Here is a 56405-nt window from a genome sequence, read left to right as displayed (position 1 = left end):
GGGGCGCGAGCAGCTGGTGGGCCAGCTCGGAGGCCTGGACGCGGATCTCGGGGATCGCCGTGGTCTCCCAGAGCTCGCCGCGGCGCGGGGCCCCGAGCGTGAACAGCGGCTGTCCGGCCCGCCCTTGGGCGTCGAGAAGCCGCCCCTCGCGGGTCGCGACCCCCATGCCCAGCGGACCGGGAACCGCCGCTCCGCTCTCGAACAGCGAGCGCCACAGGGGGTCTTCGAGGCTCCGGCCGGGACCGGTGCAGTCGATCACCCAACCGACCTCTATTTCACGGCCGTTGGAGAGGGCGACCCGCAGCGAGTCGTCCCCTTCGACGGCGTCGGTGATCATGCCGGTGTGCACTTGGAGTCGTCGTGCCCTACGGGCCCGGGTGACCGACTCCGCGGTGGCGGGCGCCATCCGGTGCCGGTGGGTGTTCCACAGCGAGCCCTCGTGCGCGAGGAACTCGGCGCGGTCCTCGGGGGTAAGGCTGTGCCACAGGCGGGCGGTGTGGGGCCGCAGGCTGTCGAGGGCGGGGCGCCAGTCGCCGTGGGTGCGCACGGCGCGGCTGATGTGCCGGTAGACGGCGCGGCGCAGCCTGCCGAGGGAGGTGTCGTCGAGGCCCTCGGGCGCGCTCATCACTCCGGCCGGGCCGAGGGCGTGCGGCTGGGGCAGCAGACCGTTGCGGGAGACGGCGTGCACGGTGCGCTCGGGCCCATCGAGGCTGAGCGCGAGGTCGATGGCGGTCAGACCGGTGCCGACGAGGAGGATGTCGGCGGCGCCCTCGCGCGGGCCGTCTAGGGCCTGTGTCGGAGGTGGCGTCGTCCGCCCGGAGGGCGGGCCGGGCGGCGTCCGGTGCGTGCTCTCGGCGTGCCGGGTGGAAGCCCTCGTACTGGTTGTACGTGGGCTTTCGCCCGGTGCGGCGAGAGTGCGTGCCGGGCGTCGGCCGGCAGGCGCCACCTCCGACACAGGCCCTAGGGCGCCGGTGGCCCAGGGCGAGGCGATGAAGCGGGAGCTCGCGCGTAGGCCGGGCGGGGCCCAGGAGGAGGTCGGGGCGGCGGGGCCGGTGGCGAGGACGGCGCTGTCCGCGGTCAGGAGTCCCCCGTCGGCGAGGTGGAGTTCCACCCTGCCGTCGGGGGTGCCGGTACAGCTCTCGGCGCGGGTGCGCAGCCGGCGTACGGAGACGGTGCCGTGGGCGCGGACGACGGCCTGGGCGAGGGTGTCGGCGACATAGGCGCCGAAGCGGTAGCGGGTGGCGAAGTCGGCGGCGGTGACGGAGGGTTCGCCGTGCCGGCACAGCCAGCGGGTGAAGTGGCCGGGGTCGTCCGGGTAGCAACTCATGCCGCCTGCGGGCACGTTGAGGCGGTGGCGCGGGTCGGGGGTGGCGTAGGCGGTGCCACGGCCGGCCTCGGGGGCCGGGTCGACGAGGACGACTTCGAGGGGTGTCCGGCGGCGCGTCGCCGTCTCACACAGCTGGAGTGCGGTCAGGGTGCCTGCCGCGCCCGCTCCCACGATGGCCACGGTGTGCCGCTTGCGGACTTCGGTCACGAATTACCTCCGGCGATGGTCTGCTGCGGAGCCGGTCGGGGCGGGCACCGGCTCCGGGGCTTCCTTATCTTCCTTACTATTCCGACCGGGTTGGTGGGGAAGCCATGCCGGGGCGGGGATCTCACCGGATACTCAGGGCACCAGTCGGCCGTTTCATACTCTGTTCACAATCGGAGGTCGCCGGTCAACCACGCATTGAGGCGTCCTCTCAGTGGGTCCTCACAGGAATCTCAGGTGACGCCCCCGGGATTCAAAGAATCAACCCATGGAAGTACCGCAGGATTCATCCGCACTGGTGATCCAGTCGCGCTCGGCCTCGTGGCCCGCGCGGCATTGCGGAGGAAGGCCTGCCGTGGGCGTCTCGCACATATCCGACCGGTCCGAGCAGCAGCCCGGACGGTGGTCCCGGCGTGGGATCCTCGCCACGCTCGGGGTGGTCCCGGCCGCCGTTCTGACCGGCTGCAGCGGCGGTTCCGCGGACGCCGCCGTGGGGACGAAGGCGACCGCGTCGGTGAAGGCCGCCGCGACGAAGAAACCGGTCATCACGGTCACTCCCGCCGACGGCGCCAAGAAGGCCGCGTTCACCAGCCCCGTCGAGGTCACCGTGACCGACGGCACCCTCGCGTCCGTGACGGTGACCGGAAACGACGGCTCCACCCTCGCCGGGTCCTTCAACGACGCGAAGACGACCTGGACGTCCACGAAGAACCCGTACTCGGGGACCAAGTACACGGTCGCGGCCCAGGCACAGGGAGCCGCCGCGGAGACCGTGACCTTCACCACCAAGTCGCCCGGCGAGACCTTCGTGGGCTACTTCACTCCCGAGGCGAACACCACCTCCGGCGTCGGCATGCCCGTGTCGATCAACTTCACGCACGCGGTCGCCGACCGGGCCGCCGTCGAGAAGGCGATCACGGTGACCGCGGAGCCCGCCGTCGAGGTGGTCGGCCACTGGTTCAGCGACACCCGGCTCGACTTCCGCCCCGAGACCTACTGGGCGGCCGGCACGACGGTCACGCTCAGCCTGCGCCTCAAGGACGTCGAGGGCCCGGACGGCGTCTACGGCGTCCAGTCCAAGGACGTCACCTTCCACATCGGCCGCGAGCAGATCACCACGGTCGACCTCGCGAGCAAGCAGATGACCGTCAAGCGCGACGGCTCCACGTACGCCACCTACCCCGTCTCCGGCGGCGACGCCGACCACACCACCTGGAACGGGATCATGGTGATCAGCGAGCGGTTCAAGGAGACCCGGATGGAGTCGTCGACCGTCGGGCTCGGCGACGAGTACGACATCTCCGACGTTCCGCACGCCCAGCGCCTCACCACCTCCGGCACCTTCATCCACGGCAACTACTGGGCCTCGACCTCGATCTTCGGCAGCCAGAACACCAGCCACGGCTGCATCGGTCTGCACGACACCAAGGGCGCCAACGACAGCTCGGTGGCGGGCTACAAGTTCTACAAGAGCTCGATGCTCGGCGACGTGGTGATCGTCAAGAACTCGAACGAGGAGACCGTCGACCCGTCCAACGGGCTCAACGGCTGGAACCTCTCGTGGGCGGACTGGACGGCGGGCAGCGCGCTTTAGACCGGTACGCGTCAATTCATGAGGTGAACTCCCGTACGGGGGAAGGACTTTCACAGTTACACCTCTTGACGACCGGAGTGGCCGGGAGCACATTGGCCGCACTTTGAGAGCGCTCTCAGGGTCTCGCCCGAGGCGTTTCTCGATGGCACCCGTGCACTTCACTCCGTACTCGAGAGGCACCCCCTCATGAGCGAGATTTCCGGCACACCAGTCATACCCGTCATACCCAGTAGACGCCGTCCCTTGAGGCGCGTCCTCATCGCGGTGATCAGCACCCTCGGCCTGGCGGCGGCGGTCGCCACGACCGCCACCCTCCCGGCCAACGCCTCCGCTCCCACTCCCCCGGCGGGCTGGACACAGGTCTTCCTCGACGACTTCACCGGCTCCGCGGGGACCGGCGTCAACACCACCAACTGGCAGTATTCCACCGGCACCGGCTACCCCGGCGGCCCCGCCAACTGGGGCACCGGCGAGGTCGAGACGATGACCTCCAGCACCAACAACGTCTCCCTGGACGGCAACGGCAACCTGCGCATCACCCCGCTGCGCGACTCGGCCGGCAACTGGACCTCCGGGCGCATCGAGACCAACCGCACCGACTTCCAGCCCCCGTCCGGCGGCAAACTGCGCGTCGAAGCCCGCATCCAGATGCCCAACGTCACCGGCACGGCGGCCGAGGGCTACTGGCCGGCGTTCTGGATGCTGGGCGCGCCCTACCGGGGCAACTACCAGAACTGGCCGAGCGTCGGCGAGCTGGACATCATGGAGAACGTCCAGGGGCTCAACCGCGTGTGGGCCACCTTGCATTGTGGGACCAGCCCCGGCGGGCCGTGCAACGAGACGACCGGCATCGGCGGCAACACCACGTGTCCCGGCTCGACCTGCCAGGCGGCCTTCCATACGTACACCATGGAGTGGGACCGCTCGGTCACCCCGGAGACCATCCGCTTCTCCGTCGACGGCACCCAGTTCCACTCCGTCAACGCGAGCCAGGTGGACGCGACGACCTGGTCCAACGCCACCAACCACGGTTTCTTCATCATCCTCAACGTGGCGATGGGCGGCGGCTTCCCGGACGCGTACGGGGGTGGGCTGGACAGCGGTACCCAGTCCGGGGTGCCTATGACCGTGGATTACGTGCAGGTGCTGTCGGCGGCTGGTGGGAGCGGTACCACTACGCCGCCGAGCGGGAGTCGTGACGCTTACAGCGCCATCCAGGCGGAGTCGTACGACAGCCAGTCCGGTGTCGTCGCGGAGACGACGACTGATACGGGTGGCGGGCAGGACATCGGGTATCTGGCCAACGGGGACTGGGCGTTGTATTCGGGCGTCAACTTCGGGTCCACGGCGGCCACTCAGTTTGTCGCTCGGGTGGCCAGCGGGGCGGCGAGTGGGGTCAGTGGGTTGGTGGAGGTGCGGCTTGATAGCCGTACGAATACGCCTGTTGGGAGCTTCTCCGTGGGGAACACGGGGGGTTGGCAGACGTGGACTACCGTTCCGGCGAACATCTCCTCTGTTACCGGGACGCATGATGTGTATCTGACGTTCACCAGCGGGCAGTCGGCGGACTTTGTGAACGTCAACTGGTTCAACTTCGGGCACTGACAGGGTGGTTGCGCTTCCGGGGCTGATTTGTGCCGATGCCGAGAGCGCGGGCTTGCTCCAGAGGTTCGCGCGCTGTGTTTGATGGGTCGGTCGCCTTCGGGGGCGCTTAGTGCCGGTGCCGAGAGGCCGATCGTGCTCGACCCTTCGGGCCTCCGCGCGTTCGGCCTCTCGACACCGGCGCGCCCCCTGCGGCTCCCTCCCGGCCGGCGCGTGGGGACGGGCAGCCTGGGACGGCCCGCAACCCCCGCCTGTGTTTGCCGTCAGCTCACCGGGGGTGAGTTGTGGGCGGCTCTTGTGAGCCTGTTGTTTTCCCGTGCTGGCCTCTCAGCTCGGCGCGGAACGCCACCGGTGTCACCCCCGTGTGGAGTTGGAAGAACTTGGTGAAGTTCGCCGCGTCGGGGAAGCCGATGGCCGCGCCGATGCGGCCGATCGGCATGTCTGTGTGGGCCAGGAGGCGTTTGGCCTCCAGGATTACGCGTTTGTCGATGAAGCCCTTGGGGGTCTCGCCGTTGGCGGCGCGGACCGCGCGGACGAGGGTGCGGCGGGAGTAGCCGAGGGCATCGGCGTAGGCGCTGACGCTGTGGTTGGTGGCGAAGCCCTTCTCCACGGCGTCGCGGAACAGGGTGAAGGTGGTGTCGGCCTGTTGGCCGGCCGCCTCCGCGGAGCTTGCGGCGAGGTGCGCGAGGCGTAGGAGGAACGCCGTCAGGGAGTGGCGCAGGACTGAGGTGTGCAGGCTCAGTGGGAGCGTGACCGTGTCCTCGTACTCGCGTTCCAGGTTGGCCAGTGCGGCCCGGAGTGCGGCCAGTTGCGCCTCGTCCGGGTGCAGGAGGGGCGGCAGGTCGTAGCGGTAGAGGCCGGTCGCCTCCACCGTGGCTCGGGGCAGGAAGCCCGGCTGCATGATCAGGACGGTGCCGCGGTACTCGCTGGTGTCCGAGAAGCGGTGGACCTGTCCCGGGCGGATCCACAGGACGTCCCCGGGCCCCGCCTCGTACTCCGCGAAGTCGATCATGTGGCGTACCGGGCCGCCCTCGAAAAACATCACCACGTGGAAGTCGATGCGGTGGACGCGCTGCAGCGGGGCATCCGCATGCCAGGTGCGGTCGGTGCTCATCGGGCCCACCTGCATGCCGACTCCGGCGACGCTCAGGTCGACCGGGAAGGGGAACGTTCTGATCCCGTCTCCGCCGCCGTCACCTTCGCCCTCTTGGATGGTTCTGTCCGCCATGTCCTTCTCGTGCCGCCTCGATACCGCTGCCGGTGTCCCACTTTCACCACAGGCTGACACACCGGCACCTTCCCTCGTAAAAGTCAGACTTTTAGATTTGAACGCGTCCGGCTGGTCCGACCCGTTCCTGTGAGGATTTCTTGAAGATGAGTGCGCAGACACCCGACAGTTTCGAGTGGACCGAAAACGACCGGCGTGCCGTCGACACCGCCCGCCTTCTGGCGGCCGATGCCGTGCAGCAGGTCGGCAACGGCCACCCCGGCACCGCGATGGCCCTGGCCCCGGCCGCGTACACGATCTTTCAGAAGGTGATGCGTCACGATCCGGCGGATCCCGAGTGGACCGGCCGGGATCGTTTTGTCCTCTCCCCCGGGCACACCTCGCTGACCCTGTACACGCAGCTCTTCCTTTCCGGGTACGAGCTGGAGCTCGATGATCTCAAGGCGTTCCGGACGCATGGGTCGAAGACGCCCGGTCACCCCGAGTACGGGCACACCGCGGGGGTCGAGACCACCACCGGGCCGCTCGGGCAGGGCGTCGCCAACGCGGTGGGTATGGCGATGGCCGCCCGCTATGAGCGTGGTCTGTTCGATCCGGAGGCCGCCGAGGGCGAGTCGCCCTTCGACCACACCATCTGGGCGATCGTCTCCGACGGTGACCTGGAGGAAGGGATCTCCGCCGAGGCATCCTCCCTCGCCGGCCACCAGAAGCTCGGCAACCTGGTCTTCGTCTACGACGACAACCACATCTCCATCGAGGGCGACACCGCTACCGCCTTCTCCGAGGACGTGCTGAAGCGGTATGAGGCTTACGGCTGGCACACCCAGCGCATCGAGCCCTCCGCCGATGGTGATGTCGACGTCCACGCGCTGTACGCGGCGCTCCAGGCTGCGCGGGCCGAGACCGAGCGGCCCTCGATCATCGCCATGCGCACGATCATCGCCTGGCCCGCCCCGAACGCCCAGAACACCGAGGCCTCCCACGGTTCCGCGCTCGGCGCGGACGAGATCGCCGCCACCAAGCGTCTGCTCGGCTTCGACCCGGAGCGATCCTTCGAGGTCAGCGACGAGGTTCTCGCCCACAGCCGGCGTGCCCTCGACCGCGGCGCCGAGGCGCACTCCGCGTGGGACAAGCGGATCGCCGAGTGGCGTACCGCCGACCCCGAGCGCGCGAAGCTCTTCGACCGGATCGTCGCCGGTCAGCTGCCCGAGGGCTGGGAGCAGTCGCTGCCGGTCTTCGAGGAGGGCACGTCCGTCGCCACCCGCGCCGCCTCCGGCAAGGTGCTCCAGGCGCTCGGCGCGGTCCTGCCCGAGCTGTGGGGCGGCTCCGCCGACCTGGCCGGCTCGAACAACACCACCATCGACAAGGCCTCGTCCTTCCTGCCCAAGGGCAACCCCCTCCCGGAGGCCGACCCCTACGGCCGTACGATCCACTTCGGCATCCGCGAGCACTCCATGGCCGCGGAGATGAACGGCATCGCCCTGCATGGAAATACTCGTATCTACGGTGGCACTTTCCTTGTGTTCTCCGACTACATGCGCAACGCCGTTCGGCTCTCCGCGCTGATGCAGTTGCCGGTCACTTACGTCTGGACGCACGACTCCATCGGGCTCGGCGAGGACGGGCCCACCCATCAGCCCGTCGAGCACCTGGCCTCGCTGCGCGCCATCCCTGGGCTGAACATCGTCCGGCCCGCCGACGCCAACGAGACCGCGGTCGCCTGGGCCGAGATCCTCAAGCGGCACGCCACCGACCCCGCCCCGCACGGCCTCGCCCTCACCCGACAGGGTGTGCCGACGCTGCCGGTCAACGCCGATGTGGCGAAGGGCGGTTATGTGCTTCAGGACTCGTCCGGCGCGACCCCCGACGTCGTGCTTGTCGCGACCGGCTCCGAGGTTCAGCTCGCCGTCGGCGCGCGGGAGCTGCTGGAGGCCGAGGGGATCGGCACGCGTGTGGTGTCGATGCCGTCCGTGGAGTGGTTCGAGGAGCAGTCGCGCGAGTACCGCGACAGCGTGATTCCGCCGTCCGTGAAGGCGCGTGTCGCTGTCGAGGCGGGGGTGGGTCTGACGTGGTACCGCTTCGTAGGTGACGCAGGACGCATCGTCTCCCTCGAACACTTCGGCGCCTCCGCCGATGCCAAGACCCTGTTCGCCGAGTACGGCTTCACCGCCGAGAACGTCGCCGCCGCAGCCCGGGAATCCCTCGCTGCCGCGCGCGGTTGATCCGATCGCCAGAAAGAAGATGATCACTGTGACCACCGAAGCAACCGCCACCGCGGGAGCGCTCAAGAGCCTCTCCGACGAGGGCGTCTCCATCTGGCTGGACGACCTGTCGCGCAAGCGGATCACCTCCGGCAACCTCGCCGAACTCGTCGACACGAAGCATGTGGTGGGTGTCACCACCAACCCGTCGATCTTCCAGGCCGCCATCGGTTCCGGCGAGGGCTACGAGGAGCAGCTCGCGGACCTGGCCGTACGGGGCGTGACGGTCGACGAGGCCGTACGGATGATGACCACCGCCGACGTCCGCGCCGCCGCCGACATCCTGCGTCCGGTGTACGACGCCACCGGCGGGCGCGACGGCCGTGTCTCCATCGAGGTCGACCCCCGCCTCGCCCACGAGACGGCGGCCACGATCGCCGAGGCCAAGCAGCTCGCCTGGCTGGTCGACCGCCCCAATGTGATGATCAAGATCCCGGCGACCAAGGCCGGCCTGCCCGCCATCACCGAGGTCATCGGCGCGGGCATCAGCGTCAACGTCACGCTGATCTTCTCCCTGGAGCGCTACCGCGAGGTCATGGACGCCTACCTCGCCGGCCTGGAGAAGGCCCAGGCCGCGGGCATCGACCTCTCTTCCATCCACTCCGTCGCCTCCTTCTTCGTCTCCCGCGTCGACTCCGAGATCGACAAGCGGCTGACCGTCATCGGCTCGGACGAGGCCCTCGCGCTCAAGGGCAAGGCCGCGCTGGCCAACGCCCGGCTCGCATACGAGGCCTACGAGGAGGTCTTCGGCGGTGCTCGGTGGACCGCCCTCTCCGGTGCCAAGGCCAACAAGCAGCGCCCGCTGTGGGCCTCGACCGGCGTCAAGGACCCGTCGTACAAGAGCACGCTGTACGTCGACGAGCTGGTCGCGCCCGGCACCGTCAACACCATGCCGGAGGCCACCCTCGACGCCACCGCCGAGCACGGCCTGATCATCGGCGACACGGTGACCGGCGGCTACGCGCAGGCCCGCGCCGACCTCGCGGCCGTGGAAGCGCTGGGGATCTCGTACGACGAGGTCGTCGAGCAGCTGGAGGACGAGGGTGTCGCCAAGTTCGCGGTGGCCTGGCAGGACCTGCTGGACGCCGTGACGAAGTCGCTGGACAGCAAGGGGGTTGACGGGGAATGAGCAAGGCTTCTCAGAAGGCGGCCGCTGCCGAGGCCGCTGAAGTGGCCAAGGCCGCTGAGGCCGCCGCGCCGGCGGAGGCGCCGATTCCGGTGGCCGACTGGACCAATCCGCTGCGTCACGCCGGCGACCGCCGTCTCCCCCGTATCGCGGGCCCGTCCGGTCTCGTCATCTTCGGCGTCACCGGCGACCTGTCCCGCAAGAAGCTGATGCCGGCGGTCTACGACCTCGCCAACCGCGGCATGCTCCCGCCGGGCTTCTCCCTCGTCGGCTTCGCCCGGCGCGACTGGGAGGACCAGGACTTCGCGCAGGTGGTGCACGACTCGGTGCGCGAGCACTCCCGCACCCCCTTCCGCGAGGAGGTGTGGCAGCAGCTCGCCGAGGGCATGCGGTTCATCCCGGGCGACTTCGACGACGACACGGCGTTCAAGCAGCTCAGGGCGGCCGTCGACGAGCTCGACGCGTCCCGGGGCACGGGCGGCAACTTCGCCTTCTACCTCTCCGTACCGCCGAAGTTCTTCCCCAAGGTCGTCCAGCAGCTGAAGAAGCACGGGCTGGCGAACCCGCCGCAGGGCGCCTGGCGGCGCGCGGTCATCGAGAAGCCCTTCGGCCACGACCTGGCGAGCGCCCGCGAGCTCAACGCCCTGGTGCACGACGTGTTCGAGCCGGACCAGGTGTTCCGCATCGACCACTACCTCGGCAAGGAGACCGTCCAGAACATCCTGGCGCTGCGCTTCGCCAACCAGATGTACGAGCCCATCTGGAACCGGTCGTACGTCGACCACGTCCAGATCACGATGGCCGAGGACATCGGCATCGGCGGCCGGGCCGGCTACTACGACGGCATCGGCGCCGCCCGTGACGTCATCCAGAACCACCTCCTCCAGCTGATGGCGCTCACCGCCATGGAGGAGCCCATCGCCTTCGACGCCGAGTCCCTCCTCACGGAGAAGCTCAAGGTCCTCAAGCAGGTGCGGATCCCGGAGAACCTGGGCGATCACACCGTGCGCGCCCAGTACGCGGAGGGCTGGCAGGGCGGCGAGAAGGTCCTCGGATACCTGGACGAGGACGGCATCAACCCCCAGTCGAAGACCGACACGTACGCGGCCGTCAAGCTGGAGGTCGACAACCGCCGCTGGGCGGGCATCCCGTTCTATCTCCGCACCGGCAAGCGTCTTGGCCGCCGCGTCACCGAGATCGCGGTCGTCTTCAAGCGGGCACCCCACTCCCCCTTCGACTCCACCGCCACCGAGGAGCTGGGCCAGAACGCGATCGTGATCCGCGTCCAGCCGGACGAGGGCATGACGGTGCGCTTCGGCTCCAAGGTGCCGGGTACGTCGATGGAGATCCGCGACGTGTCCATGGACTTCGCGTACGGCGAGTCGTTCACGGAGTCGAGCCCCGAGGCGTACGAGCGGCTCATCCTGGATGTGCTGCTCGGCGACGCCAACCTGTTCCCCCGTCACCAGGAAGTGGAAGAGTCCTGGAAGATCCTCGACCCGATCGAGGAGTACTGGGGCAGGCACGGCACGCCCGCGCAGTACCCCTCGGGCACCTGGGGTCCCGAGGAGGCGGACGAGATGCTCGCACGAGACGGACGGAGCTGGCGCAGGCCATGAAGATCGACCTGAGCGACACCACGGCAAGTAAGATCAACAAGGCGCTGGTGCAGGGTCGCCGCGCCATCGGCACTCCTGCCGTGGGCATGGTCCTGACGATGGTCATCGTCACGGACGAGGAGAACGCCTACGACTCGATCAAGGCGGCCGAGGAGGCCTCGCACGAGCACCCCTCGCGCACCCTGGTCGTCATCAAGCGACACGCCCGCTCCCCGCGCGACCGTACGAACTCGCACCTCGACGCCGAGGTCCGGGTGGGCGCCGACGCGGGCACCGGCGAGACGGTCGTGCTGCGGATGTACGGCGAGGTGTCCGACCACGCCGACTCCGTGGTGCTGCCGCTGCTGCTGCCGGACGCGCCGGTCGTGGTGTGGTGGCCGGTGGACTCCCCGGAGAACCCGTCGAAGGACGCGCTGGGCGCGCTCGCCCAGCGCCGGATCACCGACATGTACGCCGTCGAGCGCCCGCTGACCGCGCTGGCGGCCCGGGTCGCCTCGTACGCGCCCGGCGACACCGACCTCGCCTGGACCCGGCTGACGCCGTGGCGTTCGATGCTGGCCGCGGCCCTGGACCAGGCCCGGGTACCGATCACCTCGGGGACCGTCGAGAGCGAGGCGGAGAACCCGAGCGCCGAGCTGCTGGCCCGCTGGCTGGAGGCCCGCCTCGGCGTCACGGTCGAGCGGGTCGTGACCGCGGGCCCGGTCGTCACGGCCGTACGCCTCGGCACCGCGAACGGCGAGATCGTCATCGACCGTCCCGAGGGCCCGCTGGCCACGCTGTCCCTGCCGGGCCAGCCGTCCCGCACCCTCGCGCTGAAGGTCCGCACCACCTCCGAACTGATCGCCGAGGAGCTGCGGCGCCTCGACGCGGACGAGATGTACGCCATCGCCCTCGCTGGCGGCGGCACCAAGGAGACCGTTAGTCATGTCTGACTCACCCCGGCTCACCCGGCGACCCGAGTGGGTCGCCCTGGAGGACCATCGCGCCGACGCGCTGCTGCACCCGCAGCTGCGTGAGCTGTTCGCGGCGGACCCCGGGCGTGCGGAGCGCTACGTCGTGCGTGTGGGCGACCTGCGCATCGACTACTCGAAGAACCTGATCACCGACGAGACGCTCGCGCTCCTCCAGGAACTGGCCGCCGCCACCGGCGTGTTCGGGCTGCGCGACGCGATGTTCGGCGGCGAGCGGATCAACATCACCGAGGACCGCGCCGTACTGCACACCGCGCTGCGCGCCTCGCGGGACGCGGTGGTCGAGGTCGACGGCGAGAACGTCGTCCCCGAAGTCCACGCCGTCCTCGACAAGATGGCCGACTTCGCCGACCGGGTCCGCTCCGGCGCCTGGACCGGCCACACCGGCAAGCGCATCAAGAACGTCGTCAACATCGGCATCGGCGGCTCCGACCTGGGCCCGGCGATGGCCTACGAGGCGCTGCGCGCCTTCACCGACCGCTCGCTGACGCTGCGCTTCGTGTCGAACGTGGACGGCGCCGATCTCCACGAGGCCGTAAGGGACTTGGACCCGGCGGAGACCCTGTTCATCGTCGCCTCCAAGACGTTCACCACGATCGAGACGATCACCAACGCCACCTCCGCCCGGTCCTGGCTGCTGGCCGGTCTCGGCGGCGAGGACAAGGCGGTCGCCAAGCACTTCGTGGCACTGTCGACCAACGCCGGCAAGGTCACCGAGTTCGGTATCGACCCGGACAACATGTTCGAGTTCTGGGACTGGGTCGGCGGCCGCTACTCGTACGACTCCGCGATCGGCCTGTCGCTGATGATCGCCATCGGCCCGGACCGGTTCCGGGAGATGCTGGACGGGTTCCGGCTCGTCGACGAGCACTTCCGCACCGCGCCCGCCGAGGCCAACGCACCTTTGCTCCTTGGCCTGTTGGGCGTCTGGTACGGCAACTTCTTCGACGCCCAGTCGCATGCCGTGCTGCCGTACTCGCACTACCTGTCCAAGTTCACGGCCTACTTGCAGCAGCTGGACATGGAGTCCAACGGCAAGTCGGTGGACCGTGACGGACACGCCGTGGACTGGCAGACCGGCCCGGTGGTGTGGGGCACGCCCGGCACCAACGGGCAGCACGCCTACTACCAACTCATCCACCAGGGCACGAAGTTGATCCCGGCCGACTTCATCGGCTTCGCCAACCCGGTCGATGAGCTGAGCGAGGGACTCAAGGCCCAGCACGACCTGCTGATGGCCAACTTCTTCGCGCAGACCCAGGCGTTGGCCTTCGGGAAGACCCCGGACGAGGTGCGGGCGGAGGGTGTGGCCGAGGAACTGGTCCCACACAAGACCTTCAACGGCAACCACCCAACCACCACGATCCTGGCCCGTGAGCTGACCCCGTCGGTCCTCGGCCAGCTCATCGCCCTCTACGAGCACAAGGTGTTCGTCCAGGGCGCGATCTGGAACATCGACTCCTTCGACCAGTGGGGCGTCGAGCTCGGCAAGGTGCTGGCCAAGCGCGTCGAGCCCGCCCTGACCGAGGGCGCCGACGTCCCCGGCCTCGATCCCTCCACCGCCGCCCTCGTGGCCGCGTACCGCGAACTCAAGGAAGTGCACTGACATGCAGCTCGGACTCATCGGCCTCGGCAAGATGGGCGGCAACATGCGCGAGCGGATCCGTCGCGCGGGCCACACCGTCATCGGCTACGACCGCAACCCGGACGTCTCCGACGTCTCCAGCCTGACCGAGCTGGTCGGCAAGCTCGAAGGACCCCGCGTGGTCTGGGTGATGGTCCCGGCCGGCGCCCCGACCCAGTCGGTCGTCGACGAGCTCGGCGGCCTCCTCTCCCCCGGTGACACCGTGGTCGACGGCGGCAACTCCCGCTGGACGGACGACGAGAAGCATGCCGAGGAACTCGCGGCCAAGGGCATCGGCTTCGTCGACGCGGGCGTCTCCGGTGGCGTCTGGGGTCTGCAGAACGGCTACGCCCTCATGGTGGGCGGCGACGCCGAGCACATCGCGCGCGTCCAGCCGATCTTCGACGCGCTCAAGCCCGAGGGCGACTTCGGCTTCGTCCACGCGGGCAAGGTGGGCGCGGGCCACTTCTCGAAGATGGTCCACAACGGCATCGAGTACGCCATGATGCAGGCCTACGCCGAGGGCTGGGAGCTGCTGGAGAAGGTCGACTCCGTCACCGACGTACGCGAGGTCTTCCGCTCCTGGCAGGAGGGCACCGTCATCCGCTCCTGGCTGCTCGACCTGGCCGTCAACGCCCTGAACGACGACGAGCACCTGGACAAGCTGCGCGGCTTCGCGGAGGACTCCGGCGAGGGCCGGTGGACCGTCGAGGCGGCCATCGACAACGCCGTGCCGCTGCCCGCCATCACCGCCTCCCTCTTCGCGCGGTTCGCGTCCCGCCAGGACGACTCCCCGCAGATGAAGATGATCGCGGCGCTGCGCAACCAGTTCGGCGGCCACGCCGTCGAGTCGAAGTAGGCGGACCGTGGGGGATCTCCTACTGGTCCGCCACGGTGAGACGGAGTGGAGCGTGTCGGGCCAGCACACCAGCTGGACCGACCTGCCCCTCACCCAGCACGGCGAGGAACAGGCCAAGTCCCTCGCTCCGCTCCTCTCGGACCGGACCTTCGCATCCGTACTGACCAGCCCGCTCGGCCGCGCGATACGCACCGCCGACCTGGCCGGCCTGACCGGGGCCGTGACCGACCCCGACCTGCACGAGTGGGACTACGGCGCCTACGAGGGCGTCACCACCCGCGAGATACACCGCACGCGTCCCGACTGGTACCTGTGGACCGACGGGGTACCGCCCGGTCCCAACGGGCACCCGGGCGAGTCGCCCCGAGAGGCGGGCGAGCGCGCCGACCGCGTACTGGCCCGTATCGCCGGCCCGCTCGCCGAGGGCGACGTGGTCCTCGTGGCCCACGCCCACTTCCTCCGCGTCCTGACGGCACGTCGCCTCGGGCTCCCGCCCGCGGACGGGCGACTCTTCCAGCTCGCGACGGGCACGCTGAGCCGCCTGTCGCTGGAACACGGTCGCCCGGTGATCGCGGAGTGGAACACCCGGCCGTCATAGGGGGTGTTGACAGGTCCGGCGGCGCAGGTCAGAGTCGCCGCTGATGGAGATCGATGATCTGACGCCGGCCGAGGAGCGGGTGTGGCGGGCGTTCGCCACGGGTGAGTCCGTGGACTTCCGCGAGGCCGGAAACGCGGGTGAGGCGCCGGGCGAGGAGTGGGGGCCGGAGCGGACAGTGCGGGCTGCCGTACTGAGGGCGCTCCTGCTCAGCACTCCGCCCGAGGCGGGCGAGGTCCCCGCCCTCAGGCTCTCTGGCGCCCGCGTCACAGGGAGCCTGAACCTCGCCTACGCGGCGGTGGTCCACCCCCTTCATCTGCGGCACTGCCACTTCGACGAGTCCCCCGACCTCTACGGGTCCCAGCTGCGCCAGCTGAACCTGGAGGGCTCGGTGCTCCCGGCCGTCAACCTCGCCGGCACGCGTATCGACGGCACGCTGCGGATGACGGGCTGCCGGGTGCGCGGGCCGGTGAAGCTCGCCGGGTCGCACATTGGGGGCGCACTCTTCATGGACCGGGCTCGCATCACCGCACCCGATGCGCCCGGACCGGCACTCCAGCTCAACCAGTCCGCTCTCGGCGACGGCTTCGCGGCACCCGGGCTGCACGTGCACGGTGAGACGATGCTCGACGGTGCCACGGTGGGCGGGTCGGTCAACCTGGAGGGCGCCGAACTGACCAACCCCGGCGGCCGTGCCCTGTGCGCCCAGTCCCTCGAAGTGCGGGCCGACGTACGGGCGCGGCGGCTGCGCGCCCAGGGCGGCGTCGACCTGCGCGGCGCCCGCATCGCGGGCTGCCTCGACCTCATGCGGTCGCGGCTGTCGAACCCCGACGGCATCGCCCTGCGGGCGAGCAGCTGCACCATCGGCGAGCTGTGGCTGTTCCGCGCCGAGCCGATCGAGGGCATCCTGCATCTGCGCCGCTCACGGATCGACGTACTGGGCTGCGAACCGGACGTCGTGCCCGGCGAGGTCCTCCTGAACAACCTCAGCTACACGGTGCTCAACCCGCACGAGCCCGCCGAGCGCCGGCTGCCGATGCTGGAGCGAGACGGCGACGGCTATGTCCCGTACGCCTACGAGCAGTTGGCCGCCGCCTACCGTCATGTCGGCGACGAGGGCGCGGCCCGCCGGGTACAGCTCGCCAAGCAGCGCCGGCACCGGGCCACCCTGCCCTGGATCGGCCGGGTGTGGGGCCACCTCCAGGACACCACCGTCGGCTACGGCTTCCGCCCGCTGCGCGCCGCCACCTGGCTGGCGTCCCTGCTGGCGGTCGGCTGGGTCTCGTACACCCTGCACCACCCGCGCCCGCTCAAGGCCTCGGAGGCACCGGACTTCAATCCGTTCTTCTACACCCTCGACCTGCTCCTCCCCGTGATCTCCTTCGGTCAGGAGGGGGCGTTCGCACCCGAGGGCTGGTACCAGGTGTTGTCGTACGTCCTCATCCTGACCGGCTGGATCCTGGCCACCACCGTCATCGCGGGCGTGAGCAGGAGCGTCACCCGCCAATGAGCCCGGTCGCCGCATGCTGCGCGGCAAGCCGCACCGGCGCGTTCTGGGCGCCGTAGCCGCGATAGTCGCCGTCACGCTGGACCAGCTCGAAGAAGACGCGGCCCACGGTGTGCGTGTAGCAGTGCCGGAAGGCGCCGCCCGCGTCACGGTCGTAGAGGATGCCGAGCTCGCGGTAGGTCTCCAACTCGCCGTCGGCGAACTCGTACTTGGCCGCGAGGTCGTCGTAGTAGTTCGCGGGGATGGGGAGCAGCCGACCGCCCGCCGACCGGAAGCGGCGGGCCGCGGTGATCACGTCGTCCGTGGCCAGGGCGATGTGCTGAGCGCGGACGGAGTCCCCGGTCGGCGCCGCACCGACGGTGAGGGCGATACGGACGCTGCCGTCGGCGTTGGTGACGGCGCGGCTGCGGAGCAGGCCGTACGGGTCGGCCACGTCGACGCTCTCCTGTGCGTGGAGGCCCAGGACGCTGCGGTGGAAGAGGGTCGCCTCGTCGAAGTGGTGCCAGGGCTGGGTGAGGGCGATGTGGTCGACGCGGGAGACGGCCGTGCCGACCGGCTCGTGTGTCACGTCCTCGAAGTCGGCCCGCCAGTCGGGGAGTTCGGGCCGGTCCGTCGCACAGAAGAACAGCTCCGTGCCGTCGGGGGCGGCGACGGCTTCGAGGGGCGCGTCCTCGCGTGCCCGGCGGCGTGGCAGGACGGGTGCCAGCAGGGCCTCGGCGCGCTGGGCAGCGCCCTCCGGGTCGGGTGACTCCAGGCCGATGGCGGCGAGCCCGGTGCCGTCACGGCGGGCGGCCGGGCCGGTGTTGACCAGGACACGGGCCTCGCCCTGCTGCCACAGGTCGACGGGTTTGCTGCGGTGGCGGGCCGTGCGGGCGAAGCCCAGCGCCCCGAGCAGCGTGGTGACCGGCTCGGCGTCGGGCGTGACCAGTTCGGCGAAGGCGACACCCGTGGGGACGACGGGCGCCGGCGGCGTGGCCAGGCCGACGGCTTCCTGGAGGACCAGGAGGGAGCGGTGGGCGTCGACCGCCGTCGGGCCCGCCTCGGACTGGCGGAAGACGTCGTTGAAGACCTCCAGGGAGAGCGGACCGTCGTATCCGGCCCGGATCACGTGGTGGACCAGGCCGGCCACGTCGAAGCCACCCTGCCCGGGGAAGCAGCGATAGTGGCGGCTCCACTGGAGGACGTCCATGGCGAGCAGCGGGGCGTCTGCCAGCTGAAGAAAGAAGATCTTCTCGCCGGGGATGTCCTCGATGCCCTTGGGATCGGAACCCCGGGACAGGATGTGGAAGCTGTCCAGGCAGGTACCGAGCGCCGGGTGGCCGGCCTGCTCGACGATGTGCCAGGCGTGCTCGTACGTACTGACGTGCCGCCCCCAGGCGAGCGCCTCGTAGGCGACGCGGACCCCGAACTCCTGTGCCAGATCGGCCAGTCGGCTCAGCTGCTCGGCGGCAAGGGCGTCGTCGTCCTCGGCGAGCGGGGAGACGCTGGAGCAGACGAGGACGGTATCGACCCCGAGCCTCCGCATCAGCTCGAACTTGTGGCGCGCCCGGCGCAGATTGCGCGCGAACTCCTCCTCCGGCACCGCCTCGATGTCCCGCATCGGCTGATAGAGGTCGATACTCAGCCCGAGGTCGGCGCACCGGGTCCGGATCTCCTCCGGCGAACGGGGACTGGCGAGCAGATCGTTCTCAAAGATCTCGACCCCGTCGAACCCGGCCCGGGCAGCAGCCGTGAGCTTCTCGGTGAGGGACCCGCTGAGGGAGACGGTGGCGATGGATGTACGCATGGGCACGCTCCTTGGAATTGCCGAACTACAGCGCCCCGATAGGGGCGCGGGGAACTGCGCGACCAGCCACGAACGACCCGCAGCAATCAGACGGCGTTACCCGCCGAGCTCTCCACAACTCCGCCCATCTCCGCGATGTCCGCCAGCATTCGCACGCTGTCGGGCTCACGACCAGTGAAAAGACGGAACGCATCCACGGCCTGGAAGACAGCCATGCCCCCACCGTCGAGCGTGGCGCAGCCAACTTCGCGGGCGACGCGAAGCAGCTCGGTCTCCAACGGCCGGTAGACGACCTCGGCGACCCACAGCTCGGGACGGAGCAGTTCGGCGGGAAAGGGCAACCCGGGGTGCGCCGCCATGCCGGTCGGCGTGGCATGCACGACGCCGTCGGCGGTGTGGAGCAGCTGCGCCAGCTGATCCGGCGTGGCGGCCGCTGCCCGCCCCGCACCGAAGTACCGGTTCAGCGCCCCGGCAAGGGATGCGGCGCGGTCGGGCAACGCGTCCACGACAGTGACCCGCTCGGCGCCGAGAGTGAGCGTGGCATGCGCAACGGCCGCCCCCGCACCCCCGGCGCCCAGCTGAACGACCCGCTCCAACGGCGCATCGCCCAGCCCGCGCGCGAACGACGCGGCGAAGCCGGTGACGTCGGTGTTGTGGCCGACGGCCCGGCCGTCCTCGAAGACGACGGTATTGACCGCGCCGAGCGCCTCGGCCTGCGGGGCGAGCGCGTCGAGGTGCTCGATGACGAGCTGCTTGCAGGGGTGCGTGATGTTGAGCCCGTCGAAGCCCAGGTCGCGGGCGGCGCGCACGAGGTCGCCCACCGCCTCGGGCGGGACGCCGAGCGTGTCGATGTCGATGAGCCGATAGAGATAGCGCAGGCCCTGCCGGTCGGCCTCCCGCTCGTGCAGTGCGGGGCTGAGCGACGGTCCGATGCCGGAACCGATCAGTCCGACGAGATAGGTGTCCTTGCCCACGGCGGACCTCCAGAGCGGCATGCTTCGCGGCTTACTAATGTACGAACTAGTACGTTAGCTATATCAGCATCCGGAGCCCACGGGAAGACCCGGCCACCAAACCCGGATCCGGGCAAGAGCGCCTGCTCCTAGAATCGCGAGCACCAGCCAGGAAGACTCAACCGAAGACCCGCCTCCGCCCGAAGGAACCCGATGACCAGCGTCGAAGAACCGGCACGACCCAACGGGCGCCAGCGCGACGCCGTGCGCACCAAGGCCGAGATCCTCGACGTGGCCACCCACGAATTCGCCCGTGCCGGCTACGCGGGCGCCCGCGTCGACGAGATCGCCGCCCTCACCCGCACCACGAAGCGGATGATCTACTACTACTTCGGCGGCAAGGAGCAGCTCTTCACAGCGGTCCTGGAGCGGGCCTACACGGTGATCCGCGAGGCCGAGCAGGAAGTCGACGTCGAGCATCTGGACCCGGTCGCGGCCATCCGGCGCCTGGCGGAGCTGACCTTCGACCACCACGAGGCCCACCCCGACTTCATCCGGCTGGTCAGCATCGAGAACATCCACGAGGCCGAGCACATCGCCGCCTCCGAGAAGCTCGGGAAGCTCAGCTCCCCCGCCCTCGACGTAATCGGCCGCATCCTGGAGTCCGGCCAGAAGTCGGGCCTGTTCACGGCAGACGTGGACGCCGTCGACCTGCACGCGATGATCAGCAGCTTCTGCTTCTTCCGGGTCGCCAACCGGCACACCTTCGGCGCCCTGTTCGGCCGCGACCTGATCGACCCCGCGCGACGCGAGCACTACCGCAACATGCTGGGCGACATGGTGATCGCCTATCTGACGGCGCCCCGCTCGGCGGACTGAGCCCGACCGGCGCCACACAAAGATCCTTCGGCACGACCTCTTGACAGCGGGGAAACGTGAGCGCAACATCCGTAGCCATCCGCTACTAACTATCCAGTGGGTTAATTAGCCGGGTAGCACCCGGCACGGCCGTCCCGTCACCCCAGGGATCCGGCACTTCTCCCCGCCGCTCACTCCACTTACGTTGGAGTTCCCCCGAAGGAGCACGCCGTGTCCGTCCCCGCACCCCTCGACGCCCCACCCGGCGGTCAGCCGAAGAAAGCCGCCACCGCCGCGTGGATCGGCAGCGCCCTGGAGTACTACGACTTCTTCATCTACGGCAGCGCGGCCGCGCTCATCTTCCCCAAGGTCTTCTTCGACGAGTCCGACCCGGCCACCGCGACCCTCCTGTCGCTGGCGACCTTCGGTGTCGCGTACGCGGCCCGCCCGGTAGGCGCGCTCTTCCTCGGCCACTTCGGCGACCGCGTCGGCCGTAAGAAGATCATGGTCTTCACGCTGATCCTGATGGGCCTGGCGACGTTCCTCATCGGCTGTCTGCCCACCCGCGCCCAGGTCGGCGGCCTCGCGCCGGTGCTCCTGGTCCTGTGCCGCGTCCTGCAGGGCATCTCCGCCGCCGGCGAGCAGGCCAGCGCCAACTCCATGACCCTGGAACACGCGCCACCGAACCGGCGCGGCTTCTTCACCAGCTTCACCCTCAGCGGCACCCAGGGCGGCCAGCTCCTCGCCACCCTCGTCTTCATCCCGATCGCCGCGCTCCCCGAGGACCAACTGCTGTCCTGGGGCTGGCGGATCCCGTTCTGGATGAGCATCGCGGTCGCGGTCGTCGGCTACGTCATCCGCCGCAAGCTGCAGGAGACCCCGGCCTTCACCCAGCAGGCCGCCACCGAGGGCGTCGTGAAGCTGCCGCTGGTCGTGCTGCTGCGCGAGCACTGGTCGGACGTACTGCGGGTCGTCGCAGGTGCCCTCATCGCCTCGGTCAGCACGATCTTCACAGTGTGGGCGCTGGCCTACGCGACCAGCGACGCGGTCGGCATGAGCCGCTCCTCGATGCTGTGGGTGGGCGCGCTCGCCAACCTGGTCGCCCTCGCCGCGATCCCCCTGTGGGCCACGCTCTCCGACCGCATCGGCCGCCGCCCGGTGTACCTGATCGGCGCCGCCGGCAGCGCGGTGATGATGTTCCTGTACCTGTGGTCGATCTCGACAGGCAACTACCCGCTGGTGCTGCTCCTCGGCATCATCACCTTCGGCGTGGTCTACAGCGCCGCGAACGGCACCTGGCCCTCCTTCTACGGCGAGATGTTCTCGACCCGGGTCCGGCTGTCGGGCATGGCGATCGGCACCCAGATCGGCTTCGCCGTGGCCGGGTTCGCGGTCACCTTCGCCGCGCAGATCGCGGGTCCGGACGGCTCGGACTGGTCGTCGGTGGCCCTGTTCACCTCCGCCCTGTGCATCCCGCCGATCATCGCCGTCCTCACCGCCCGCGAGACCAGCAAGGTCCCGACGGAGCGGCTCGGCGAGCGGGCGTCCCAGGAGGCGGCCCGGCCGGAGACCGTGACGGCCTGACACCGGCCCGCCCCCTCAGCACCCCCGTACCCCGGATGCCGCGAAGGCTTCGGGGTACGGGGGTGCTCGCGTACGCCGGTCAGGTGGTCCGGTCGACCTCCGGCGCCTTGTCCTGGCTCGGTTCGGCGCCGCCTGCCGACCGGGCTCCATCCGCCAGATCCAGGCTCGTACGCAGCGTGACCGGCTTCAGGAGCGCCGCCGCGACCACGGCGACGACGGCGACCCCGGCCGAGATGAGGAAGATGTGTCCGGTCGCGTCGCCGTAGGCCGCGCGGACGATCTCCTGCCCCGCCGGGCTCTGTGTGCCGCCGGTGGTGGGAAGGCCCGCGGAGGCGAGGTCCTGGCTGATCCGGTCGGCGATCTCGCGGGCCGAGATCGCGCCGAGGACGGAGACGCCGATCGTGCCGCCCAGCGAGCGGAAGAAGGAGACCGTGGAACTGGCCGCGCCGATGTCCTTGAGGGCGACGGTGTTCTGTACGACCAGGACGAGGTTCTGCATCGTCATACCGACGCCGAAGCCGACGAGCAGCATCGCCCCGCTCATGAAGACCAGCGAGGTGTCGCCGTCGACGAGGCCGAGCCCGCCGAACCCGGCCGCGAGCAGCAGCGTACCGGCGAGGATGAACGGCTTGATCCGCCCCGTCCTGCTGATCAGCCGGCCGGCGACGATGGAGGAGATGAGGATGCCGCTCATCATCGGAATCGTCAGCAGGCCCGCCTCGGTGGGCGTGTAGCCCCGGCTGACCTGGAAGTACTGGCTGAGGAAGACCGCGCTGCCGAACATGGCCGTGCCGACGGCGAGACTTCCGACGATCGCGAGAGCGGTGGTGCGCTGCTTGACGATGGCGAGTGGTACGACGGGTTCGGCGGCCCGCGTCTCCACCCACAGGGCGGCCGCGAGCAGGACCAGCGCCCCGGCGACCATGACGGCGGTCTGCCAGGAGGCCCAGGCGAACGAGGTGTCGACGAACGATATCCAGATGAGCAGCAGGCTCACCCCCGCCGCGATCAGGGTGGCGCCCGCGTAGTCGATCTTCACGTCGTCGCGGCGGACGAAGGGCAGCCGCAGGGTCCGCTGGAGAAGCAGGAGCGCGGCGGCTGCGATCGGGATACCCAGGAAGAAGCACCATCGCCAGCCCAGCCACGAGGTGTCGACGATGAGCCCGCCGAGCAGCGGGCCTCCGATGGTCGACGTGGCGGTGACGCTGCTGAGGTAACCGCTGTACCGGCCGCGGTCCCGGGGCGCGATCATCGCCGCGAGCGCGATCTGCACGAGGGCCTGTACGCCTCCCACGCCGATGCCCTGCACGGCCCGCGCGGCGATCAACTCCCCTCCGGTCCGGCTCAGTCCGGCGGCCAGCGAGCCGAGGACGAAGACGGCGACGGCGGCCTGCACCAGGGTCTTCTTGCTGAACAGGTCGGCCAGCTTGCCCCAGATCGGGGTGGTGGCGGTCGCGCTGAGCAGGGTCGCGGTGACGACCCACGTGTACTGCGTCTGCGAGCCGTGGAGCGAACCGATGATCTTCGGCAGCGCGGTCGAGACCACGGTGCTGCTGAGCGTCGCGACGAAGAGTGCGAGGAGCAGGCCGCTGAGCGCCTTGAGCACTTGTCGATGGTCGGCGGACTCCGGGTCCGCGGGGCGGGACTCGTTGACGGCGGTCGAACTCATGAGGCGGGCTCCATGCGACGGACATTCGGTTTACACAATGTACGGTGACTTTACTCGATGTAAAGTCATCCCGGGTGAGGGATAGTGGGGACCGTGAGTTCCGAACCGCGTGTGAGCCTGCGTGAAGAGCAGAAGAGCCTGACCCGTCATCGACTGCTCGACGCGGCGGTCACCGTGTGCACGGAGAAGTCCGTCGTCGACGTGACGATGGAGGACATCGCGAAGGCGGCCGGGGTCACCCGGGTGACCGTGTACGCGCACTTCGCGGGCAAGGCCGAGATCCTCCAGGCCCTCGTGGACCGGGTCTACGGCGCCATGGGCGAGGTGTTCGCCGAACTGGCGGCGCTGCCACGCTGGACGCGCCCGGGAATCCGCGACTGGCTAGAAGACGCCACAGCGAGCTACCGGAAGATCACACCCACACTCCGCGTGGTGCGCCAGGCGTCCTACGGCGCGGTCCGCGACACCTCGAAGTCGAAGGAACGCTACGTCGGCGCCCACGAACGCTACGCGGCCCTGCTGACCGGAGACCCCGAGCGCTGGCGGAACATCCCCCCGGCGCAGGCCGGCCAACGGGCCCTGATGGCGGTACTGCAGACCGAGTCGTTCCTCTCGGCCTGGGTCGTGGTGGGCCTGCCGCTGGAGACCGAGGACCCGCTCGATCTCCTCACGGACACCCTGTGCCACGTACTCGGCCCGGCCCTGGAGAACGACGCGCGGCGGCCGTAGGGCGTAGAAAACTAACGCTTGGGAATGCCGTACACCCGCTCCACACGCAGCCGCAGCACGAGCCGGCCGTCGCGGACCATCGCGGCCCGGTAGTCGTTCCAGTCGGGGTGTTCGCCCTGCACGTCGCGGTAGAGGCGGATGAGCTCCTCGACCGTGTCGTCGTGCGGGTCCCGCGCGACCGGCGTGAGGTCCGCCGTGCCCTCGGCGACCGTGTAGGACCACCGGTCGGGGCTGGTCACGTGGTACGACGCCCGGGGATCGCGGCGCAGGTTGCGGGTCTTGGCGCGATCGTCCGTGATCGAGACCCGGATGATCCGCTCGTCCGGATAGTAGGCGTGACTGACGTTCGACAGCTGGGGCCGGCCGTCGCGCTTGAGGGTGACCAGCACCCCGCCGTGGCCCGCGGAGAGCAACGCGAGCAGTGCGTCCTGGGTTTCGTGGTCCTGAGTCATGTCTCGATCAACGGGCAACGCCCGTCGGCACATTCCCGGGTAGACACTGTCTACGCCCGAATGGTAGACAGTGTCTATGGATGAATCCGAGACGGGACTGCGGGCCCGGCTGGTCGACGTCGGCGTGGATCTGGTCGCCCGGGAGGGTGCGCAGGCGCTGACGCTGCGGGAGATCGCCCGGCGGGCCGGCGTCTCGCACGGGGCGCCGCGGCGCTACTTCCCCACGCATCTGGAGTTGCTGTCGGCCATCGCGCGACGCGGTTTCGGCGAGTTGGCGGACCGGGCGGCGGTCGCCGTCGGGGACGGCAGCGCAAGCCCTCGCGCCCAGCTCACGGAGTTGGGCCGCGTCTACCTGGAGTTCGCGCTCGGCAACCGCGGCATGTACGAGTTGATGTTCCGTCACGATCTGCTGGAGAGCGGCCACTTGGGCCTGCGGGAGACCAGCCTCCCCCTCTTCGGTGTGCTCGTGGACCTGGTCGGCCGGGTCCGTCCCGGCGCGGACGCCCGGGTCGTCGCGGGTGTCCTGTGGGCGAACCTGCACGGCATCGCCCAGCTGTGGGGCTGGGGCAGTCTCCAACTCGCCACGGACACAGACGACTTCGTACCCCTGCTGCGGGCCGCTCTGGACGCGCACCTCGGGCCGGAGTCCGCGTGAGCGCGCGCCGTGGTGTGACACTGGTGAGCAGTGTGACCGGGGCCGTGATCGTCGCCCTGGACGGTACGGTCCTCACCGTCGCGCAGCCGACCCTGCAGCGCGATCTGAACGCGTCGTTCGCGTCTGTGCAGTGGACCAGTACCGGGTATCTCATCGCGGTGGCCGGGCTGTTGGTGTTCGCGGGACGGCTCGGTGACCGGTACGGGCATCAGCGGATGTTCGCCGTCGGGATGCTCGGCTTCGGGGCGGTGTCGGCGGGGATCGGCCTCGCGCCCGGCATCGGATGGGTGATCGGACTGCGCGTCGCGCAGGGGGTGTTCGGCGCGCTGCTCCAGCCGGCCACGCTCGGGATGCTGCGTGCCGCGTACCGGCCGGACCGGCTGCGGGTGCCCATCGCGGTGCGGACGAGCGCGATCGGGCTGGCGGCCGCGGCGGGGCCGTTGGCGGGCGGGGCGCTGGTGACCGGACTGGGCTGGCGGGCCGTCTTCTTCCTCAACGTCGTGCCCGCGGTCGCCTTCGGCGGCCTCGCCCTCGTCATCCCGAGCCCGAAGCGTTCGTACGCCCGCTCCCCCGGTCTGGACCTGCCCGGTGCCCTTCTCCTCGCGGCCACGCTCGCGTGCCTGGTGCACGCCCTCGTCGGGTTGCCCGAGGCCGGCTGGACGGCGGCGAGTGGACTCGGGCTCGTGATCGCAGCCGTCGGCGGCTGGGCCTTCGTGCGCCATGAAAGCCGTACCGCGCACCCCTTGGTGCCCCCGGGCTCGGTCGATCCGGCGCTCGGTGTCCTGGTGGCGGCCTCGGCCTCCCTCTTCGGCACCTTGTTCGTGAGCACGTACGTCCTTCAGGGCGCTCTGGGCCTCGACCCGTTCCAAAGCGCCCTGCGGAGCCTGCCGTTGGCCGTGCTGATGGTGCTCTCCGCTCCCGTGTGCGCGGTGTTGCTGCGCCGCGTCGGCGCCCGGCGTACGACGGTGGCGGCGATGGCGGTCCTCGCCGCCGGGATCCTGGTGCTCGCCGGGGCATCCGGCACGGTCGCGCTGTGCGGCGGGTTCGCGTTGCTGGGGGCCGGGTTCGGCACGGTGATGGTGGCGGCGACGCATGTCGTCGTGCGGCGGGCCGCCGTGGAGTCGGCCGGGGTGGCGGGCGGGTTGCAGCAGACGGCGATGAATGTCGGTCCGACGCTGGGAGTTGCCGCCGCGACCACGCTGATGGGCCTAGGGTCGTCCGGGTTGCCGCTGGTCGTGCTGGCGGGTGTGGCGGCGGCCGGTGCGGGGGCCGCTCTGGCGCTGCCCGGGCTGTCCGATTCGGCAACCTCCCGACCCCCGGACGAAACGAATGTGAACCACCGCCACGAGACGATCGCCTCATCGCGTTCATAACGGGAACCGTTCACGCATTCCTACGCGACCATGAAGGTCTGAAGTCGTTCCGGCGGCGTATGCCGGACGCGCACTTCGATGAACGCGACCTGAGGAGAGCGATGGCAGAGCTGCGACAAGAAGTCGACCCGGGTGAGGTCGGGCTGGATGCCAAGGCGTTGGACCGCCTGGACCAGTACTTCGCCCACTATGTCGACGAAGGGCGACTGCCGGGTTATCTCGTGGCCGTCGCCCGCGGCGGACACGTCGCGCACCTCACGACGCACGGCTACCGCGATGTCGCCGCCGGGCTCCCCGTCGAGTCCGACACCCTGTGGCGCATCTACTCGATGACCAAGCCCGTCACCGCGGTCCTCGCCCTGATGCTGATGGAGGAGGGCCTGCTGTCGCTGGACGACCCGGTCGCCCGCCATATCCCGGCCTTCGCCGACGCGCAGGTATACGAAAGCGGTTCCGGCGCCGGCCTCAAGACGCGGCCGTCCGGGCCGATCCTGATCCGGCACCTGCTGACCCACACGGCCGGTCTGACCTTCGCCTTCTACCACTGTCACCCCGTCGACGCCCTGTACCGCGAGGCCAACCTGGAGTCGTCGGTGGTGCCCGGCTCGGACCTGGCCGAGACGATCGACGTGTACGCGAGTCTGCCGCTCCAGTTCGAGCCGGGGACGCAGTGGAACTACTCGGTCGCCTCCAATGTCCTCGGGCGGGTCATCGAGGTCGTCTCCGGCAGACCGCTGGACGAGCTCTTCGCGGAGCGGATCTTCGGCCCGCTCGGGATGGCGGACGCCGGTTTCCAGGTCACGGACGCGCAGGCCAAGCGGCTGTCCGAGCTGTACGGCGAGACGGACGGCGGCGGCATCGAGCCGATCGCCGGCCTGCCCCTGTACGGCCGCCCGCGTTTCCTGTCCGGCAGCGGCGGCATGGTGGCCGGGGCCCATGACATCCACCGCTTCATGGAGTTGCTGCGGCGGCGCGGTGAACTCGACGGTGTCCGCCTGCTCGCCCCCGAGACCGTGGACCTGATGACCAGCAACCACCTGCCCGGCGGCGCCGACCTGCGCTCCTTCGGCAGTCCGTCGCACGACGAGCCCAAGAACGAGGGCGTGGGCTTCGGTTTCAGCGTCTCCGTGGTGATCGACCCGGAGCGCACCCTGGCCCCTTCCGGCCTCGGCACCTACGGCTGGACCGGGGCGGCGACCACGACGTTCTGGGTCGACCCGAGCCGCGACCTGACCGTGCAGTTCATGACGCAGGTCCGTCCGAAGACCTCGCACACCATGTTCCCGGACCTGAAGGCGCTGGTGCACGAGGCCGTCACGGACTGAACCCCGCCGGTCAGCTGTCGACCCGCAGTGTGAACCCGATCCCCTCCCGCGCGAGTTCGCCGAGCCACCGCTTCGACCGGGCCGCCGTCTCGGCGGCACGGCTGAGGCCGGGAGGCAGGGAGCCGTCCAAGATGTGGCGGACTCCGAGAGCGAGGGGACGGGAGACACAGCGGGCCATCGCGCTCTCCTCCTCGTCGCCGACCATGTCGAGGAGGTAACTGCCCGACCACGTCTGCCCGGGGCCGCCGGTCACATCGAGCGACACGGCGAGGACGACACGGTCACGGTCGGTGTCCGTCGTCGGATAGGTGGCCGCCAACTCCTGTGCCAGGGCGGCGATCCGGGTGTCGTCCCCGGCCTTGAGCTCCTCGAAGACGGCGTCCCAGGCGTCCAGCCAGCCCTCCAGGCGCAGGGTGCCACGGACGAAGGTCCGCGCCTTCCAGGCGGACGGCAGGTCGTATTGCTCGACGAACGGCACGCTGTCGCGGTTCGGGTAGGCCTCGAAGATCTCACCGTCCACGAGATGCGTCCGGGTCACCTCCCAGGGACGGACAGCCGTGGTCTCCGCCCCGTTCTCCAGGTAACGGGCGGGCGAGCGCAGCGCGTTGAGCACTCCGGCGGGCGCCCAGCTGAAGCGGTACCGGAAGTCGTTCGGGACCGCGGGGACACCGCCGCAGTACGAGGTGAGGCTGTAGGAGGCCGCCGTCTCGGCGCCGATCGCCTCCCGGGCCCGCTCGACGAGGCTGTGCGCGAAGAGGTGGTCGATGCCCGGGTCGAGCCCGGCCTCGGTGAGGACGACGACCCCCGCCGCGGTGGCCGCGGGCACCTGTTCGAGGACCGCGTCCGATACATAGCTGGAGCAGGCGAAATGGGCCCGCTTCTCGACGCAGAGCGCCAGCAGCAGGGCGTGTTCGGAGGCGGGCAGCATCGATACGACGATGTCGCCGGGCGCCAGTTCGGCGCCGAGCGCGGGGAGCGTGAACGCGCGGGGCTCGGCGCGTCCGGCGAGGCCCCGCTGATCGAGGACCTCGGCCGCGCGTTCCTCGGTGCGGTGCCACAGCCGCACATGATCGGCGCTGTCGCACAGCACGGCCAGACCGCTGCCCGTGGACAGGCCCGCGCCGATCCAGTGGACGGTGCCGCTCGCGGGAACCCGGTAGGGATCCAGATCAGACATTGCGGAACTCCCCCTCTGTGATGCCGAGTTCACGGCATGCCTGATGGAACCGGTCCAGACAGCGTCCCCACGGCCCGCCGGTGGCGAAGTCGAGGAGCTGGGGCACCAGGGCGGCCGAGAAGTCGGTGCTGGACTCCTTCGGCAGGAGGGAGGGCAGGTTGTCGATGGCGATGAGGTCCAGCGGGGGCTCCTTGCGCAGGCGGCGTACCGGGTCCGTCCACTCGGTGGTGCGGTCGTAGACGGGGAGGACGTTGAGGGGTGAGCCGACGTCGCAGGTGACGTCGCTGAGGGTGCGCAGGCGCCGGGCGGGGTCGTCCAGGTCCTCGTCCCTGACGAAGGGCGGGATCGGGCTGGTCGCGAGGACCGCGTTCACCATCACGTCGTGCTCCAGCAGGGCGCGGCGGTCCAGGTCGCGGGTCTCGGCGAGGTCCCAGCACGTGGGCTCGACGCCTGCCGTGGCGAACGCGACGCGCGCACCCCGTCCGCTGCGGCCCAGGGCGCCGATCACCAGGGCGGTGAACTCCTCGTCCCCGTCCGCCGGTTGGAGCCTCTCGTCCAGCTCCTCCTTGGTCGTGGGCTTCAGCGGCGCCACCAGCCTGCCCCGGTGCTGGAGCACGGCGAGGGCGGCGCCCAGATAGCCGGCCCAGAAGCCGAAGGCGGCGAGACGGCGTCCGTCGTCGTCGACCAGGTACTCCAGGTCGAGGAGGGCTCCTCCTCCGGCGGTGAAGCGGCGCAGCAGGTCGCTCGCTCCGGGCTGGCTCTTGTAGGCGTGCCCGAAGTAGATGTGCCGGTGCGCCAGCGCACTCGGTTCGTCGGGGAGTTCCTTGAGGCCGAGGATCACGGCGTCGTCCGGCGCCGACACCCAGGAGCCCGCAGCTGCGACGCGGCAGCCGACCGCCTCGTACTCCTCGATCGGGAAGATCCGCTGCGGGGACTCCTCGACGGTCAGGGTCACCCCGCCCTCGACGAGTCGGCGGGCGTCGGCGGGGACGATCGGCGTGCGCCGCTCGGTGGTGCGGAACTCGTGGCGCAGCCACAGGTGGAGCTCGGTCATACGCGGTTGGCCTCCGGGCGGGGCGCGTCGGCCGCGAAACGGCCGGCGTTCAAGGGGCTGACGTCCACGAAGGGTACGCGGCCCAGGTACAGGTCGCGGACGACCTCGCCGACGGCGGGTCCCTGGAGGAAGCCGTGGCCGGAGAAGCCGGTGGCGTAGAGGAAGCGGGAGGGGTAAGTCGCCTCGCCGATCAGGGCGTTGTGGTCCGGGGTGAGCTCGTAGAGGCCGGCCCAGCCGCCGGTGCGGCGCAGGTCGAGGAGGGCGGGGGCGCGGTGTGCCATGGCTTGGGTGAGGCGGGGGATCCAGCGGTCGTGGGTGTCGGCGGCGAAGCCGGGGCGTTCGTCGGGGTCGGACATGCCGACGAGGAGACCGGGGCCCTCGGAGTGGAAGTAGAGGCTGGTGGTGAAGTCGATGGTCATGGGGAGCGCGGGCGGCAGTCCGGGCACGCCTTCCGTGACCGCGATCTGGCGGCGCAGCGGCTGCACCGGCAGGTCGATGCCGGCCATCGCGCCGACCCCGCGCGACCAGGCGCCGGCCGCGCAGATCACCGTGCGGGTCTCGATTCGGCCCAGGGTGGTCAGCACCGCCGTGATGGTGTCGCCGTGCGTTTCGATGCCGGTGACCTCGGAGTGCCTCAGGATCTGCGCGCCGTGGCTGCGGGCGGCGGCCGCGTAGCCGTGGACGACGGCCTCCGGGGTGCAGTGGCCGTCGTCCGGCGAGTAGGCGGCGGCGAGCAGGCCCTCGGTGCTGATCAGCGGGGAGAGGCGTTGGGCCTCCGCCGGGTCGATCATGCGGCTGGGCACACCGAGGGCGTTCTGTAAGCGGACGCTCGCCTCGAACCCGGCGACCTCCTCGGGCGTCGAGAGAAGGAAGAGGTAGCCCGTCCGGTGCAGTCCGATGTCGTACCCGATCTCCTCGCCGAAGCGGCCGAACGCCTCCAGGCTGCGGGCGCCGAGCTGGATGTTGAGCTCGTCGGAGAACTGCGCGCGCACCCCGCCCGCGGCTCTGGAGGTGGAGCCGGCGGCGAGTTCGTCCCGCTCGACCAGCATGACGTCGCGTACGCCGGCCCGGGCCAGGTGGTAGGCGATGCTGACGCCCATGACCCCGCCGCCGATGACGACGACCTCAGCCTGACGATTCACGGGCGTTCCTCCTTGGCCGCGTCGATCACGGCCCAGGCCGCGGCCGCGTCCTGGATGCCGAGGCCGACGCTGTTGTAGTAGACGATGTCCTCGGGCGCGGTCCGGGCGGTGCGCCGCCCGGTGAGCACCGCGCCGAGCGGGATCAGTTCCTCCGGGGTGAGCAGCCCGTCCCGCAGGGCGTGGACGATCGGGCCGGCGTGCCCCGCCGCGGTCTCCGGGTCGTCGACGACGACGGCGGCGGCACGCCGTATGACTTCGGTGTCGACCTCGCGGCGCGTCGGCTCGAACGAGCCCACGCTGACCACCGTGCACCCGGGCGCGAGCCACTCGCCATGTACGACGGGGGTGGCGCTGAGCGTGCAGGCGGCGACCATGGTGGCTCCGGTCACGGCCTCCTCGGCGGTGCCGACCGGCTCGACGGTGATGCCCAGTTCGGCCGCCAGGGACTCGGCGGCGCGGACGCGGTTCTCCGGGGTCGGACTCCACAGCCGTACGGACTTCAGGTCCCGCACCCGGGTGATCGACCGCGCGTGGGCGAGGGCCTGGGTGCCCGAGCCGAGGAGCGTGAGATCCGCGCTGTCGGGGAGCGCCAGGGCGTCGAGGGCGACCGCGCTGGCGGCGGCCGTGCGCAGGGTCGTCACCGCGGTGCCGTCCATGACGGCGACGAGGCGTCCCGTGACCGGGTCGAGGGCGCTGATCACGGCGTGGATGGTCGGCAGACCGGCCGCCGCGTTGCCCGGGTTGACGCTGCCGAACTTCGCGACGGCCCCGGTGTCGGCGGACAACCGGGAGACGTAGGCGAAGACGACGCTGTCGTCGAAGCGGCTCGGATGCATGATCTTCCCCGGCAGGTCGGCGTTGTGGGCGCCGAGCGCGAGAAAGGCCGCGCGCTGGGACGCGATGGCCGCGTCGGTGCCGAGCAGGTCTGCCACCTGGTCGCCGGAGAGGAAGAGGACGTCGTCGTTCATTCCCTCTTCCTATCCGAACCGCACGGCCGGGAATCAGGACCAGTGGGCCACCGCGTCCAAATGGGGCAGATTGTGATCGAGGCGCTCCCGCTTGGTCCGCAGATAGGTGATGTTGTTCTCGCAGGGCGGGATCAACAGCGGCACCTGCTCGGCGACTTCGATCCCGTGGCGGAGCAACGCCTCGACCTTGCGCGGGTTGTTGGACAGCAGGCGCACGGAGTTCACTCCGAGGTCGTGCAGGATCTCGGCGGCGACACCGTAGTCGCGGGCGTCGACGGGCAGGCCGAGGGCGAGGTTCGCCTCGACGGTGTCCAGGCCCTCCGCCTGGAGCGCCATCGCGCGCAGCTTGCCGAGCAGGCCTATGCCGCGGCCCTCATGCCCTCTCAAGTAGACGACGATGCCCCGGCCTTCGGCGACGACGGCACGCAGCGCGGAGGCGAGCTGGTCGCCGCACTCGCAGTGCTGGGAGCCGAAGGCGTCACCGGTGAGGCACTCCGAATGGAGCCGGGTGAGCACCTCCTCCGTGCCGATGTCACCGTAGACCAGGGCCACTTGCTCGTCACCGCGATCGTGATCCAGGTAGCCGACCGCGCGGAATTCCCCGTAGACGGTGGGCAAAGGGGCATTCACGACGCGTTCGACGCCCGAGCGCTGTGGTGACTTCTTCTTGCCGAGTACGCCAATGTTTTCTGTCATGATCTGGTTCCTAAGCAGAGACGAAAGGCCGTGAAAAAGATGAATGGTGCGGGAACGCTGCTGCCGACGGACACTACGGAAGACGTACGGACGCGAGGGGCAGGTGTCTCAAGGGAGGTCGCCGTCCTTCCCGTCGGGAGCTTCGAACAGCACGGCCCGTTCCTTCCGCTGGCGACCGACACGCTGGTCGCCTGTGCCATTGCCCGGGAGATCGCCGCCACGCACCCGGTGCACCTCCTCCCTCCCGTGACGATCTCCTGCTCGCACGAGCACTCCGCCTGGCCGGGGACCGTCAGCATCTCCGCCGTGACCCTGCACGCGGTGGTGCGGGACATAGCCTCCTCGCTCCGCCGCTCGGGCGTCGACACCCTGGTGCTGGTCAACGGACACGGCGGAAACTACGTACTGGGCAACGTCGTTCAGGAATCCTCCGCCCGCGGCGAGCACATGGCGCTCTTCCCGGCCGCGGAGGACTGGGAGACGGCACTGGAACAGGCCGGGGTGGAAACCTCGTTGCTCACCGACATGCACGCGGGGGAAATAGAGACCTCCATCCTGCTGCACAGGCACCCGGAATTGCTCCGCCCCGGTTACGAGACCTCCGATTTCGTCGCGGACGACCGTCGTCATCTGCTCACCCTCGGCATGTCCGCCTATACCGAGTCGGGCGTCATCGGCCGCCCGTCCCTGGCAACGGCGGAAAAGGGGAAGGAACTGCTGGCGAGCCTCGCCGATTCCTTCGGCGCGTATTTCTCGCTGCTCACCGAAAGGGGCGCCGAGGACAAGCGGTGACCGTCGGGCGCGTGGCCGGTTTCCGGCTCCACCACGTCCGGTACGACCGTCTCGGCGCCGGAGCCGGCCCGCAGCCCCGTGTACCAGCGGACGACCAGGACGACGACGCCCGGCAGGGCGGCCACGAAGCTGAGCACCCCGTACACAACGGCGACGGCCAGGCCGCTGCTCGCACCTAGTCCGGACGCGCCGAACGCCCAGGCGGTGACGCCCTCCCGCGGTCCGAAGCCGCCGATGTTCAGCGGCAGACCCATGGCGAGCAGCGCGAGCACGGCCAGCGGCAGCAGGGCCAACGCGGAGGCGGCCGATCCGGCGACCCGGGCCGCGACGACGAACATCGCGATGTGGCCCGCCAGGACGACGAAGGACGAGAGCGCGACCCCGGGCAGGTTCCGGCGGGAGAGCAGTCCCTCGCGCGCCTCGGCCAGGGTCCCGCGCAGGACGCGCCCGCGGCGGGACGCGGCCGGGGTCCGGTTCATGCGCAGCGCCACGACCACGGCGAACGCGCCCACCGCGGCGAAGAGGACCAGCGGGGCGAACTGGCGGGCGTCCGCCATGACCGGGGACGGCACCGTCAGCAGGACCGTTACTCCTGCCACTGCCAGCACGGCCTGTCCCGCGGTCCGCTCCAGGACGACGGCGCGGACGCCGCGGCCCAGGTCGCCGGCGCTCTGTCCGTGCCGGACCGCACGGTGCACGTCGCCGACGATGCCGCCGGGGAGGGCGGCGTTCAGGAACAGTGCGCGGTAGTAGTCGGCCACGGCGGGGGCCAGGGGGAGGCGGATCCGCAGGGCGCGGGCCACCAGGGACCAGCGCCAGGCGCTGAACACGGTGGTGACCAGGCCGATGGCCAGCGCCAGGAGAAGGGTCGGTACGTCGATTCGGCGCAGGCCGTCCAGGAAGACGCCTGTGCCGAGGCGCCACAGCAGTACGGCGAGGATCACGATGCCGGCGATGGTGCCCAAGTGTGTGCGGAGGGCGCTTCGCGAGCGGGGCTTGGGCTGGGTGGTTGCCTCGGTCTCGGGGCGGGGCTTCGTTACGATCACGCCGATGCGGTCCTTGGAGACTGCTACGCCTGTCAAGGGACCGGGTGGACGGGTCAGTTGCAGGCTGCGGGTTGTGGGGGGCTTGTCGCGCAGTTCCCCGCGCCCCTTGAGGGGCGCCATACTTGACCGGAGATCAACGGTTCCGATCAGCTTTACTGTTCCCGTGCTCATGACGCACCGCCCGTTGGCCTCGGGAGTGCCAGCAGGTCGCTGTGGTGGACCACCGCGCGCAACTCACCCGCCGCGCAAGCCGCCAGGCGCTCCTCCAGGTAGCGGTCGGCCCGCGGCTTCAGGTCCGGGCGCTCTTCTACGGCCGCGCTCACCCACCCTCGTAGCCACTGGGCCGTCAGGTCGGACTCGGCGGGGCCCAGGTGCCAGGCGCTCGGGTTCATTCGTACCGTCGCGCCTCGGTCGGCGAAGGCCTCGCAGGCTGCCGTGAGGGCGTCCGGGCCCAGCAGGCCTGAGCGACGCTGGTGGGCGTTGAACGCCTCGGTGATCTCGGCGTCCAGGGGGTCGGCCGGGGTCAGCTCGACTCGGCCTACCACCGAGAGGGTGAGGAGGGCCGGGCAGCCCGCGCCTACGCAGGCGGCGGCGAGCGCGTCGACTTCCTCGCGGGTGAGGACGTCGAGGAGTGCGGAGGCCGTCACCAGGGATGCGCCCTTGAGGGCGTCCGGGGTCAGGCGGGCGACGTCGCCGCGCCGGGTCTCGACCGAGACGCGGCTGCCGTCGGCCGCGGAGCGCGGGGAGGCGACGGCGGCGAAGTGCAGGAGGTAGGGGTCGCGGTCGTGCAGGACCCAGTGCTGGGCGCCGTCGAGGCGGGGGGCCAGCCAGCGGCCCATCGAGCCGGTGCCGCAGCCCAGGTCGTGCACGACGATCCCGCCCGCCTTGCCCGGCAGGTTGGCGAGCCGGATGCGCAGCGGGTCGAGCAGGTCGTTGGAGCGCGCGGCGGCGTCGACGCTCTCGCGCAACTCCAGCCACTCGGGCGCGTAACGGGGCGGGTCGTCGGGCCCGGCGTCCCGCAGCCGTACGGTGGCCCGCTCGCCGGGGCGGGTCGCGGGGCCGGCGCCGGGGATCACGGAGTCCGTCGCGGCGGAGTGGTCCCTCGGTCCGGGCTGTGCGGGGATTCCCCGGCTCATTCGGCCTGCTCCCGCCCGCGTTGTCGCCGTCTTCCTCATGCCGCCCTCCGGGGTTCGTTGGGAAGCCGGCCGAGTACACCGGCCAGGCTCTTTGCTGTGGTCGCCCAGCCGTCCAGTGCGGCTCGGCGACTGCGGGCAGCCGCCTTGAGGCGACGCCGGACGTCCGCCTCGCCGAACCAGCCGCGCAGTTCGGCGGCGAGTGCGGCGGGGTTCTCCGGGGGGACGAGGATGCCGGGCACGCCGCCGTCGGGGGCGCGTCCGACCGCTTCCGGGAGGCCACCGACGTCGGTGGCCATGACGGGGATACCGCGCGCCAGGGCCTCCGTGACCGCCATGCCGTATGTCTCGGCGTAGGAGGTGAGGACCATGAGGTCGGCGGCGGCGTAGCTGGCGTCGAGTTCGGCGCCGGCCTGGGGTCCCACGAGGTGCAGGCGGTCGCCGAGGCCGTACTTGTGGATCAGGGACCGCAGATGGGCCACGTACTCCGGGTCCTGGACGAGGCCGCCGACGCAGACGCAGCTCCACGGCAGGTCGGTCACCGCGGCCAGCGCCTCGATCAGGCGGTGCTGCCCCTTGCGGGGGGTCACGGCGGCGACGCAGAGAAGACGGGAGAGGCCGTCCGTGCCGGGGGCGAGGGGCGCGATGTCGGCACCGGGGGCGGCGATGTGCACCTTGTCGGGGGCGAGCCCGTGGTGGGAGACGAGCCGGCGGACCGCCCACTCGCTGGTGGCGACGACCGCCGACACGGCCCGCAGGACCGTACGTTCCCTGGCGTCCAGCTCCGCGGCGACGGCGGGCGCGAGGCCCGTCTCGTCGCCGAGCGGAAGGTGGACGAGGACGGTCAGGCGCAGCCGCTCCGCCTCGGGGACGATGATCTCGGGGACGCCGCAGGCGACGAGCCCGTCGAGGAGGACGACCGTGTCGTCGGGCAACTCGCCCAGCGTGCGGGCCAGTTCCGTACGCGCCGCGGTGCCCGGGCGGGGCCAGCTGCCGGCCACGGCGTGCTTGTGGACCTGCCAGCCGAAGCTCGACAGGTCCAGACTCACCCGCCGGTCATAGGCATTGCCGCCGCTGGGCGCGGTCGGGTCGTCGACACCGCCCGGCATGACGAAGTGCACGGAGTTCAGGGACATGGGGATGATGTCGGCGTTCTTGAGGGCCGCGTGCTGGACGGGCACGTAGTTCAGCTGCGCCGGGGTCTCCCGGTCGAGGGTCGTGTCGGTCACAGGGCACGCTCGTAACTCGCCCAGGCGACGTGCGATTCGTGCAGGGTGACCGTGAGACCCTTCAGGCCCCGGGCGCCTTCGCCCAGCGCGCCCTTCTCGATGCGCTCGGCGAGCCGGTCGGCGATCACCTTGGCCAGGAACTCCGTCGAGGTGTTGACGCCGGCGAAGTCGGGCTCGTTGTCGAGGTTTCTGTAGTTCAACTCGCTGACGACGGCGCCCAGTTCCTGCGTCGCCAGTCCGATGTCGACGACGATGTTGTCGTCGTCCAGCTGCTCGCGCCGGAAGGTTGCGTCCACGAGGAACGTGGCTCCGTGCAGCCGCTGCGCGGGCCCGAAGACTTCGCCGTGGAAGCTGTGGGCGATCATGATGTGATCGCGGACGGTGATGCTGAACAACGGACGACCCTCCAGGTGCGGCGCGTCTGGTCCCCCGGCTGATCCCCGCCGGTGGATGCCGTGTAGTACGGCTCTTCGCTTCCCCGTGTTCAGCCGCCTCTCACTCTTTTCTCAGGTCAGGCGGTCTTGTCGTACCGGATTGCACGAATCCGTCAGTCGTCGCCCGGGTAGCGCACCCGGTGGCAGAGGGCCGGGATCTCGCCGGAGGCGAGCCTGGGCAGCACGTCGGGGAGTTCCTCGAAGGCGCACTCTCCGGTGACGAGGGCATCCAGCGCGGGGTCGGCGAGGAGGTCGAGGGCGAGGGCGAGGCGGTCGGCGTAGGTGCGGCTGGAGCGGCGGGCCGGGGAGACGGTGCCGACCTGGCTGCTGCGGATGACCAGGCGCCGGGAGTGGAAGGCCTCGCCGAGCGGGAGGCTGACCTGCCGGTCGCCGTACCAGCTCAGTTCGAGGACGGTGCCTTCGCCGGTCAGGAGTTCGAGTGAGCGGGCCAGGCCCTGTTCGGTGGCGCTGGCGTGGACGACCAGGTCGCACTCCCCCAGGGCGTCGGCCGGGGAGGCGAAGTCGACGCCGAGGGCCTCGGCGGTCTTGGCCCGCCCTGGATCCGCGTCGACCAACTGGACGCGTACGCCGGGAAAGCGGGCCAGCAGCGCGGCGACCGAGCTGCCGACCATGCCGCCGCCGACCACCGCGATCCGGTCTCCGACCAGGGGCGCTGCGTCCCAGAGGGCGTTCACGGCGGTCTCGACGGTGCCGGCGAGGACGGCCCGTTCGGCGGGGACGTTCGGCGGCAGTGGCGTCACGGCGCTCACCGGAACGACGTAACGGGTCTGGTGGGGATACAGGCAGAAGACCGTTCGGCCGATCAGGGCGTCCGGGCCCTCCTCGACCACACCGACGTTCAGGTAGCCGTACTTGACCGGGGCCGGGAAGTCGCCCTCCTGGAACGGTGCCCGCATGGCGGCGTGTTGGCTGACGGGGACGCCGCCGCGGAAGACGAGCGTCTCCGTGCCCCGGCTCACCCCGGTGTACAGCGAGCGGACCAGCACCTCACCGTCGGCAGGGGCCGGAAGGGTGATGTCGCGTATCTCGCCGAGGCCGGGCGAGCGGAGCCAGAACGCGCGTGCCGAGCGGTTCATCGGCATCCTCCTGAACGATCGGGAAGTTGTTCACGTACGGAGATGTGCACAGTCCGCGCACAGTACGCGGCGTTGATCGACATTGTCATTCGGCCGGAGGGTAAGCGGTGGCCCTGAACAACACTTACGACGCAAGGCTGGTTCAGCAGGAGACTGCCGTGGGAGCGGGCGTACAGATCCTGTTGCTGGCCCTGCTCGGCACGGCGATCGGCTTGGGGCCGGCGGGCTGGCTGACCGGCCTCGCCTTCGCCATCGCCACCTGGGCCGTGCTCTCCCGGGCCCTGCACCGCTCCCAGCTGCGCTCCTTCGGACCGGCCAACCGGGTCACGCTCGGCCGCTCGATCCTCGTCGGCGGGGTGACGGCCCTGGTCGCGGACTCCTTCGAGAGCTCACCGCCGGTCACGCTCCTCGTCGGTCTCACAGCGGTGGCCCTGATCCTGGACGGCGTCGACGGCAAGGTCGCCCGGCGCACCGGCACATCGACCGCACTGGGCGCACGCTTCGACATGGAGGTCGACGCGTTCCTGATCCTGGTGCTCAGCGTGTACATCTCGATGCAGCTCGGCCCGTGGGTCCTGCTGATCGGCGCCATGCGCTACGCCTTCGTCGCCGCCGCCCGTGTGTGGCTGTGGCTCAACGCCCCGCTGCCGCCGAGCACGGCCCGCAAGACGGTGGCCGCCCTCCAGGGCGTCTGCCTGTTGGTTGCGGGCGCGAACGTGCTGCCGGAGACGGGCAACGCCGCGGTGGTGCTGCTGGCTCTGGGCTCGCTGTCGTGGTCGTTCGGCCGGGACGTGCTGTGGCTCTGGCGCACCTCCCGCGTCGAGGTGGCTCCGGTCGAGGAGAAGCTTCTGGAGCTGGCCGCACGGTGACCCAGGGGCGGAGGGCCCGGGCCATGGAATGGTCCGGGCCCTCCGGCTTGTCGGGGAGGCGGTGCGGGACTGATGAACGCCGGTGCACTACAGCGCCCCGCTTTTAGGGGCGCGGGGCTGTATCGATATGCGGCTCCGCCGCGTGGGCGCGACCAGCCCCCACGAACCCGCAGCAAACGAACTACCTATCCAGCGAAGCGCTAGCGAGGCGACCGAGCCCGCACGATCGCAAAGCCCGCGGCTCGGCCTCCTCAATCCAGCTGACCGGCGTCTTGAGCTTGTTCGTGGTGTCACCCCTGGACCTCGCTGGTGCTGGCGGTGTCCTCCTCGTTGGGAACCCGGAAGGTCAGGACACCGTCGGTGGCGCCCTTGGCGTGGCTCTCGGGGTGGACGGTGACGTGCGCGGAGGCGACTCCCGCGGCGGCGAGCGCGGTGACGGCGCCTGCGCGGCGCAGGGTGAGGCGTGTCGTGGACACGGGGTTGGGTTCAGGTGCGACGCGGCAGCAGTGCGATCGCCGCGAGTGGTACGGCGGCCAGCACGATGAGGCCGGAGACCGAGGAGAGCGCTCCGGTGTAGAGGCCGAGGCGGCCCTCTTCGGCTAGGTCGGGCACCCAGGCGCGGGCGACGGGCGCGACGAGCATCTGGCCGAGGGTGAGCAGCGCGACGAACCCGGCCGAGGGCAGCAGCCCCGCCGTCCCGGTCAGGCCGGCGGGACGGGCCGCGGCGACGACCGCGAACCCGGCGCCGACCATAAGCAGCCCGGCCGCCATGGACCGGTGCGGGGTGAGCCGCTCCCCCGCCCAGCGGGTCACGGGCAGCTGGGCGGTCACGACCAGCAGCGAGGACAGCGCGAACAGCCAGGCCAGCGGCGCATGCGAGCCCGCCGCGCGCTCCACCTCGGCGGGGAGGGCGAGGTGGAGCTGGTTGTAGGCGAGGAGGTAGGCGCCGTACGCACAACACAGGGCGAGGAAGCGGCGGTTGCGGACCAAGAGTCGTACGCCGCCTTTCTCCCGCATGCGGACGCGCCCGGGGATGTGCTGCGGCAACAGCCAGGCGTGTCCGGCGAGGACGAGCACGAAGATCCCGGCCCCGGCCAGGCACACCGTGCGGAAGTCGACCGCGAGCAGCAGAGCGCCCAGGAGCGGCCCGACGAACGCGCCGGCCTGTCCGGCGACGGTGAACAGCGCCAGGACCCGGGTGCGCGGCCCGTCTCCGGCCTCCTCCCGGGCCACGGCCTGCCGGGCGACCTCGGACTCGACGGCCGGTGAGAACAGCGCGGCGGCGAACCCGATCAGCAGCACCGCACCGATGACCGCCCAGGTCTGTTCCGCGTACCCGAGCCACGCGAACCCGGCGATCCGCAGCGCACAGCCCGCGAGCACGACCGGCCGGATGGCCGAGGCCGGGGATGTCGAAGATCTGCTCCGCCGCGACGGAGCCGCCGGTCAGGCCGACGACGAACAGGCCGAGGTTCGGCAGCAGTCCGGGCACGCAGCGGCGCAGTGCCTGGCACTGGTGAAGTGTCGGTATTCGAGAGTTGCAGTATTCGGCCTTGGGACTGGTGGGCTCGCATGTTGAGGTGTCGCGTATTCGCGAGCCGCTTGGCGCGCCGGACACGGTGAGTGATCGCTTGGGCATCGTGGCTGCCGCCGCGAGTAACTACCAGAGCCAGCGGTCGAGGAACTCGGCCCAGATGAACCCGTTGTAGCCGCCGAAGGCACGTTAATCGATCTTCTTGAGTTCGTCAGCGAGCATGCTGAGTTCGGCCAGGGCTTCGTCCTCGCGGTCATCCGGATCGCTGAGGATCTCCGACTCGCTGACGTGCAGGCCGTAGTGGTGCAGGGTCCGCAGCCACAGGTCGATGGAGGAGTTGGCGAACCATGCCTCGCCTTGAGAGCGACCCACCGGCAGACGTCTGGAGTGCTGGAACCGCCTCCGCCTGGAACGATACGTACTCAATCAACTGATCAACGATGGGAACCCCGACATCAACCAGTAGTGCCTTCTGATCGTCGGGGATCTGCCAGCCCGACACGACTGTCGGCTCTGCCCTCGTAACGTTCCCAGTGCCGGCCCAGGCGGTGAGCTCGTCAAACGCCGTCATGTGAGGGTCCTTCCGGGACTTTCTTCCGCCATCTTGTGAGAGGTAGTCGACTGTCCCGGTGATGGAACTATCCAGGTGAGAGCGGTGAAAGCCCCGTCAGCCATGCAACAGTGCTGTTGCCTTTGATCTGCCCGCTGGAGTCAGCGCCTGGCAACCCGTCGGTCGCCCTTGCCCGACGACGCCCCCGCCATAGGGGCGGCACCGACGTGCTGTCGCTTCTCATGAACATCGAACACGGCGCGGCTGGCAGTGCCTCCCGAAGCCATGGCCAACTGCTGGCGCAAGCGGTGAACAAAGCCACCCCAGGCCCCTTGCGCAGGGTGCCCACCGCATTCATGCCACTCCCTCCTGGCCTGTGAAGCTCACGTCGTCGGTCGCGGCGACATGCTCGGGGGGGGCGCGGTGAGGTGCCTGGCGGCATCCAGGGTTTCCCGAATGCGCTGGGCGAGGGTGTGCTGGTCGGGGTCGTTGACCCAGCGTTCGTAGGCGACCTTGAACGCGGCGATCCCGATTTCGGCCGCGAGTGCCGCGGTGGTGGTCTCCAGACCGCGCTCACGCAGCGCGTGGGCGAGCGTGGCGGCGAGTGCGGCGAGTTTGGCCAGTTCGCGTTCCTGGAGTTCGGGATTGGCGGCGATGACGGCCTGGCGCTGTCGTGCCAGGTCCTCGCGCTCTTCGAAGACGGGAGCGGCCTCGATCAGGGCGTGGGTGATCACCTCCAGTGGCGGGAGCGAGGCGGGGGCGGTGGCCGTGGCCTCCGCGAGGACGTCGGGGAGGGGGTTGGCGCTGGGGAAGAGGACTTCCCGTTTGTCGGCGAAGTGCCGGTAGAAGGTCCGTTCGGTGACGCCGGCGCGGGCGGCGATCTCCGCGACGGTGGTGGCGTCGAAGCCCTGGTGGTTGTAGAGCTCCAGCGCCGCCTTCTCCAGGCGGCCTCGTGCGTCGGGTTTCCATCGGCTCATGCCCCGATCCTACACCGCGATGACAGAAGCTGACATCAGAGTGATGACAGAGTCTGACATCGGTGCTACGGTGATGTCACGAACTGACATCAGGGCTCTCCGCCCCCGGCGGGGAACCCGCAGCAGGAAGGGCGCACCATGCGCGTATTCATCACCGGAGCCTCCGGACACCTCGGCTCCGCCGTCGTCCCCGAACTCCTCGCAGCCGGACACCAGGTCGGCGGCCTGGCCCGCTCGGACAAGTCCGCCGCCGCGTTGACGGCCGCCGGCGCCCAGGTACACCGAGGCGACCTCGACGACCTCGAGGGCCTGGCCGCGGCCGCCGCCGCGGCCGACGGCGTCATCCACCTGGCCTTCAAGCACGACGCCATGTTCGCCGGCGACTTCGACGGCGCCGTCGCAGCCGATCTGCGCGCCATCGACGCACTCGGAAACGCGCTCGCCGGCACCGGCAAGCCCCTGGTGACCACCTCGGGAACCGCACTGTTCGCCTTCGCAGGACTGCAGGACACCCTCACCGAGACCGACGCCCTCCAGGCGGGGCCGCGCATCGACGCCGAGAACGCGGTGATCGCACTCGCCGAACGCGGCATCCGCTCGTCCGTCGTCCGGCTCACCCCGACCGTGCACAGCACGCTCGACCACAACGGCTTCATCCCGACCTTCATCTCCATCGCCCGCTCCAAGGGCGTCGCCGCCTACGTCGGCGACGGGACCAACCGCTGGCCCGCCGTGCACACCCTCGACGCGGCACGCCTGTACCGGCTGGCGCTGGAATCCGCACCGGCCGGATCACGGCTGCACGCCGTCGACGACCAGGGCATCACCTTCCGCCAGATCACCGAGGCCATCGGCCGCGGGCTGAACCTGCCCGTGGTCAGCATCCCGCCGACCCAGGCCGAAGCCCACTTCGGCTTCCTCAGCGCCCACGCCCAGGCCGACAACCCCTCCTCCAGCACCCTCACCCAGGACCTCCTCGGCTGGAAACCCGTCCAGCCCAGCCTCATCGACGACCTCGGCCAGGGCCACTACTTCGACACCCCGGCCACCACCACACCCTGAACCCGCCCCACCTCCATCCCGCCCCATCCAGGCCCGGGGTGGCTAGTCCCAGCCACCCCGCCCTGCTCGAAGACCTTCAGTGCGGCGACCACCTCGCCGCACCGAGGGCCTGACCACGCTCCCGTGCCCCTGACCCGCAGCCCCGCCCCTGGAAGGTAGAACCATGCCCCGCTCCCGTCCCGCGATCGACAGCGAACTGGCCGCAGCACTCCAGGCCATGCCGATCGGCCCGAACGGCGTCTTCGACCTGACCGACATCCCCGCCACCCGCCAGGCCGTCCGCGCGCTCGCCGAATCCATCGCCGCCACCATCCCCGACGAGCCCACCGTCACCGCCGACGAGATCCAGGTGCCGCGCGCCGAAGGCCCCGACGTCCCCATCGTCCTGCTGCGTCCGCAGAACGCGCCCGGACCGCTGCCGGTCCTCGTGTGGTTCCACGGCGGTGGGCAGGTGCTCGGCTTCGCCGCGCAGGACACACCCTGGCTCAAGCCGCTGTCCGCTGCACTCGGCTGCGCCATTGTCAGCGTCGACTACCGGCTGGCCCCGGAAACCCCCGCGCCCGGCGGCGCCGAGGACGGATACACGGCCTACCGGTGGATCAGCGACAACGCCACCGATCTCGGCCTGGACCCCGCCCGGATCGGCCTGGCCGGCCAGAGCGGCGGCGGAGGCATCACCGCCGCCACCGCCCTTCTGATCCGTGACCGCGGCGCGGCGACCCCCCTGTTCCAGCTGCTGATGTACCCGATGCTCGACGACCGCAACACCACCGACTCCAGCCACGAGATAACCGACATCGGCATCTGGGACCGCTCGACCAACCTCCTGGCCTGGCAGGCGATCCTCGGCGACCGCGCCGGCACCGAGGACGTCACGCCCTACTCCGCCCCCTCCCGGGCGACCGACCTCGCCGGCCTGGCCCCGACCTTCATCGGCGTCGGTGAACTCGACCTCTTCCGCGACGAGAACCTCGACTACGCCGCGCGCCTGCGCGCCCACGGCGTCCCCGTCGAGCTGCACCTCTACCCCGGCGCCTACCACGCCTTCGACATGTTCGCCCCGCAGTCCCACCTCGCGGCGAGCTTCCACCACACCATGAACGACTACCTCGTCCGGCACTTCACGAAGGCCCCGGCAGCGCCGACCGCTCAGTAACCCGCAGGTCTGACGGCCTGCATCCTGTGCGGAATCCCGACAGCGCCTCCGAGCCGATTGCCACACCGTGCTCGGCTCGGCGGCGCATCCGAAACGAAATTTGGAGTACCCCCATGCTCATTGGAGTCCCTTGCGAGCCCGCAGGGGAGACGCGCGTCGCCGCGACACCGGCCACCGTCAAGCAGCTCACAGGACTCGGGTACGACGTAGTGATCGAGGCGGGGGCCGGGACACTCTCCGCCTTCGCCGACGAGTCGTACGTGGAGGCCGGAGCGCGGATCGGCACGGGCGAGGAGGCGTGGGGCGCCGACATCGTCTTCCGGGTCAACGGCCCGTCGATGGACGAGGTGGGCAAGCCGAAGGACGGCGCCACACTGGTCTCCACACTCGCGCCGGCCCTCAACCCCGAGCTGGTCGACGCACTCGCGGCGCGGCCGATCACGGTGCTGGCGATGGACGCGGTGCCGCGCATCAGCCGCGCCCAGTCGCTCGACGTGCTCTCGTCCATGGCCAACATCGCCGGCTACCGCGCGGTGGTCGAGGCGGCCCACGAGTTCGGCCGCTTCTTCACCGGCCAGGTGACCGCCGCGGGCAAGGTACCGCCGGCGAAGGTGCTCGTCGCGGGCGCGGGTGTGGCCGGTCTGGCCGCGATCGGGGCGGCCTCGTCGCTGGGCGCGATCGTGCGTGCCACCGACCCGCGCCCGGAGGTGGCCGATCAGGTGAAGTCGCTGGGCGGCGAGTACCTCCCGGTAGTGGTCCAGGAGGAGACGCAACAGTCGTCCGACGGCTACGCGAAGGCCACTTCGGACCTCTACAACGAGGCCGCCGCGAAGCTCTACTCCGACCAGGCCGCGGACGTCGACATCGTCATCACCACCGCGCTGATCCCGGGGCGTCCGGCGCCGAGGCTGATCACGGCCGCCGACGTGGCGAGCATGAAGCCGGGCTCGGTGATCGTCGACATGGCCGCCGGCATGGGTGGCAACGTCGAGGGCAGCGCCCCCGGGCAGCGGGTCGTCACCGACAACGGCGTGATCATCCTCGGTTACACCGACCTCCCCGGCCGCCTGCCCACCCAGGCCTCGCAGCTTTACGGGACCAACCTGGTCAACCTGATGAAGCTGCTCACCCCGGGCAAGGACGGGAAGTTCGTACTCGACCTCGACGACGTCGTACAGCGCGGCATCACCGTGGTCAAGGACGGCGAGAAGCTGTGGCCACCGCCGCCCGTGCAGGTCTCGGCGGCGCCCGCCGCCGGCAACACGGGGCCGGCTGCCGACATACCCGCCAAGGAGGAGAAGGCGCCCATGAGCGCCGGCACCAAGCTCGGCCTGAGCCTGGCCGGCATCCTCGCCTTCGGCCTGATCGTCGCCCTCGCCCCGGCCCCGCTACCGCAGCACTTCACCGTGCTGATGCTCGCGATCGTCATCGGCTACTACGTGATCGGCAAGGTGCACCACGCGCTGCACACCCCGCTGATGAGCGTCACCAACGCCATTTCCGGCGTCGTCGTCGTGGGTGCGCTGCTGAAGGTGTGGCACCCCGACCACCTCATGCAGTCGCTCGGCGCCGTCGCCGTCCTGCTCGCCTCCATCAACGTCTTCGGCGGTTTCGCGGTGACACGCCGCATGCTCGCCATGTTCAGCAGAGGGAACTGACGACATGAGCGTCTCCGACATAGCCACCGCGGCGTACGTCATCGCCGCGCTGCTCTTCATCCTCAGCCTCGCCGGACTGTCCAGGCACGAGAGCGCCAGGCAGGGCTTGATCTACGGCGTCGCCGGCATGGGCGTCGCCCTGGTCGCCACGATCGTCTACGTCATCAAGAGCGGCCACGACCAGGCCGGCAGCGACAGCACGCTGGGCATCGTCCTGATGTTCGTCGCCGTCGTGGTCGGTGGTGCGATCGGCCTGTGGCGTGCCCGGATCGTCGAGATGACCGGCATGCCCGAGCTGATCGCGCTGCTGCACTCCTTCGTCGGTCTGGCCGCCGTGCTGATCGGCTGGGTCGGCCACCGCGAAGGCGTGCTGTCCGGCGAGCCGGTCGAGTCGCCGATCTCGCTGTGGAACATCCACAACGCGGAGATCGCCATCGGCATCTTCATCGGCGCGGTCACCTTCACCGGCTCGATCGTGGCCTACCTCAAGCTCTCGGCGAAGATCAAGAGCGCCCCGCTCATGCTGCCGGGCAAGAACCTCATCAACGTCGGCGCGCTCGTCGTCTTCGCCGTGCTGAGCGTGGTCTACATCGTCGTCTCCCACGACAGGACCGACAGCACGGGCACGATCGTCCTCGCCCTGATCACGCTGGTCGCCCTGGTGCTGGGCTGGCACCTGGTCGCCTCCATCGGCGGCGGCGACATGCCGGTCGTGGTCTCGATGCTCAACAGCTACTCCGGCTGGGCCGCGGCGGCCTCGGGCTTCCTGCTCAACAACGACCTGCTGATCGTCACCGGCGCGCTGGTCGGCTCCTCGGGCGCGTACCTGTCGTACATCATGTGCAAGGCGATGAACCGGTCCTTCATCTCGGTCATCGCCGGCGGCTTCGGCATCGAGGCCAAGGCCTCCGCCGACACCGAGCACGGTGAGCACCGCGAGATCTCGGCCGAGGAGACCGCCGAGCTGCTGGCCTCCGCGTCGCGCGTGGTCATCACGCCGGGCTACGGCATGGCTGTCGCCCAGGCGCAGTACCCGGTCGCCGAGCTCACCCGCCTCCTGCGCGAGCGCGGTGCCGACGTCCGCTTCGGCATCCACCCCGTCGCCGGGCGGCTCCCCGGGCACATGAACGTGCTGCTCGCCGAGGCGAAGGTCCCCTACGACATCGTGCTCGAGATGGACGAGATCAACGACGACCTGGCCGAGAGCGACGTCGTCCTGGTCATCGGCGCCAACGACACCGTCAACCCGTCCGCGGCCGAAGACCCCGGCAGCCCGATCGCCGGCATGCCGGTGCTCCGGGTCTGGGAGGCGAAGAACGTCGTCGTCTTCAAGCGCTCAATGGCTGCCGGCTACGCCGGCGTGCAGAACCCGCTCTTCTTCCGGGACAACTCCCAGATGCTCTTCGGCGACGCCAAGACGAAGGTCGACGAGATAGTCGGAGCACTCTCCCTGGCACGGGCGCAGCGCGCTGCGGCGTAGATCAACAGGCACTTCGGTCACTCCAACGCATGCGTGACAGCCGCACTCACAGATCATCAGGGCCCGGCAGCCGAAGGCCGCCGGGCCCTCAACACGTCGCTGTTGACTCCGCAATGCCACCCGCGCTCACCGAGCATGCCCAATCCCCTGAAGCGACTTTCGCTGTCGGTTGCTTCGCACGGGAACGCCTGATCGCCTCCGGGATGAGCGCTGAAGAGCTCGAACAGCATCTGGCCGACATCCATGCCGGCCAGGTCGATCTCGCGACCTTTCCGGTCGTTTCCGCTACCGGTTGGCCCCGAAACCCGTCGCGACCGCGTCGCGGTGCTGCCACTTTCGCGCCCATGCCGGACGACAGCGCCAAGAGCCTCGACGGGGCCATCGGCACCCACGGCATCGCCATCACCTACGAACTGATGGGCATCCTTATCTAGATCTCACGCGGATACGCCCAGGTCAGGCGGATGTTGTACGTATAAAAGGGGCGTTGATGTGACCTCCCACCCGCCTATGGTCGTAGGCCGTGCATCAGGTTGGAGATGAGTCCGGCCACGAATTCCTCGGTGACGGGCTCGTCGGGGATCAGCAGCCGGTGGTAGCAGGCGCCCCAGAGTTGGTCGACGACGATGCGTGGGTCCACGTCGGCCCGCAGCTGGCCGCGTTGCTGGGCGCGTTGCAGGACGTCGACGGCCAGGCGGCGGCGCGGACCGGAGTAGTGCTCGCGGAAGGCGGTGGCGAGGTCTGGGTCAGTCTGCGCCGCGCCGACCAGTTCGATGACGATGCGGCCGGCTGGGGTGTCCGCGGTGAGGTGGACGAAAGCGCGCAGCTGGGTGAGCAGGTCGGCCTCGATGTCGCCGGTGTCGGGGAAGGCGAGCGTGTTCTCGACCGCGGTGAAGTATCCGTCGAGGGCGAGCGCGCCCTTTGAGGGCCACCACTTGTAGATCGACATCTTGCTGACGCCCGCCGTCGTGGCGACCCGGTCGATGGTGAAGCCTGTCATGCCTTCGTCGAACAGCAGTGTGCCGGCGGCGGAGAGGATGTCGCGGCGCACCTCGTCGGCCGGTCGCCGCCCCCGGCCGCGCCGTACGGGTGCGCCGCCCTCCGGGGTGGAGCCGGTGCCTGAACCTGCTGTCGATGCCCTGGCCACCGCGGCCTCCTCGGATCGGTTCGATGCGTCTTCCCCAGTTTATATGGACGCAGCGTCTACATCTTGCTAATATGGACGCATCGTCCATTACCGGCCGGACGCCTCCGGCCGCCGAAAAGGAGTTCTGCCATGACCAGCACCAACACCAACACCCCGCGCGTCGCCGTCGTCACCGGTGGATCCGGCGGCATCGGCCGGGTTGCCGCCGAGCGCCTGGCCGACGACGGCCTGGCCGTCGTCGTCTCCTACTCCGGCAACCCCGCCCCCGCCCAGGAGGCAGTGCAGGCAATCGAGAAGGCGGGCGGCACCGCCATCGCCGTCAAGGCGGACGTCGCCGACGAGACCGAGGTAACCGCCCTGTTCGACGCGGCCCAGGAGCGCTTCGGCGGCGTCGACGTCGTGGTGCATGCGGCCGGGATCATGCTGCTCGCGCCGATGGCCGAACTCGACCTCGCCGACTTCGACCGGATGCACCGCATCAACGTGCGCGGCACCTTCGTCGTCGGCCAGCAGGCCGCCCGCCGCGTCCGCTCCGGAGGTGCGATCGTCAACTTCTCCAGCTCGGTCACGAAGATCGCCCTGCCGAACTACACCGCCTACGCCGCCACCAAGGGCGCCGTCGACGCCATGACGCTGATCCTCGCCAAGGAACTGCGCGGCCGCGACATCACCGTCAACGCCGTCGCCCCCGGCCCGACCGCGACCGCCCTGTTCCTGGACGGCAAGCCGGACACCGTCATCGAGCACCTGACGAAGATGTCACCCCTGGAGCGACTGGGCACCCCCCACGACATCGCCGAGGTCGTCTCCTTCCTGGCCGGCCCGGCCCGCTGGGTCAACGGCCAGGTCCTCTACGCCAACGGCGGCGTCATCTGAACACCCCTCAACCCACCCCTTCCCAAACACTCCAAAGGAACGTGAACAGCATGTCCAAGACCGTACTCATCACCGGTGCGTCCAGCGGCTTCGGCGCCATGACCGCACGCGCCCTCGCCGACGCCGGCCACCTCGTCTACGCCGGCATCCGCCACACCACCGGCCGCAACCGCCCCGCCGTCGCCGAGACCGCCCGCTACGCCCACGAACACGGCGTCGACCTGCGCAGCGTCGAACTCGACGTCAGCGACCAGGCGTCCGTGGACGCAGCCATCGCCGCCATCGTCGCCGAGTCGAGCCGGATCGACGTGGTCGTGCACAACGCCGGCCACATGGTCCTGGGCCCGCTGGAGGCCTTCACACCGGAACAGCTGCACGAGGTGTTCGACGTCAACGCGGCCTCCACCCAGCGCGTCAACCGCGCCGTACTGCCCCACCTGCGTCGGCAGGGCGACGGCCTGCTGGTGTGGGTCGGCTCGACCAGCACCCGCGGCGGAACCCCGCCCTACCTCGGCCCCTACTTCGCCGCCAAGGCCGCCATGGACTCCCTCGCCGTCACCTACGCCGCCGAGGTCGCCCGCTTCGGCATCGACACCACGATCGTGGTCCCCGGTGCATTCACCTCCGGCACCAACCACTTCACCCACTCCGGCCGCCCCGCCGACACCACCGTCGCCGACGCCTACGAGGCCCGCTACGCGGGACTGTCGGAGCAGGTCGGCGCACGCCTGGCGGAGATCACCCCGCCCGACGCGGACCCGGCTGAGGTCGCCGCCGCGATCGTGCGCGTCCTCGACACCCCCAAGGGGCAGCGCCCCTTCCGTGTCCACATCGACCCCGTGGACGACGGCGCCGAGACTGTCAACCGCGTCGGTGACATGGTGCGTACCTCCTTCTACCACCGCATCGGCCTCGACGACCTCCTCGCACCGCACCTCGCCTGAACCCGGCCCAGAACGATCGGCACAGCGCTCACCATGAGGTCAATCCCGACCCCAGCACCGCAACGCGGCATCGCCCGCGTCAGCCGACTCCGACCCGTCCGGCTCCCCTTCGGCCTCACCGCACCAGATGCCGAAGGGACCAGGCGCCAAGCTCGCGATGCGGCTGGAGAAGGGGCCGACCGCTCACGGCTGGAGTGCGGACCAGACGTGGACCGCCGCAAGGGTACGCACGCCGATCGGGCGGAAGCTCCACCTCTCCTACAGCGCCTCCGGGGTGACCCGGCCGCTGCACCGGATGGGCTACAGCGTGCAGATGCCCGCCCGGCCCGCCACCGAGCGCGACGAGGAAGCCGTCGTCGCGTGGCGGGAGATGACCTGGCAGGAGGTAAAACGGCCTTCGGGGACTATCCGAACACAAATTAGCGGTAGCCGCCGACCCGGTCATGGTCCGGTTGGTGCGGTGAGGGCGACGACGCGGTTCTCGTACTCGCGGCGGGCTTTGCGCTGGGCCGGAACCGCCGGGGCGCCCTGGCCGCCGTCGAGAGGCTGGCAGCGGGCGAGGAGCTGGCGTTGCACGGAGGGGGCGGCGCTGACGCGCAGAGTGTAGCCCTGGCCACGCCGCACGGTCACCTGATGGTCGAGCGCGGCCCGCTCGGCGGGCTCCAGTTCGGCGGTGCGGAGGAAGTGGGCGACCTTGCCCGGCATGTCGAGGGTGACCGGCAGTTCCGGGGCCGGGGCGTCCTCGTGGTCGGCGGGGGCGTGCTCTGGCATCAGGTCGGTGACGGTCGTGCGGATGGCGCCGCGGCTGACGCCGTGTTCGCGGGCCAGGGCTGCGATGGACCGGCCGTTCAGGTACGCGGTGCGGACGCCGTCGGTCTTCGCGGCCGGGACGGCGGGGCGGCGGCCGCCTTTGCTGCCCTTGGCCTCGGCGGCGCGCAGCCCGTCGTAGGTCAGCTCGCGCTGGAGGTCGCGCTGGAGTTCGCCGGCGGCGGCGAGGGTCTGCACCATGAATTTCACAGTGGACAGCAGCTCGCCGGTGCGCGGGTGGCAGGCGGTGAGGTCCATCGCGGAGAAGGCGCCGTCGTGGATGCGCAGGGCGAGCCGGTCGTGGTGGAGGACGTCGAGCACGTCGATGTGCTGGGTGCCTCGTACGAGGCGGAACATCTCGGAGATGTGCACGATGTCGCCCGGCCGCGCGTACGTCAGCAGTTCGCGGAACTTCGGCCGCTGGAGGGGGTGGAGGCGGCTGGAGGTGCCCGGGTCCTCCTCGAAGACGACCGGGTCTTCGATCCCGGCTTCGTCCAGGACGAGGTTCTGCCGGGCGGTCGACTGCTGGTCGGTCGAGACCCGCTTGTAGACCAGGTTCGCCATCGAGGCCCCCATGCGGAGGACCGGACCCTATCTGTCGTCAAACCCTGTCAGCAATCGCCATCGGATTTGATGGGATCGACGCCGCCCCGGAGTCCAGTAATGTCCGGGTTCATTGGATGCGCTTGGCGCCTGTCGGCAAACGATCCTTTGCCGACAGGGCCGGCGGAGCGCGGTCAGTTGCCCGACGGCTGGCCGTAGAGCTGCGCCGGGTCGCCGGCGAGGGCGGACTTGACGAAGCGGCTGGGGTCGTCGACCAGCACCTCGATGGCTCCTGTCTGTACGCCGTCGAGGGCGGCGCGTGCGACATCCGCCGGATCGATCTTGGGTACGTCGCGTCCCGCCATCATGTCGGTGTCCGCAGCCCCCAGGTGTACGCCTTGGACGAGGGTCTTCTGGCCGGCGAGTTCGACGCGTACGCCGTTGGTCATATTCCACTCCGCAGCCTTGGCCACCGAGTACGACCCCGATCCTTCAGCGGTGGCCACCCATGACAGCACGGAGAGGATGTTGACGATCGCGCCCCCGCCGTTGGAGGCCAGGGCCGGGGCGAAGGCGCGGATGACCCTCAGGGTGCCGAAAAGGTGTGTCTCCAGGTCCTGCCGGATCATATCCAGGTCGTCGGTCAGGAGGTGTGCGCCGGTGCTGATACCGGCGTTGTTGACCAGCAGCGTGACATCCTGCGCCGCTACGGCCGCCTCTGAGATCGATGCCTCGTCCAGCAGGTCCAGGTACAGCGGCGTGACCCGCGGGTCCAGAATGCCGATCGACTCCGGGCGGCGAGCGGTCGCGTAGACCTTCTCAGCTCCGCGCTCCAGCATCTGCTCGACGAAGCGCCGACCGATCCCTCGATTGGCCCCGGTCACGAGTGCGGTGGAACCGGCGATGTCCATGGTCATTCCCTTTCTCGGGCGGGCGCTCGGTGCAATCCCGCTCCGTGTTGCCTACGCTAGAACTTGACGTCGACGTGAAGTGCAAATCGACCGGCGGCGACAGCACGAGCAGAAGGAGTCGCGATGCGTATCGGCGAACTGGCCGATCGGGCCGGAGTCAGCACGCGGGCCCTGCGCTACTACGAGGAGCAGCTCCTGCTCAGTCCCCAGCGCACGTCCGGCGGCCAGCGCTTCTACCCCGAGGCCGCCGTCGACCGGGTGAAGCTCATTCAGCAGCTCTATTCCGCCGGCCTCGGCAGCCGCCTGATCGCCGCACTTCTGCCCGCCATCGACGGCCGTTCGATGGGCCCCGAGCTACTGGACCGCTTGCGCTACGAGCGCGCCCGCATCGACGCGAAGACCGCCGAGCTACAGGCGGCGAGCCGAAGGCTCAATGTTCTGATCGAACTCGCCACGCATCCTGACACCGAATCCTGCCCGGCCTCGCTCGACCCCGACCCGAGCGGCGCGCGGCAGGACAGGACGCCTACCAGAGGTGCCGGAAAAATTGCGGAACTGTTCCCCTTTCCGCTGTGACCCGGCATACAGCACTTCATCGAGCCGTGTGCGCCCTGGGAGCGGACCGCGACCGCCACGAAACGGCTGACGAAGGCAGCGGCGGACCAGAAGCACGGTCCGTCGCTTCGGCGGTGCCCCCTTCGAGGACTCGGTCCGTCGGGTGCCGTAGGCGTAGATCGTCTTGAGCGTGGCAGCATCGCGTAGCGCGGTGAGTGTGCCCTTGCGGCCCTGTCCGTGAATTCGTCGGGGCCGGGCATCAGCGGCGTCAACCAGCGCCTGGACAGGGCGGCGGGCTGAGGCTTGGCCTCGGTGGCGTGGGTGAGGGCGGCGGCGACCGCGGTGAGGGTGACGTCCGTGCCGTCCTGGAAGGTGGCCTCGCGCAGGGTGAACAGCCAGGTGCGGGCGTTCTCGCGCTGCCAGGACGCAGAGAGGGCGGGAGCGGCGGTGCCGTTGGCGTCGAGGGCGGTCAGGCCTTCGGTGACGCCGACGCGGCTGAGGAGGGTGGCGTCGGCGCCGTAGGGCGAGAGGTTCTCGGCGGGCGGGAAGGCGAGGGCGACCCACAGTCGGGAGCCGGAGCCGGCTTTCGCGTCATCGGTGTCGCCGGCAGCGAAACAACCCGCGAGGAGCGGGGTGAGCAGCAAGCCGGCGAGCAGCCTGGAACGGCGGGGGAAACGGGGCACGCGCATCGACGACTACCGTCCCATCGGTATCTCGAAGTGCACGATGCCCTGGCCGCCGCCCGGTTCCTCGCGCTCGTCGTGTACGACCTTGCCGAGCGACCGCCAGAAGTCCTCGGCGCCCGGGACCGCCGGGTCGGTGTGCAGATACATGGAGCGGTAGCCGCCGTCCGCTGCCGCGAACGCCAGCAGTTCGCGGACCAGGCGCCGGGCGAGGCCGCGTCGGCGATGCTCGGGGCGGACGTACACGCGGCGCAACTGAGCGGTCTCGACGGAGGGATAGCGCTCGGCGAGGTCGCGGGGCACATAGCCCGTGCCGAAGTCGCGGTACACGGTGTCGAGCATCACGGCTCGCGCGCCGTCGAGGTCTTCCGGGCCTGCCACCCTGATGCAGTAGTCACGCACTTGCACATCATTTGCATTAAGAATCGCAAGTGATCACCACCCTCGTGCGCCGCAATGCACCCTGCGCCGACTTGACAGAGATCGGCGAGCCCCCTAAAACCTAGCCACATGACATTCATTTTCAAAATGACCGGGCGTCAAGCAGGCCGGGTGAAGTCTGCTGCGGTTCAGCAGCGCCCTGAAGGGGCGCGGGGCTGTGTCGAAACGCGGCTCCGCCGCGGGGCGCGACCAGCCACGACAGTGCCGCGGAGGACCGACGGCACATCGCGGCAATTGCAGCGGAGCGCCTAGTGCGGGTCGCGTTCGTCGGCAAGGGCGGCAGCGGCAAGACCACCCTCTCGGCGCTCTTCTCCCAGCACCTGGCGCGCTCCGGCGCGCCCGTGGTCGCCATCGACGGTGACATCAACCAACACCTGGCCGAGGCACTGGGCCAGGACGAACAGCCCTTAGCGGCCCCTCCCCTCGCCTCGCACCTGGGCGAGATCAAGGAATTCCTGCGCGGCACCAACCCGCGCATCGCCTCCCCCGAGGCCATGATCAAGACCACTCCGCCGGGCCGCGGCTCACGTCTGTTGCGGCTGCTCGGCGACGACGAGATCCACGCCCGCCATGTCCAACGCGTGGGCGGCGTACCGCTGATGGTGACGGGCGAGTTCGACGAGAGCGACCTCGGGGTGGCCTGCTACCACTCCAAACTCGGCGCGGTGGAGCTCTACCTCAGCCACCTCGTCGACGCCCCCGGCGAATACGTCGTCGTCGACATGACGGCCGGAGCCGACGCCTTCGCCTCCGGCCTCTTCACCCGCTTCGACCTGACCATCCTGGTGGCGGAACCCACCCGCAAGGGTGTCTCCGTGTACCGCCAATACCGCGACCACGCCCGGGAGTTCGACATCCCGGTCGCCGTCGTCGGCAACAAGGTGACCGGCGAGGACGACCTGCTCTTCCTCAAGGGCGCGGTGGGCGACGACCTGCTCACCCACCTCGTGCACTCCCCCTGGGTACGCGCCGCCGAACAGGGCCGCGCGCAGGGCGAGTTGGAGGCGCACAACCGCCACGCCCTGGACGTCCTGCGCGCAGCGGTCGACGCACGCCCCAAGGACTGGCCGACCATGCAGCGTCACGCCGTCGAGTTCCACCTGCGCAACGCCCGCGCATGGGCGGACGAGGCGACAGGCCTGGACCTGGCCGCCCAGGTGGACCCGGACTTCGTCCCGGGCCCGGCGTCCCTGACCTGACCCGATCTGCCCACCACCCACTCACCACCCACTCACCCCCACCAGACAGGACCCTTCATGTCGCTCGACGTCTCCCCGAAGCTCCTCGCCGAAGCCGAAAACGGTGACATCCGCGAGGCGGACTTCGTGGACACCGTCCGCACGTCCCTCCCCTACGCCTACGACCTGATCGCCGGCCTCGCCACCGAACTCCACGACGGCAAGGCCGACTTCACCGACAACCAGACCCCGCCCCCGTCCGAGAAGGAACGCGGCCAACTCCTCCGCGCCCTCGCCAGCGACGCCATCCGCGGCAGCCTGGAACGCCACTTCGGCATCACCCTCGCCTTCCAGAACTGCCACCG

49 protein-coding genes and 6 pseudogenes (2 of these 55 cut by a window edge) are annotated in these 56405 nt (G+C 70.1%); 29 read left to right on the top strand and 26 right to left on the bottom strand.

Features of this window, described 5'->3' with window-relative positions:
- Positions 1 to 1534, bottom strand: the 5' portion of a protein-coding gene (locus AC5DRG_RS43600) for an FAD/NAD(P)-binding protein (protein WP_491805406.1). The gene continues 1310 nt to the left of window position 1, outside the view; the window shows 1534 of its 2844 coding nt (coding positions 1-1534); its start codon is at positions 1532 to 1534; its stop codon lies off the left edge, out of view.
- 352 nt (positions 1535 to 1886) lie between these two features.
- Here AC5DRG_RS43600 and AC5DRG_RS43595 point away from each other — a divergent pair, with 352 nt between their 5' ends.
- Both AC5DRG_RS43595 and AC5DRG_RS43590 read left to right on the top strand, forming a co-directional pair.
- The gene (locus tag AC5DRG_RS43595; protein WP_491805404.1) at positions 1887 to 3125 is read left to right on the top strand and encodes a L,D-transpeptidase; all 1239 of its coding nucleotides are present in this window, start codon (positions 1887 to 1889) and stop codon (positions 3123 to 3125) included.
- A gap of 186 nt (positions 3126 to 3311) precedes the next feature.
- Positions 3312 to 4730, top strand: a complete 1419-nt coding sequence (locus tag AC5DRG_RS43590; protein WP_491805402.1) for a glycoside hydrolase family 16 protein — start codon at positions 3312 to 3314, stop codon at positions 4728 to 4730.
- 265 nt (positions 4731 to 4995) lie between these two features.
- Here the strand turns inward: AC5DRG_RS43590 and AC5DRG_RS43585 are convergent, their stop codons facing one another.
- A complete protein-coding gene (locus AC5DRG_RS43585) occupies positions 4996 to 5955 on the bottom strand; it encodes a helix-turn-helix domain-containing protein (RefSeq protein ID WP_491805400.1) in 960 nt (319 codons plus the stop codon).
- 146 nt (positions 5956 to 6101) lie between these two features.
- Between AC5DRG_RS43585 and tkt the strand changes: the two genes are divergently transcribed.
- Genes tkt through AC5DRG_RS43545 form a run of 8 tightly spaced genes read left to right on the top strand, consistent with a single transcriptional unit; the run spans position 6102 to position 16520 of the window.
- Positions 6102 to 8177, top strand: a complete 2076-nt coding sequence (gene tkt / locus AC5DRG_RS43580; RefSeq protein WP_491805398.1) for a transketolase — start codon at positions 6102 to 6104, stop codon at positions 8175 to 8177.
- 19 nt (positions 8178 to 8196) lie between these two features.
- Complete coding sequence (gene tal / locus AC5DRG_RS43575; protein ID WP_491805396.1) at positions 8197 to 9345, top strand: transaldolase; 1149 nt, start codon at positions 8197 to 8199, stop codon at positions 9343 to 9345.
- Positions 9342 to 10961: a glucose-6-phosphate dehydrogenase gene (zwf, locus tag AC5DRG_RS43570; protein WP_491805394.1), complete on the top strand. Its 1620-nt coding sequence runs from the start codon at positions 9342 to 9344 to the stop codon at positions 10959 to 10961. The genes tal and zwf overlap by 4 nt, the downstream gene beginning before the upstream one ends.
- The gene (gene opcA, locus AC5DRG_RS43565) at positions 10958 to 11893 is read left to right on the top strand and encodes a glucose-6-phosphate dehydrogenase assembly protein OpcA (RefSeq protein WP_491805392.1); all 936 of its coding nucleotides are present in this window, start codon (positions 10958 to 10960) and stop codon (positions 11891 to 11893) included. Before zwf ends, opcA begins: the two co-directional genes overlap by 4 nt.
- A complete protein-coding gene (gene pgi, locus AC5DRG_RS43560; protein ID WP_491805390.1) occupies positions 11886 to 13538 on the top strand; it encodes a glucose-6-phosphate isomerase in 1653 nt (550 codons plus the stop codon). The genes opcA and pgi overlap by 8 nt, the downstream gene beginning before the upstream one ends.
- 1 nt (position 13539) lies before the next feature.
- A complete protein-coding gene (gene gnd / locus AC5DRG_RS43555) occupies positions 13540 to 14415 on the top strand; it encodes a phosphogluconate dehydrogenase (NAD(+)-dependent, decarboxylating) (protein ID WP_491805389.1) in 876 nt (291 codons plus the stop codon).
- 7 nt (positions 14416 to 14422) lie between these two features.
- Positions 14423 to 15013, top strand: coding sequence for a histidine phosphatase family protein (locus AC5DRG_RS43550; protein WP_491805387.1), 591 nt, complete (start codon positions 14423 to 14425; stop codon positions 15011 to 15013).
- A gap of 43 nt (positions 15014 to 15056) precedes the next feature.
- Complete coding sequence (locus AC5DRG_RS43545; protein ID WP_491805385.1) at positions 15057 to 16520, top strand: membrane-associated oxidoreductase; 1464 nt, start codon at positions 15057 to 15059, stop codon at positions 16518 to 16520.
- Here AC5DRG_RS43545 and AC5DRG_RS43540 read toward each other — a convergent pair.
- Both AC5DRG_RS43540 and AC5DRG_RS43535 read right to left on the bottom strand, forming a co-directional pair.
- Entirely contained in the window at positions 16507 to 18303 is a 1797-nt protein-coding gene (locus AC5DRG_RS43540) for a bifunctional sugar phosphate isomerase/epimerase/4-hydroxyphenylpyruvate dioxygenase family protein (RefSeq protein WP_491805383.1), read from the bottom strand. The genes AC5DRG_RS43545 and AC5DRG_RS43540 overlap by 14 nt on opposite strands.
- Before the next feature lie 86 nt (positions 18304 to 18389).
- Entirely contained in the window at positions 18390 to 19298 is a 909-nt protein-coding gene (locus tag AC5DRG_RS43535) for a shikimate dehydrogenase (RefSeq protein ID WP_491805381.1), read from the bottom strand.
- A 171-nt stretch (positions 19299 to 19469) separates the two neighbouring features.
- Here AC5DRG_RS43535 and AC5DRG_RS43530 point away from each other — a divergent pair, with 171 nt between their 5' ends.
- Together AC5DRG_RS43530 and AC5DRG_RS43525 are read left to right on the top strand one after the other, a co-directional pair.
- Entirely contained in the window at positions 19470 to 20135 is a 666-nt protein-coding gene (locus AC5DRG_RS43530) for a TetR family transcriptional regulator (RefSeq protein ID WP_491805380.1), read from the top strand.
- Between the two features lie 210 nt (positions 20136 to 20345).
- The gene (locus AC5DRG_RS43525; RefSeq protein WP_491805379.1) at positions 20346 to 21698 is read left to right on the top strand and encodes an MFS transporter; all 1353 of its coding nucleotides are present in this window, start codon (positions 20346 to 20348) and stop codon (positions 21696 to 21698) included.
- A gap of 79 nt (positions 21699 to 21777) precedes the next feature.
- On the opposite strand, the gene AC5DRG_RS43520 is transcribed toward AC5DRG_RS43525, so the two are convergent.
- Positions 21778 to 23367: an MDR family MFS transporter gene (locus AC5DRG_RS43520; protein WP_491805378.1), complete on the bottom strand. Its 1590-nt coding sequence runs from the start codon at positions 23365 to 23367 to the stop codon at positions 21778 to 21780.
- Positions 23368 to 23460: 93 nt separating this feature from the next.
- Between AC5DRG_RS43520 and AC5DRG_RS43515 the strand changes: the two genes are divergently transcribed.
- On the top strand, positions 23461 to 24096 hold the full coding sequence (locus AC5DRG_RS43515; protein ID WP_491805377.1) for a TetR/AcrR family transcriptional regulator: 636 nt from the start codon (positions 23461 to 23463) through the stop codon (positions 24094 to 24096).
- A gap of 11 nt (positions 24097 to 24107) precedes the next feature.
- On the opposite strand, the gene AC5DRG_RS43510 is transcribed toward AC5DRG_RS43515, so the two are convergent.
- The gene (locus AC5DRG_RS43510) at positions 24108 to 24548 is read right to left on the bottom strand and encodes a PPOX class F420-dependent oxidoreductase (protein WP_491805376.1); all 441 of its coding nucleotides are present in this window, start codon (positions 24546 to 24548) and stop codon (positions 24108 to 24110) included.
- A 76-nt stretch (positions 24549 to 24624) separates the two neighbouring features.
- Here AC5DRG_RS43510 and AC5DRG_RS43505 point away from each other — a divergent pair, with 76 nt between their 5' ends.
- The 3 genes from AC5DRG_RS43505 to AC5DRG_RS43495 all read left to right on the top strand — a co-directional run bounded on the left by AC5DRG_RS43505 (position 24625) and on the right by AC5DRG_RS43495 (position 27901).
- Positions 24625 to 25203, top strand: a complete 579-nt coding sequence (locus AC5DRG_RS43505) for a TetR/AcrR family transcriptional regulator (RefSeq protein WP_491805375.1) — start codon at positions 24625 to 24627, stop codon at positions 25201 to 25203.
- On the top strand, positions 25200 to 26576 hold the full coding sequence (locus tag AC5DRG_RS43500) for an MFS transporter (RefSeq protein ID WP_491805374.1): 1377 nt from the start codon (positions 25200 to 25202) through the stop codon (positions 26574 to 26576). Before AC5DRG_RS43505 ends, AC5DRG_RS43500 begins: the two co-directional genes overlap by 4 nt.
- Positions 26577 to 26677: 101 nt before the next feature.
- Positions 26678 to 27901 (top strand): serine hydrolase domain-containing protein, encoded by a 1224-nt coding sequence (locus AC5DRG_RS43495; protein WP_491805373.1) that lies wholly within the window; start codon positions 26678 to 26680, stop codon positions 27899 to 27901.
- Between the two features lie 10 nt (positions 27902 to 27911).
- Here the strand turns inward: AC5DRG_RS43495 and AC5DRG_RS43490 are convergent, their stop codons facing one another.
- The 5 genes from AC5DRG_RS43490 to ribA are packed head-to-tail and all read right to left on the bottom strand — an operon-like array spanning position 27912 to position 32938.
- Complete coding sequence (locus AC5DRG_RS43490) at positions 27912 to 29078, bottom strand: saccharopine dehydrogenase family protein (RefSeq protein WP_491805372.1); 1167 nt, start codon at positions 29076 to 29078, stop codon at positions 27912 to 27914.
- Positions 29071 to 30132, bottom strand: coding sequence for a saccharopine dehydrogenase (locus AC5DRG_RS43485; RefSeq protein ID WP_491805371.1), 1062 nt, complete (start codon positions 30130 to 30132; stop codon positions 29071 to 29073). The genes AC5DRG_RS43490 and AC5DRG_RS43485 overlap by 8 nt, the downstream gene beginning before the upstream one ends.
- Positions 30129 to 31274: an NAD(P)/FAD-dependent oxidoreductase gene (locus AC5DRG_RS43480; RefSeq protein WP_491805370.1), complete on the bottom strand. Its 1146-nt coding sequence runs from the start codon at positions 31272 to 31274 to the stop codon at positions 30129 to 30131. Before AC5DRG_RS43480 ends, AC5DRG_RS43485 begins: the two co-directional genes overlap by 4 nt.
- Entirely contained in the window at positions 31271 to 32242 is a 972-nt protein-coding gene (locus tag AC5DRG_RS43475; protein WP_491805369.1) for an ornithine cyclodeaminase family protein, read from the bottom strand. Before AC5DRG_RS43475 ends, AC5DRG_RS43480 begins: the two co-directional genes overlap by 4 nt.
- 33 nt (positions 32243 to 32275) lie before the next feature.
- The gene (ribA, locus tag AC5DRG_RS43470) at positions 32276 to 32938 is read right to left on the bottom strand and encodes a GTP cyclohydrolase II (protein ID WP_491805368.1); all 663 of its coding nucleotides are present in this window, start codon (positions 32936 to 32938) and stop codon (positions 32276 to 32278) included.
- 39 nt (positions 32939 to 32977) lie between these two features.
- On the opposite strand from ribA, the pseudogene AC5DRG_RS43465 reads away from it, so the two are divergent.
- A pseudogene (locus tag AC5DRG_RS43465) lies at positions 32978 to 33703 on the top strand (creatininase family protein); the annotation flags it as partial.
- Here the strand turns inward: AC5DRG_RS43465 and AC5DRG_RS43460 are convergent.
- From AC5DRG_RS43460 to AC5DRG_RS43440, 5 genes are all read right to left on the bottom strand, one after another.
- Entirely contained in the window at positions 33592 to 34896 is a 1305-nt protein-coding gene (locus AC5DRG_RS43460) for a lysylphosphatidylglycerol synthase transmembrane domain-containing protein (protein ID WP_491805367.1), read from the bottom strand. The pseudogene AC5DRG_RS43465 and the gene AC5DRG_RS43460 sit on opposite strands and share 112 nt — an antisense overlap.
- A gap of 47 nt (positions 34897 to 34943) precedes the next feature.
- A complete protein-coding gene (locus AC5DRG_RS43455; protein WP_491805366.1) occupies positions 34944 to 35951 on the bottom strand; it encodes a class I SAM-dependent methyltransferase in 1008 nt (335 codons plus the stop codon).
- On the bottom strand, positions 35948 to 37138 hold the full coding sequence (locus AC5DRG_RS43450; protein WP_491805365.1) for a glycosyltransferase family 4 protein: 1191 nt from the start codon (positions 37136 to 37138) through the stop codon (positions 35948 to 35950). The genes AC5DRG_RS43455 and AC5DRG_RS43450 overlap by 4 nt, the downstream gene beginning before the upstream one ends.
- On the bottom strand, positions 37135 to 37533 hold the full coding sequence (locus AC5DRG_RS43445) for a 6-pyruvoyl trahydropterin synthase family protein (RefSeq protein ID WP_491805364.1): 399 nt from the start codon (positions 37531 to 37533) through the stop codon (positions 37135 to 37137). The genes AC5DRG_RS43450 and AC5DRG_RS43445 overlap by 4 nt, the downstream gene beginning before the upstream one ends.
- A 152-nt stretch (positions 37534 to 37685) precedes the next feature.
- Positions 37686 to 38669: a zinc-dependent alcohol dehydrogenase gene (locus AC5DRG_RS43440; RefSeq protein ID WP_491805363.1), complete on the bottom strand. Its 984-nt coding sequence runs from the start codon at positions 38667 to 38669 to the stop codon at positions 37686 to 37688.
- Between the two features lie 107 nt (positions 38670 to 38776).
- Here AC5DRG_RS43440 and AC5DRG_RS43435 point away from each other — a divergent pair, with 107 nt between their 5' ends.
- Entirely contained in the window at positions 38777 to 39538 is a 762-nt protein-coding gene (locus tag AC5DRG_RS43435; RefSeq protein ID WP_491805362.1) for a CDP-alcohol phosphatidyltransferase family protein, read from the top strand.
- Positions 39539 to 39834: 296 nt separating this feature from the next.
- Here the strand turns inward: AC5DRG_RS43435 and AC5DRG_RS43430 are convergent.
- From AC5DRG_RS43430 to AC5DRG_RS43410, 5 genes and pseudogenes are all read right to left on the bottom strand, one after another.
- Positions 39835 to 40014, bottom strand: a pseudogene (locus AC5DRG_RS43430) (DUF1775 domain-containing protein); the annotation flags it as partial.
- A 10-nt stretch (positions 40015 to 40024) separates the two neighbouring features.
- A pseudogene (locus AC5DRG_RS43425) lies at positions 40025 to 40933 on the bottom strand (MFS transporter); the annotation flags it as partial.
- A 328-nt stretch (positions 40934 to 41261) separates the two neighbouring features.
- Positions 41262 to 41444: a hypothetical protein gene (locus AC5DRG_RS43420; RefSeq protein ID WP_491813399.1), complete on the bottom strand. Its 183-nt coding sequence runs from the start codon at positions 41442 to 41444 to the stop codon at positions 41262 to 41264.
- 103 nt (positions 41445 to 41547) lie between these two features.
- Positions 41548 to 41643: pseudogene (locus AC5DRG_RS43415) on the bottom strand (SUKH-4 family immunity protein); the annotation flags it as partial.
- Positions 41644 to 42005: 362 nt separating this feature from the next.
- Positions 42006 to 42599 (bottom strand): TetR family transcriptional regulator, encoded by a 594-nt coding sequence (locus tag AC5DRG_RS43410; protein WP_491805361.1) that lies wholly within the window; start codon positions 42597 to 42599, stop codon positions 42006 to 42008.
- Between the two features lie 138 nt (positions 42600 to 42737).
- Here AC5DRG_RS43410 and AC5DRG_RS43405 point away from each other — a divergent pair, with 138 nt between their 5' ends.
- The 5 genes from AC5DRG_RS43405 (at position 42738) to AC5DRG_RS43385 (ending at position 48389) form a co-directional block, all read left to right on the top strand.
- Entirely contained in the window at positions 42738 to 43661 is a 924-nt protein-coding gene (locus tag AC5DRG_RS43405) for an SDR family oxidoreductase (protein ID WP_491805360.1), read from the top strand.
- A gap of 163 nt (positions 43662 to 43824) precedes the next feature.
- Positions 43825 to 44817, top strand: coding sequence for an alpha/beta hydrolase (locus AC5DRG_RS43400; RefSeq protein ID WP_491805359.1), 993 nt, complete (start codon positions 43825 to 43827; stop codon positions 44815 to 44817).
- Positions 44818 to 44930: 113 nt separating this feature from the next.
- Complete coding sequence (locus AC5DRG_RS43395) at positions 44931 to 46475, top strand: Re/Si-specific NAD(P)(+) transhydrogenase subunit alpha (RefSeq protein WP_491805358.1); 1545 nt, start codon at positions 44931 to 44933, stop codon at positions 46473 to 46475.
- Between the two features lie 4 nt (positions 46476 to 46479).
- Entirely contained in the window at positions 46480 to 47955 is a 1476-nt protein-coding gene (gene pntB / locus AC5DRG_RS43390) for a Re/Si-specific NAD(P)(+) transhydrogenase subunit beta (protein ID WP_491805357.1), read from the top strand.
- A gap of 203 nt (positions 47956 to 48158) precedes the next feature.
- Positions 48159 to 48389: a hypothetical protein gene (locus AC5DRG_RS43385; RefSeq protein WP_491805356.1), complete on the top strand. Its 231-nt coding sequence runs from the start codon at positions 48159 to 48161 to the stop codon at positions 48387 to 48389.
- Between the two features lie 74 nt (positions 48390 to 48463).
- Here the strand turns inward: AC5DRG_RS43385 and AC5DRG_RS43380 are convergent, their stop codons facing one another.
- Entirely contained in the window at positions 48464 to 49102 is a 639-nt protein-coding gene (locus AC5DRG_RS43380; protein WP_491805355.1) for a TetR/AcrR family transcriptional regulator, read from the bottom strand.
- Between the two features lie 129 nt (positions 49103 to 49231).
- On the opposite strand from AC5DRG_RS43380, the gene AC5DRG_RS43375 reads away from it, so the two are divergent.
- The 3 genes and pseudogenes from AC5DRG_RS43375 to AC5DRG_RS43365 all read left to right on the top strand — a co-directional run.
- A complete protein-coding gene (locus tag AC5DRG_RS43375) occupies positions 49232 to 49978 on the top strand; it encodes an SDR family oxidoreductase (protein WP_491805354.1) in 747 nt (248 codons plus the stop codon).
- Between the two features lie 50 nt (positions 49979 to 50028).
- Positions 50029 to 50922, top strand: coding sequence for an SDR family oxidoreductase (locus AC5DRG_RS43370; protein WP_491805353.1), 894 nt, complete (start codon positions 50029 to 50031; stop codon positions 50920 to 50922).
- Between the two features lie 136 nt (positions 50923 to 51058).
- Positions 51059 to 51313 (top strand): annotated as a pseudogene (locus AC5DRG_RS43365) (helix-turn-helix domain-containing protein); the annotation flags it as partial.
- Positions 51314 to 51363: 50 nt separating this feature from the next.
- On the opposite strand, the gene AC5DRG_RS43360 reads toward AC5DRG_RS43365, so the two are convergent.
- Positions 51364 to 52293: a recombinase family protein gene (locus AC5DRG_RS43360; protein WP_491805352.1), complete on the bottom strand. Its 930-nt coding sequence runs from the start codon at positions 52291 to 52293 to the stop codon at positions 51364 to 51366.
- Positions 52294 to 52466: 173 nt separating this feature from the next.
- On the bottom strand, positions 52467 to 53183 hold the full coding sequence (locus AC5DRG_RS43355) for an SDR family oxidoreductase (RefSeq protein WP_467836107.1): 717 nt from the start codon (positions 53181 to 53183) through the stop codon (positions 52467 to 52469).
- A gap of 123 nt (positions 53184 to 53306) precedes the next feature.
- Here AC5DRG_RS43355 and AC5DRG_RS43350 point away from each other — a divergent pair, with 123 nt between their 5' ends.
- Positions 53307 to 53759, top strand: coding sequence for a MerR family transcriptional regulator (locus AC5DRG_RS43350; protein WP_491805351.1), 453 nt, complete (start codon positions 53307 to 53309; stop codon positions 53757 to 53759).
- A 245-nt stretch (positions 53760 to 54004) separates the two neighbouring features.
- On the opposite strand, the pseudogene AC5DRG_RS43345 reads toward AC5DRG_RS43350, so the two are convergent.
- Both AC5DRG_RS43345 and AC5DRG_RS43340 read right to left on the bottom strand, forming a co-directional pair.
- A pseudogene (locus AC5DRG_RS43345) lies at positions 54005 to 54427 on the bottom strand (ABC transporter substrate-binding protein); the annotation flags it as partial.
- Between the two features lie 6 nt (positions 54428 to 54433).
- A complete protein-coding gene (locus AC5DRG_RS43340; RefSeq protein ID WP_491805350.1) occupies positions 54434 to 54823 on the bottom strand; it encodes a GNAT family N-acetyltransferase in 390 nt (129 codons plus the stop codon).
- A 290-nt stretch (positions 54824 to 55113) separates the two neighbouring features.
- Here AC5DRG_RS43340 and AC5DRG_RS43335 point away from each other — a divergent pair, with 290 nt between their 5' ends.
- Both AC5DRG_RS43335 and AC5DRG_RS43330 read left to right on the top strand, forming a co-directional pair.
- The gene (locus AC5DRG_RS43335) at positions 55114 to 56061 is read left to right on the top strand and encodes an ATP-binding protein (protein ID WP_491805349.1); all 948 of its coding nucleotides are present in this window, start codon (positions 55114 to 55116) and stop codon (positions 56059 to 56061) included.
- A gap of 57 nt (positions 56062 to 56118) precedes the next feature.
- Positions 56119 to 56405 carry the 5' portion of an SCO5389 family protein gene (locus tag AC5DRG_RS43330; RefSeq protein ID WP_491805348.1) on the top strand. The gene runs 106 nt beyond the window's last position, so only the first 287 of its 393 coding nucleotides appear in the window; it begins with the start codon at positions 56119 to 56121; its stop codon lies beyond the right edge, outside the window.

Source organism: Streptomyces sp. JLBG701 (assembly GCF_058544905.1).
This window is presented reverse-complemented; position numbering and strand designations above follow the sequence as displayed.

Excerpts from the sequence above, each read along its gene's own strand:
- tal (WP_491805396.1), top strand. The coding sequence starts at position 8,197 with ATGATCACTGTGACCACCGAAGCAACCGCCACCGCGGGAGCGCTCAAG.
- AC5DRG_RS43460 (WP_491805367.1), bottom strand. The coding sequence starts at position 34,896 with ATGGCGCCCCTCAAGGGGCGCGGGGAACTGCGCGACAAGCCCCCCACA.
- AC5DRG_RS43485 (WP_491805371.1), bottom strand. The coding sequence starts at position 30,132 with ATGACCGAGCTCCACCTGTGGCTGCGCCACGAGTTCCGCACCACCGAG.
- AC5DRG_RS43535 (WP_491805381.1), bottom strand. The coding sequence starts at position 19,298 with ATGCCGCTCTGGAGGTCCGCCGTGGGCAAGGACACCTATCTCGTCGGA.
- pgi (WP_491805390.1), top strand. The coding sequence starts at position 11,886 with ATGTCTGACTCACCCCGGCTCACCCGGCGACCCGAGTGGGTCGCCCTG.
- AC5DRG_RS43495 (WP_491805373.1), top strand. The coding sequence starts at position 26,678 with ATGGCAGAGCTGCGACAAGAAGTCGACCCGGGTGAGGTCGGGCTGGAT.
- AC5DRG_RS43505 (WP_491805375.1), top strand. The coding sequence starts at position 24,625 with ATGGATGAATCCGAGACGGGACTGCGGGCCCGGCTGGTCGACGTCGGC.
- AC5DRG_RS43540 (WP_491805383.1), bottom strand. The coding sequence starts at position 18,303 with ATGCGTACATCCATCGCCACCGTCTCCCTCAGCGGGTCCCTCACCGAG.
- opcA (WP_491805392.1), top strand. The coding sequence starts at position 10,958 with ATGAAGATCGACCTGAGCGACACCACGGCAAGTAAGATCAACAAGGCG.
- AC5DRG_RS43510 (WP_491805376.1), bottom strand. The coding sequence starts at position 24,548 with ATGACTCAGGACCACGAAACCCAGGACGCACTGCTCGCGTTGCTCTCC.
- AC5DRG_RS43530 (WP_491805380.1), top strand. The coding sequence starts at position 19,470 with ATGACCAGCGTCGAAGAACCGGCACGACCCAACGGGCGCCAGCGCGAC.
- zwf (WP_491805394.1), top strand. The coding sequence starts at position 9,342 with ATGAGCAAGGCTTCTCAGAAGGCGGCCGCTGCCGAGGCCGCTGAAGTG.
- ribA (WP_491805368.1), bottom strand. The coding sequence starts at position 32,938 with ATGACAGAAAACATTGGCGTACTCGGCAAGAAGAAGTCACCACAGCGC.
- AC5DRG_RS43410 (WP_491805361.1), bottom strand. The coding sequence starts at position 42,599 with ATGAGCCGATGGAAACCCGACGCACGAGGCCGCCTGGAGAAGGCGGCG.
- AC5DRG_RS43370 (WP_491805353.1), top strand. The coding sequence starts at position 50,029 with ATGTCCAAGACCGTACTCATCACCGGTGCGTCCAGCGGCTTCGGCGCC.
- AC5DRG_RS43520 (WP_491805378.1), bottom strand. The coding sequence starts at position 23,367 with ATGAGTTCGACCGCCGTCAACGAGTCCCGCCCCGCGGACCCGGAGTCC.
- AC5DRG_RS43590 (WP_491805402.1), top strand. The coding sequence starts at position 3,312 with ATGAGCGAGATTTCCGGCACACCAGTCATACCCGTCATACCCAGTAGA.
- pntB (WP_491805357.1), top strand. The coding sequence starts at position 46,480 with ATGAGCGTCTCCGACATAGCCACCGCGGCGTACGTCATCGCCGCGCTG.
- AC5DRG_RS43355 (WP_467836107.1), bottom strand. The coding sequence starts at position 53,183 with ATGGACATCGCCGGTTCCACCGCACTCGTGACCGGGGCCAATCGAGGG.
- AC5DRG_RS43585 (WP_491805400.1), bottom strand. The coding sequence starts at position 5,955 with ATGGCGGACAGAACCATCCAAGAGGGCGAAGGTGACGGCGGCGGAGAC.
- gnd (WP_491805389.1), top strand. The coding sequence starts at position 13,540 with ATGCAGCTCGGACTCATCGGCCTCGGCAAGATGGGCGGCAACATGCGC.
- AC5DRG_RS43405 (WP_491805360.1), top strand. The coding sequence starts at position 42,738 with ATGCGCGTATTCATCACCGGAGCCTCCGGACACCTCGGCTCCGCCGTC.
- AC5DRG_RS43395 (WP_491805358.1), top strand. The coding sequence starts at position 44,931 with ATGCTCATTGGAGTCCCTTGCGAGCCCGCAGGGGAGACGCGCGTCGCC.
- tkt (WP_491805398.1), top strand. The coding sequence starts at position 6,102 with ATGAGTGCGCAGACACCCGACAGTTTCGAGTGGACCGAAAACGACCGG.
- AC5DRG_RS43475 (WP_491805369.1), bottom strand. The coding sequence starts at position 32,242 with ATGAACGACGACGTCCTCTTCCTCTCCGGCGACCAGGTGGCAGACCTG.
- AC5DRG_RS43360 (WP_491805352.1), bottom strand. The coding sequence starts at position 52,293 with ATGGCGAACCTGGTCTACAAGCGGGTCTCGACCGACCAGCAGTCGACC.
- AC5DRG_RS43440 (WP_491805363.1), bottom strand. The coding sequence starts at position 38,669 with ATGAACCGCTCGGCACGCGCGTTCTGGCTCCGCTCGCCCGGCCTCGGC.
- AC5DRG_RS43545 (WP_491805385.1), top strand. The coding sequence starts at position 15,057 with ATGGAGATCGATGATCTGACGCCGGCCGAGGAGCGGGTGTGGCGGGCG.
- AC5DRG_RS43400 (WP_491805359.1), top strand. The coding sequence starts at position 43,825 with ATGCCCCGCTCCCGTCCCGCGATCGACAGCGAACTGGCCGCAGCACTC.
- AC5DRG_RS43350 (WP_491805351.1), top strand. The coding sequence starts at position 53,307 with ATGCGTATCGGCGAACTGGCCGATCGGGCCGGAGTCAGCACGCGGGCC.
- AC5DRG_RS43385 (WP_491805356.1), top strand. The coding sequence starts at position 48,159 with ATGAGCGCTGAAGAGCTCGAACAGCATCTGGCCGACATCCATGCCGGC.
- AC5DRG_RS43375 (WP_491805354.1), top strand. The coding sequence starts at position 49,232 with ATGACCAGCACCAACACCAACACCCCGCGCGTCGCCGTCGTCACCGGT.
- AC5DRG_RS43490 (WP_491805372.1), bottom strand. The coding sequence starts at position 29,078 with ATGTCTGATCTGGATCCCTACCGGGTTCCCGCGAGCGGCACCGTCCAC.
- AC5DRG_RS43455 (WP_491805366.1), bottom strand. The coding sequence starts at position 35,951 with ATGAGGAAGACGGCGACAACGCGGGCGGGAGCAGGCCGAATGAGCCGG.